Origin of the sequence: Amycolatopsis minnesotensis (assembly GCF_039529815.1) — a bacterium.
GTDB classification, from domain to species: Bacteria; Actinomycetota; Actinomycetes; order Mycobacteriales; family Pseudonocardiaceae; genus Amycolatopsis; species Amycolatopsis minnesotensis.
The window spans coordinates 165,552-211,634 of record NZ_BAAANN010000013.1 but is presented as its reverse complement, the minus strand read 5'-3'; the positions used below and the strand labels follow the sequence as shown (position 1 = coordinate 211,634).

At 70.1% G+C, this 46,083-nt stretch carries 39 protein-coding genes (1 of these 39 cut by a window edge); 20 read left to right on the top strand and 19 right to left on the bottom strand.

Features of this window, described 5'->3' with window-relative positions:
• Positions 1-557: 557 nt before the first annotated feature.
• Positions 558-1,052: an Lrp/AsnC family transcriptional regulator gene (locus tag ABD256_RS18570; RefSeq protein WP_344419841.1), complete on the bottom strand. Its 495-nt coding sequence runs from the start codon at positions 1,050-1,052 to the stop codon at positions 558-560.
• 107 nt (positions 1,053-1,159) lie between these two features.
• Here ABD256_RS18570 and ABD256_RS18565 point away from each other — a divergent pair, with 107 nt between their 5' ends.
• On the top strand, positions 1,160-2,389 hold the full coding sequence (locus ABD256_RS18565; RefSeq protein WP_344419838.1) for an MFS transporter: 1,230 nt from the start codon (positions 1,160-1,162) through the stop codon (positions 2,387-2,389).
• On the opposite strand, the gene ABD256_RS18560 is transcribed toward ABD256_RS18565, so the two are convergent.
• Complete coding sequence (locus ABD256_RS18560) at positions 2,359-2,967, bottom strand: dTDP-4-dehydrorhamnose 3,5-epimerase family protein (protein ID WP_344419835.1); 609 nt, start codon at positions 2,965-2,967, stop codon at positions 2,359-2,361. The two genes, ABD256_RS18565 and ABD256_RS18560, sit on opposite strands and share 31 nt — an antisense overlap.
• Positions 2,968-3,302: 335 nt before the next feature.
• Between ABD256_RS18560 and ABD256_RS18555 the strand changes: the two genes are divergently transcribed.
• Positions 3,303-4,478, top strand: a complete 1,176-nt coding sequence (locus tag ABD256_RS18555) for an NAD(P)-dependent malic enzyme (protein WP_425546469.1) — start codon at positions 3,303-3,305, stop codon at positions 4,476-4,478.
• 257 nt (positions 4,479-4,735) lie between these two features.
• On the opposite strand, the gene ABD256_RS18550 is transcribed toward ABD256_RS18555, so the two are convergent.
• Together ABD256_RS18550 and ABD256_RS18545 are read right to left on the bottom strand one after the other, a co-directional pair.
• Positions 4,736-5,299, bottom strand: coding sequence for a hypothetical protein (locus ABD256_RS18550; protein WP_344419833.1), 564 nt, complete (start codon positions 5,297-5,299; stop codon positions 4,736-4,738).
• A complete protein-coding gene (locus ABD256_RS18545) occupies positions 5,296-6,699 on the bottom strand; it encodes a bis-aminopropyl spermidine synthase family protein (protein WP_344419831.1) in 1,404 nt (467 codons plus the stop codon). Before ABD256_RS18545 ends, ABD256_RS18550 begins: the two co-directional genes overlap by 4 nt.
• Positions 6,700-6,783: 84 nt before the next feature.
• On the opposite strand from ABD256_RS18545, the gene ABD256_RS18540 reads away from it, so the two are divergent.
• The 10 genes from ABD256_RS18540 (at position 6,784) to ABD256_RS18495 (ending at position 16,465) form a co-directional block, all read left to right on the top strand.
• A complete protein-coding gene (locus tag ABD256_RS18540; protein ID WP_344419828.1) occupies positions 6,784-7,878 on the top strand; it encodes an ABC transporter ATP-binding protein in 1,095 nt (364 codons plus the stop codon).
• Positions 7,871-8,560, top strand: a complete 690-nt coding sequence (locus tag ABD256_RS18535; RefSeq protein ID WP_344419825.1) for an ABC transporter permease — start codon at positions 7,871-7,873, stop codon at positions 8,558-8,560. The genes ABD256_RS18540 and ABD256_RS18535 overlap by 8 nt, the downstream gene beginning before the upstream one ends.
• Positions 8,557-9,252: an ABC transporter permease gene (locus ABD256_RS18530; protein ID WP_344419822.1), complete on the top strand. Its 696-nt coding sequence runs from the start codon at positions 8,557-8,559 to the stop codon at positions 9,250-9,252. The genes ABD256_RS18535 and ABD256_RS18530 overlap by 4 nt, the downstream gene beginning before the upstream one ends.
• An 11-nt stretch (positions 9,253-9,263) precedes the next feature.
• Positions 9,264-10,145, top strand: coding sequence for an ABC transporter substrate-binding protein (locus ABD256_RS18525; protein ID WP_344419819.1), 882 nt, complete (start codon positions 9,264-9,266; stop codon positions 10,143-10,145).
• 212 nt (positions 10,146-10,357) lie between these two features.
• Positions 10,358-11,005, top strand: a complete 648-nt coding sequence (locus tag ABD256_RS18520) for a hypothetical protein (RefSeq protein ID WP_344419816.1) — start codon at positions 10,358-10,360, stop codon at positions 11,003-11,005.
• Between the two features lie 211 nt (positions 11,006-11,216).
• Positions 11,217-11,696 carry a MarR family winged helix-turn-helix transcriptional regulator gene (locus ABD256_RS18515; RefSeq protein WP_344419813.1) on the top strand — a complete coding sequence of 160 codons (480 nt, stop codon included), beginning with the start codon at positions 11,217-11,219 and terminating at the stop codon, positions 11,694-11,696.
• Positions 11,693-13,072 carry an MFS transporter gene (locus ABD256_RS18510; protein ID WP_344419811.1) on the top strand — a complete coding sequence of 460 codons (1,380 nt, stop codon included), beginning with the start codon at positions 11,693-11,695 and terminating at the stop codon, positions 13,070-13,072. The genes ABD256_RS18515 and ABD256_RS18510 overlap by 4 nt, the downstream gene beginning before the upstream one ends.
• 91 nt (positions 13,073-13,163) lie before the next feature.
• Entirely contained in the window at positions 13,164-14,327 is a 1,164-nt protein-coding gene (locus ABD256_RS18505; protein WP_344419808.1) for a sensor histidine kinase, read from the top strand.
• On the top strand, positions 14,324-14,989 hold the full coding sequence (locus ABD256_RS18500) for a response regulator (protein WP_344419804.1): 666 nt from the start codon (positions 14,324-14,326) through the stop codon (positions 14,987-14,989). The genes ABD256_RS18505 and ABD256_RS18500 overlap by 4 nt, the downstream gene beginning before the upstream one ends.
• 15 nt (positions 14,990-15,004) lie before the next feature.
• Complete coding sequence (locus tag ABD256_RS18495) at positions 15,005-16,465, top strand: alpha/beta fold hydrolase (protein WP_344419801.1); 1,461 nt, start codon at positions 15,005-15,007, stop codon at positions 16,463-16,465.
• Positions 16,466-16,525: 60 nt separating this feature from the next.
• Here ABD256_RS18495 and ABD256_RS18490 read toward each other — a convergent pair whose 3' ends face one another.
• The 4 genes from ABD256_RS18490 to ABD256_RS18475 all read right to left on the bottom strand — a co-directional run bounded on the left by ABD256_RS18490 (position 16,526) and on the right by ABD256_RS18475 (position 20,037).
• Positions 16,526-17,509, bottom strand: a complete 984-nt coding sequence (locus ABD256_RS18490) for a hypothetical protein (protein ID WP_344419798.1) — start codon at positions 17,507-17,509, stop codon at positions 16,526-16,528.
• A 13-nt stretch (positions 17,510-17,522) separates the two neighbouring features.
• Positions 17,523-18,674: a hypothetical protein gene (locus ABD256_RS18485; protein ID WP_344419795.1), complete on the bottom strand. Its 1,152-nt coding sequence runs from the start codon at positions 18,672-18,674 to the stop codon at positions 17,523-17,525.
• A 309-nt stretch (positions 18,675-18,983) separates the two neighbouring features.
• The gene (locus tag ABD256_RS18480; RefSeq protein ID WP_344419792.1) at positions 18,984-19,181 is read right to left on the bottom strand and encodes a DUF397 domain-containing protein; all 198 of its coding nucleotides are present in this window, start codon (positions 19,179-19,181) and stop codon (positions 18,984-18,986) included.
• Entirely contained in the window at positions 19,168-20,037 is an 870-nt protein-coding gene (locus ABD256_RS18475; protein WP_344419789.1) for a helix-turn-helix domain-containing protein, read from the bottom strand. The genes ABD256_RS18480 and ABD256_RS18475 overlap by 14 nt, the downstream gene beginning before the upstream one ends.
• A 116-nt stretch (positions 20,038-20,153) precedes the next feature.
• On the opposite strand from ABD256_RS18475, the gene ABD256_RS18470 reads away from it, so the two are divergent.
• Positions 20,154-20,465 carry a hypothetical protein gene (locus ABD256_RS18470; RefSeq protein ID WP_344419786.1) on the top strand — a complete coding sequence of 104 codons (312 nt, stop codon included), beginning with the start codon at positions 20,154-20,156 and terminating at the stop codon, positions 20,463-20,465.
• Positions 20,466-20,471: 6 nt separating this feature from the next.
• Here the strand turns inward: ABD256_RS18470 and ABD256_RS18465 are convergent, their stop codons facing one another.
• Genes ABD256_RS18465 through ABD256_RS18450 form a run of 4 tightly spaced genes read right to left on the bottom strand, consistent with a single transcriptional unit; the run spans position 20,472 to position 22,773 of the window.
• Positions 20,472-21,224, bottom strand: coding sequence for a hypothetical protein (locus ABD256_RS18465; protein WP_344419784.1), 753 nt, complete (start codon positions 21,222-21,224; stop codon positions 20,472-20,474).
• Positions 21,221-21,538: a hypothetical protein gene (locus ABD256_RS18460; protein ID WP_344419781.1), complete on the bottom strand. Its 318-nt coding sequence runs from the start codon at positions 21,536-21,538 to the stop codon at positions 21,221-21,223. The genes ABD256_RS18465 and ABD256_RS18460 overlap by 4 nt, the downstream gene beginning before the upstream one ends.
• Positions 21,539-21,560: 22 nt before the next feature.
• The gene (locus tag ABD256_RS18455; RefSeq protein WP_344419778.1) at positions 21,561-22,307 is read right to left on the bottom strand and encodes a hypothetical protein; all 747 of its coding nucleotides are present in this window, start codon (positions 22,305-22,307) and stop codon (positions 21,561-21,563) included.
• Positions 22,297-22,773 (bottom strand): hypothetical protein, encoded by a 477-nt coding sequence (locus tag ABD256_RS18450; RefSeq protein ID WP_344419775.1) that lies wholly within the window; start codon positions 22,771-22,773, stop codon positions 22,297-22,299. Before ABD256_RS18450 ends, ABD256_RS18455 begins: the two co-directional genes overlap by 11 nt.
• A 444-nt stretch (positions 22,774-23,217) precedes the next feature.
• On the opposite strand from ABD256_RS18450, the gene ABD256_RS18445 reads away from it, so the two are divergent.
• Both ABD256_RS18445 and ABD256_RS18440 read left to right on the top strand, forming a co-directional pair.
• Positions 23,218-23,694 (top strand): hypothetical protein, encoded by a 477-nt coding sequence (locus ABD256_RS18445; protein WP_344419772.1) that lies wholly within the window; start codon positions 23,218-23,220, stop codon positions 23,692-23,694.
• Positions 23,691-25,745, top strand: a complete 2,055-nt coding sequence (locus ABD256_RS18440) for a M56 family metallopeptidase (RefSeq protein ID WP_344419770.1) — start codon at positions 23,691-23,693, stop codon at positions 25,743-25,745. The genes ABD256_RS18445 and ABD256_RS18440 overlap by 4 nt, the downstream gene beginning before the upstream one ends.
• Position 25,746: 1 nt before the next feature.
• Here the strand turns inward: ABD256_RS18440 and ABD256_RS18435 are convergent, their stop codons facing one another.
• Positions 25,747-29,463 (bottom strand): multifunctional oxoglutarate decarboxylase/oxoglutarate dehydrogenase thiamine pyrophosphate-binding subunit/dihydrolipoyllysine-residue succinyltransferase subunit, encoded by a 3,717-nt coding sequence (locus tag ABD256_RS18435; RefSeq protein WP_344419768.1) that lies wholly within the window; start codon positions 29,461-29,463, stop codon positions 25,747-25,749.
• Positions 29,464-29,760: 297 nt separating this feature from the next.
• On the opposite strand from ABD256_RS18435, the gene ABD256_RS18430 reads away from it, so the two are divergent.
• Genes ABD256_RS18430 through ABD256_RS18420 form a run of 3 tightly spaced genes read left to right on the top strand, consistent with a single transcriptional unit; the run spans position 29,761 to position 34,940 of the window.
• On the top strand, positions 29,761-30,078 hold the full coding sequence (locus ABD256_RS18430) for a type VII secretion target (RefSeq protein WP_344419765.1): 318 nt from the start codon (positions 29,761-29,763) through the stop codon (positions 30,076-30,078).
• Positions 30,071-34,471, top strand: coding sequence for an RHS repeat-associated core domain-containing protein (locus ABD256_RS18425; protein ID WP_344419762.1), 4,401 nt, complete (start codon positions 30,071-30,073; stop codon positions 34,469-34,471). The genes ABD256_RS18430 and ABD256_RS18425 overlap by 8 nt, the downstream gene beginning before the upstream one ends.
• 22 nt (positions 34,472-34,493) lie before the next feature.
• Entirely contained in the window at positions 34,494-34,940 is a 447-nt protein-coding gene (locus ABD256_RS18420) for an SMI1/KNR4 family protein (protein WP_344419759.1), read from the top strand.
• 222 nt (positions 34,941-35,162) lie between these two features.
• On the opposite strand, the gene ABD256_RS18415 is transcribed toward ABD256_RS18420, so the two are convergent.
• Entirely contained in the window at positions 35,163-35,831 is a 669-nt protein-coding gene (locus tag ABD256_RS18415) for a hypothetical protein (RefSeq protein WP_344419756.1), read from the bottom strand.
• Positions 35,832-36,497: 666 nt separating this feature from the next.
• On the opposite strand from ABD256_RS18415, the gene ABD256_RS18410 reads away from it, so the two are divergent.
• On the top strand, positions 36,498-37,160 hold the full coding sequence (locus ABD256_RS18410) for a hypothetical protein (protein ID WP_344419754.1): 663 nt from the start codon (positions 36,498-36,500) through the stop codon (positions 37,158-37,160).
• 45 nt (positions 37,161-37,205) lie between these two features.
• Here ABD256_RS18410 and ABD256_RS18405 read toward each other — a convergent pair whose 3' ends face one another.
• From ABD256_RS18405 to ald, 4 genes are all read right to left on the bottom strand, one after another.
• Complete coding sequence (locus tag ABD256_RS18405) at positions 37,206-41,000, bottom strand: ABC transporter ATP-binding protein (protein ID WP_344419751.1); 3,795 nt, start codon at positions 40,998-41,000, stop codon at positions 37,206-37,208.
• A gap of 148 nt (positions 41,001-41,148) precedes the next feature.
• Positions 41,149-42,030 carry an ABC transporter permease subunit gene (locus ABD256_RS18400; protein WP_344419749.1) on the bottom strand — a complete coding sequence of 294 codons (882 nt, stop codon included), beginning with the start codon at positions 42,028-42,030 and terminating at the stop codon, positions 41,149-41,151.
• Positions 42,030-43,106 (bottom strand): ABC transporter ATP-binding protein, encoded by a 1,077-nt coding sequence (locus ABD256_RS18395; RefSeq protein WP_344419746.1) that lies wholly within the window; start codon positions 43,104-43,106, stop codon positions 42,030-42,032. Before ABD256_RS18395 ends, ABD256_RS18400 begins: the two co-directional genes overlap by 1 nt.
• A gap of 480 nt (positions 43,107-43,586) precedes the next feature.
• Entirely contained in the window at positions 43,587-44,702 is a 1,116-nt protein-coding gene (ald, locus tag ABD256_RS18390) for an alanine dehydrogenase (protein ID WP_344419743.1), read from the bottom strand.
• A 212-nt stretch (positions 44,703-44,914) separates the two neighbouring features.
• Here ald and ABD256_RS18385 point away from each other — a divergent pair, with 212 nt between their 5' ends.
• The gene (locus ABD256_RS18385; RefSeq protein WP_344419740.1) at positions 44,915-45,874 is read left to right on the top strand and encodes a zinc-binding dehydrogenase; all 960 of its coding nucleotides are present in this window, start codon (positions 44,915-44,917) and stop codon (positions 45,872-45,874) included.
• 61 nt (positions 45,875-45,935) lie between these two features.
• Here ABD256_RS18385 and ABD256_RS18380 read toward each other — a convergent pair whose 3' ends face one another.
• Positions 45,936-46,083, bottom strand: the 3' portion of a protein-coding gene (locus ABD256_RS18380; protein ID WP_344419737.1) for a zinc metalloprotease. Its footprint extends 773 nt past the window's final position; only the last 148 of its 921 coding nucleotides appear in the window; its start codon lies off the right edge, out of view; the stop codon is at positions 45,936-45,938.

Here is a 46,083-nt window from a genome sequence, read left to right as displayed (position 1 = left end):
GGCCTGTGTGGTCGTATCTGCGGCGTTCACGCCTGTGAAGGCTTCCTTTTGGGGCGGGCAGCGCGGAGAGGGGTGAGCTTGGGAGGTTCGGTGCATTCCTTGAAGGGCGCCTTGGGGGCATCTGGCGCCGCGATCTCGCCCTTCGCGGCGGGCGGCACGGTGCTGCTCATGCCGTGAAGGGGGCCTTGGCGGCATCAGATTCCCTCAAGGGCCCGTTCAGGGCATGCGCTCCGGGCAGGGCGGGCCTGTGTGGTCGTATCTGCGGCGTTCACGCCTGTGAAGGCTTCCTTTTGGGGCGGGCAGCGCGGAGAGGGGTGAGCTTGGGAGGTTCGGTGCATTCCCTGAAGGGCGCCTTGGGGGCATCTGACGCCGCGATCTCGCCCCTCGCGGTAGACGACACGGCGATCCTCATGCCCTGAAGGACGCCTTCGCGGCGTTGGATTCCCTCAAGGGCCCCTTCACAGCGTCCACCCCGGAACCGAGCAAGCCCCGCGAAGGCCACATCCGCGGCAATCACGCCTATGAAGGCCACCGGCACGGCACGGGCAGCGGCTGAGTCAGCGCTTTTGCCAGCCTTCGCTCGGGGTGGCGCGCAGGTACTCGTCGGCAACCGGTTCGACGGGCCGGTCCTCGTACTGCGTCGAGAGCACCATCGACGTGCGGATCTCACCGTGCTTGCCGATGCGCTCGAAGATGCCTTCGAGGTGGTCGAGCGAGGCCGCGCGCACGCGGAGCATCGTGCAGTGGTCGCCGCTGAGCTTGTGCACCTCGACCACCTCGGGGTAGTCGCCGGACGCGCTGGTCTTCAGCAGGCACCGGTTCGGCGCGCACTGGAGCTGCACGAACGCCACGAACGGGTACCCGGCGCGGCGCGCGTCGACCTCGGCGCGGTAGGCGCTGATCACCCCGGCCTCCTCCAGCCGCCGCACGCGTTCGGCGACCGACGGCGAGGAGAGCGAGATCCGCCTGCCCAGTTCGGAGTACGACAGCCTGCCGTCGTTCTGCAGCTCCGCGAGGATGCGCCAATCGGTGTCGTCCAGGGGTCTTTCCATGCTGAACGTCCCTCCCAGTGAATTCGTTGCGAACGGCAGGCCGGACCCGGCGAACCGATGGTCGTTGCCCATTCGATCCGGCCCCTGATCCTTCTAGCCTTTCGACCATGACTCCGCCAGCCCTCGCCGCGCCGCCCCTGCCCGTTCCGGTCCCGATCCGCAGACGGGCCGTGTTCGCCCTGTGCGCGGGCGTGACGATGATGAACACCGCGATGCTCGCCGCCACCACGGCCGGGTCGCTGATCGCCAGCGACGAGGCGGGGCCGGGGTTCAGCGGCCTGCCGAACGCGGCCGGGGTGCTCGGCACGGCGACCGGCGCGCTGCTGTCCGGGCGCCTCACCGCGCGCGTCGGCAGGCGCGCGGCCCTGTTCAGGACGTTTTCCACGGCCGTGCTCGGCGCGCTGATCACCGTCTCCGGCGCGCTCGCGTCCAGCCTGCCGCTGCTGCTGGCGGGCATGGTGCTGCTCGGCGTCGGCAACGCGGGCGCCCAGCTCTCCCGCTACGCCGCGGCCGAGATGTACCCCGACGGCAAGCAGGGCACCGGCCTCGCGATGGTGGTCTGGGCGGGGACCGCGGGCGCGCTGGCCGGGCCGGTGGTGCTGGACCCGGCCGCGGGCGCGGCGGCGGCGAACGGCCTGCCCTCGCTTTCGGGCCCGGTCGTGGTGGCGGTGCTGGTGACGCTCGCCGCGGTCGCGTGCACCGCGCTCCTGCCGAGGACGCGTTCGCTGACCGGTGCGGGCACCCGCTCCAGCGGTGGGTTCGGCGCGCTGCGCCGCCGCGAGGTCCGCGTGCCGCTGGCCGTGATGGTCGCCGCGCACCTGGCGATGGTCACCCTGATGACGATGACCCCGCTGCAGCTCCACGAGCACGGCCACGACCTCGGCACGGTCGGCTGGGTGCTCGCGGCGCACCTGATCGGGATGTTCGCGCTGGCGCCGCTGTCGGGCAAGATCGTGGACCGCTGGGGCGCGCGCACCGCGATCGTCGCGGGCATCGGCGTGCTCGCGATGGCGGCGGCGCTCGCGACGGCCGCGCCGGAGGCACATCGCTCGGGCGTGCCGGTGGCGATGTTCCTGCTCGGCTACGGGTGGAACCTGATGTTCGTCGGCGGCAGCAGCATGCTCGGCACCGTGCTGGCGCCCGAGGAGCGCGCCAGGTCGCAGGGCGCCGTGGACGCGCTCGTGTGGGGCGGTGCCGGGGTGGCGAGCCTGCTCGCCGGTCCCGTGTTCGGCTGGGGCGGCTACCCGGTGGTCGCGGTGCTGTCCGGGCTCGTCGCGCTGGTGCCGCTCGCGGTGGTGTTCCGGCGTCAGCCCGCGGCGGTGCGCAGCGCTTCGTAGTGCGCGAGGCAGTCTTCGTACTTCGGCAGGATGCCTGCCTTCTCGGCCTCGGCGAGCGACGGCGCGTTTCTGTCCTTTTCGGACAGAACATGTTCGAACGCGGTGGGCCACGGCAGGTCGAGCGACTCGTCGAACGGGGTGATGCCGTGCTCGCCGCCCGGGTTGTAGCCGGTGGAGCAGAGGTAGGTCATCGCCGTGTCGTCCTCGAGCGCGACGAATCCGTGCGCGATGCCCTCGGCGACGTAGATGGCCCGGTAGTCGACCGTGTCGAGGCGGACCGAGTCCCAGCGGCCGAAGGTCGGCGAGCCGACCCTGACGTCGACCACGATGTCGATCATCGACCCGCTCGAACAGTAGACGTACTTCGCCTGGCCGGGCGGGGTGTCCGCGAAGTGCAGGCCCCGGATGGTGCCGCGGCGCGAGCGGCTGTGGTTCGTCTGGGCGAGGTGGAGCGGGTGCCCGAGCGTCTCGGTCAGCACCGATTCCTGAAATGGGGCGACGAAAAGGCCGCGGTGATCGGGAAACACCCGCGGGGTGAATTCGTGGCAACCGGAAACCGACAGGGCGCGTACGTGCATTACCCCACCCTATCGGGAAGCTCACAAGCCGAACGGACGTCTTGGTAATACCGTTAAAACCCTAGATCTGTGACATGAAACGCACCAAGGGCTACGGACGGTCGGGGGGCCTGCCACAATGGCCGGACCGCCGCGTCCACGGCCATCGTCCCCACCACAGGCTCCGATGACCGGACTGGACGCCTCGCCGACAGGCCGGCGCTACCGCGCTGGGCTGCCGCGCTGGAGGAGAACAGCCGTGGGCACCCCCGTGCCCGGGGCACCCCCGCCCGCAGCCCTGGGAGAACGAAGTGACGCAAGCACGTACCGAGACCGATTCGATGACGGGAAGCCGCATGAACGACGCCGCCGCGCCGGTGACCGACGCGGAGATCTTCGGCGGCCACGAGGGCGGCAAGCTCTCCGTGGCGGCGACGCGGCCGATCGCGGACCCCCGCGACCTGTCGATCGCGTACACGCCCGGTGTGGCGAAGGTCAGCCGCGCCATCGCCGAGGACGCCGCGCTCGCGCAGCGCTACACCTGGGCCGACCGGCTGGTGGCCGTCGTCAGCGACGGCACCGCGGTGCTCGGCCTCGGCGACATCGGCGCCAGCGCGTCGCTGCCGGTGATGGAAGGCAAGGCGGTGCTGTTCAAGACCTTCGGCGGGCTCGACTCGATCCCGCTGGTGCTCGACACCACCGACGTCGACGAGATCGTCGAGACGCTGGTCCGGCTGCGGCCGTCGTTCGGCGCGGTGAACCTCGAGGACATCTCGGCGCCGCGGTGCTTCGAGCTGGAGGACAAGCTCAAGGAGGCGCTCGACTGCCCGGTCATGCACGACGACCAGCACGGCACCGCGATCGTCGCGCTCGCGGCGCTGCGCGGGGCGAACCTGGTGCTGGAGCGCGACATCGCCGCCGAGCGCGTGGTCATCTCGGGCGCGGGGGCCGCCGGGGTGGCGTGCGCCAGGATCCTGCAGGCCGCGGGTGTCGCCGATGTCACCGTGCTCGACTCGAAGGGCATCATCCACGCCGGGCGCGCCGGGCTGAACCCGATCAAGGAGCAGCTCGCCGCGACCACGAACTCCTCCGGGCTGACCGGCGGGCTCGCCGAGGCGCTGCGCGGCGCCGACGTGTTCCTCGGCCTCTCCGGCGCCACGATCGACGAATCGCTGCTCGGCGCCATGGCCGACGACGCGATCGTGTTCGCGCTGTCCAACCCGGACCCGGAGGTCCACCCGGAGGTCGCCGCGAAGTACGCGCGGATCGTGGCCACCGGGCGCAGCGACTTCCCGAACCAGATCAACAACGTGCTGGCGTTCCCCGGCGTCTTCCGCGGCGCGCTCGACGCGGGTGCGAGGTCGATCACGGAGAACATGAAGCTGGCGGCGGCGGAGGCGATCGTCGCGGTGGCCTCCGACGACCTCGGCCCCGACCGGATCGTGCCGAGCGCGCTCGACCCGCGCGTGGCGCCCGAGGTCGCCGCCGCGGTGGCCAAGGCAGCCGCCAACGACGGGGTGGCGCAGCAGTAGACCCCTTCGCGGAAGTGCCCGGGACTCCCCGCGAGTTCCGGGCACTTCCTCTTTCCCCGTCCGCATACCCCCTCGGGGGGCTTGACCGAGCAGTCGCCGTGCTCGCGCCGCGAGGGCCGGGATCGCGGCGTCAGATTCCCTGAAGGCGTCCTTCAGGGACCACGCGAGCGGACCCCCGACGCGCGGCCACGCACGCCACCGGGAATCGGCGCGTGCGCATCAGCACCGCGGCCTTCGAGGCGTGCGGACGCCCGCGGTCAGCAGAACTCGCTCCAGAAGGGGACGGTCGCTTCCGGGTTCCAGGTGTCGTAGTCGCGGGGGCCTTGGCCGAACTCGCGCTCGACGTAGTCGGCGAGGTCGGTGCCGTAGAAGATGATGTCGGTCTGGTGGATCGACAGCACGGCGTGCCCGGAGGTGCCGCGTCCCGCCGGCAGGTACCGGTGGGAGAACACCGGGACCATCGTCGGTACGGAGGCCAGCTCGGCGCGGGCCTTTTCCAGGCGTTCGGCGAGGTCTTCCGGGCGCTCGCCCCAGAACCGCATCCAGGTCCGGTTGTGTTCGACGTCGAAGAGGACGCCGTCGGCCGGGCGGTCGAGGCGACGACGGAGGTCTTCCGGGTCGCCGTCGCGCCAGTCCGGCCAGCCGTCTTCGCGGCCGCCGTCCACCGGGAGCGCGGTCGCGAGGAAGGCGCGGTGGTCGTCGGCGAAGGTGAAGCCGAACTGGTCCTCGACGCGGGCGAACTCCGCGTCGGTCAGGCCGGGTTCCAGCCGAGCGCCGCCGATCCGGATGAGCCGCTGGGCGGCTTTTTCACCGAGGTTCACAGGTACGGGACGATAGCGGCGATCCGGTGCCGGGGCAGGTCGATTAACCGGTGGGCGTGGACGTCCGGGGGCCCGTCCGGAAGTGCGTTCCCGAGGCGGGCGTGCGCCTTCAGCAACAGGTCGACGGGTTCGCCGACGGCCGTGGCGACGACGACGGCGTGCTTGTTGTCGGGTGTGCTGCGCAGGAACCGCAGCCGGTACTTGCCCGCGACGAGCGTGCTCAGCGACGCTTGCGCTTCGGCGTTGCCGAGATCGGGGTGCGCGTTCGGCACGAGCACGGCGAGCCGGTGCGCGTTGGTCGCCAGCAGCACCCGCAGCAGCCACGGACCGGGGTCGGCGGAAAGATCGACGGCGACCCCGGAAGCGGGCGCGCCGGAGGCCGACCAGTCGGCGGCGCGGATCTCGGCGCCTTCCCCGGCCAGTTCGAGCAGCTTCTCCACCAGCGCGGGCCGCGTGCCGCGCGCTTCCACCGACTGCGGGCCGTGGGTGTAGATCCCGCCCTTGCGAGCCTTGACCTTCTTCGCGCGCGCGGTCGGCTGGCAGACGTAGAGGTCCGCCGCGCTGCCGATCGCTTCGGCACCGTGATAGCGGTGGAAATCGGGCAAAATCGCCTCGAAGGTGAGCCCGAGCGACGCGAGTTCGCGTTGCACCTGCGCGCCGAGCGCGGGATGCCGCGGGCTGTACCCGTAGGCCAGCACGAGCCTGCCCAGCGGCGGGTCCGCCAGCGCGCGCACGCCGTTCGCGGCGAACAGGCCCATCCCCTCGGGGGTGTAGGGCGGGTCGCTGAACACCAGGTCCGCGCTCGCGACGACCGCGGGCGGCAGGCCGACGCGCAGATCCGCGTGCAGCGTGGTGATCGTGCGCCCGGACACCGAGTCGATGTAGTCGAGAACGCGTTCGTCGAGGTCGACCACGGTCAGCCGCGCGTCGGGGCGCAGTGCGCGCACGGCGAGCGAGGTCAGGTCGTGGTCGCCGAGGAACAGCAGCCGCGTGCGCGCGAGGTCGTAGCGCTCGTCGAGCCACAACGCCCTTCGCAGCACGGTTTCCGCGGTCGCCTGCACGTGGTCGAGCGCGGCGAGCGGCGGCGGCACGCCGTCGACGTACCGTGCGACACGCGCGAGCAGTTCGCGGTTTTCCGCCAGCGCCGTCTCGGGCTGGCCGACCGTCCGAAAAGGTTCGTAGCCTGCCACCGCGCCGGGGCGGATGCGCAGCGCATGCGTGTCCCGCTCCAGGTCTTCCCCCAGCGCGGCCAGCAGCTCCTCGATGCTGCGCCGGGGTGCGGCGGTGGCGCGGACCAGGTCGTCGAACCGCTGCCAGCCGTGGCAGAGCAGGGTGACCGCGAGCCGCAGCGGTCTCGTGTGGACGCCGTGGCTCGCCAGTACCTGCTCCAATTGGCTCATCACCGACGAGCTTAGATCCTGAGAAGCAGTGCCGAACGACGGGATCTGGGCTACGGTTTTTTGATCCTACGTGGGGAGTGACGCGTGGCAATCGAGTTCCAGCACGTGACGAAGCGGTACCCGGACGGGACGGTCGCGGTCGACGATCTGAGCCTGACCGTGGAGGACGGCACGATCACCGTCTTCGTCGGTCCGTCCGGGTGCGGCAAGACGACGTCGCTGCGCACCATCAACCGGATGGTCGAGCCGACCTCGGGCACCGTGCTGCTCGATGGCAAGGACATCCGCGACTCCGACCCGGCGCTGCTGCGCCGCGGCATCGGCTACGTCATCCAGCACGCCGGGCTCTTTCCACATAGGACGGTCCTGAACAACGTGGCCACCGTGCCGCTGCTGTCCGGGTGGGACAAGGCGAAGGCGCGCAAGCGCGCCGCGGAGCTGCTCGAGACCGTCGGCCTCCCGGTCGAAATGGGGAAGCGGTACCCAGCCCAGCTTTCCGGCGGCCAGCAGCAGCGCGTCGGGGTGGCGCGCGCGCTCGCCGCCGACTCGCCGGTGCTGCTGATGGACGAGCCGTTCTCCGCGGTCGACCCGATCGTGCGCGAGGAACTGCAGGACGAGCTGCTGCGCCTGCAGTCGCAGCTCGGCAAGACGATCGTGTTCGTGACGCACGACATCGACGAAGCGGTGCGCCTCGGCGACAAGATCGCGGTCATGCGCGTCGGCGGGAAGCTCGCGCAGTACGGCACGCCGTCGGAGGTGCTCCGCCAGCCGGTCGACGACTTCGTGGCCTCGTTCGTCGGCAAGGACAGGGGTTACCGCGGCCTTTCCTTCCTTTCCGCCGCCGGGGTCGTGGTCACGCCGACCGAGAAGATCGTGGTGGGCCAGGCCGTGCCGGACGCGGGCTCCGGCTGGCAGCTCGCGGTGAACGAAGCGGGCGAGCCGCGCGGCTGGCTCCCGCCGGGGTCCACTGTGGACGGAGAACTGGCGGAGACCGATCTCGTCGCCGGCGGTTCGCTCTACACCGAGGGCGCACCGATCCGCGGCGCGCTCGACGCCGCGCTGTCGTCACCGGCGAGTCTCGGCGTCGTGGTGGACGCCGACGGCAAGGTCACCGGAACGGTCTCCGCGCACCAGGTGCTGGACGTGATCGAAAAGCCGCAGGGCGCCGACCATGGGTGACTTCTTCGACGAGCTGGGCCGCTACCTCGGCAGCGGAAACAGCCGCGCGCAGCTGTTCGCCGATCTCGGCGAGCACGTCTACCTCGCGCTGCTGCCGCTCGTGCTGGGCATCGTGCTCGCGATCGCGCTCGGCTGGCTCGGCAACCGCTGGAAGCCCGCGCGGAACGTGCTGATGGTGGTGTCGAACCTGCTCTACACGATTCCGTCGCTCGCGCTGTTCGTGGTGATCCCCGGCATCATCGGGTCCAAGATCCTGGACAGCGTCAACGTCGTCGTCGCGCTGACCGTCTACACCACCGCGCTGCTCGTCCGCCCCGTGCTGGACGCGCTCGACGCGGTGCCGCAGCACATCGTCGCCGCCGCGACCGCTGTCGGCTACCGCCCGGCGCGCCGGTTCTTCGGCGTCGAGCTGCCGCTGTCGGTCCCGGTGCTCGCGGCGGGCGTGCGGGTCGCGTCGGTGAGCAACATCAGCCTGGTCAGCGTGGGCGCGCTGATCGGGACCGGCGGCCTCGGCGTGCTGTTCACCGACGGGTTCCAGCGCGAGTACTTCTCGCCGATCGTGGTCGGGATCGTGCTGACGCTGCTGCTCGCGCTGATCGTCGACCTGATCCTGGTCGGCCTGCGGAACCTGCTGACGCCGTGGGACCGCGCCGGCGCGCCGGCGAAGGGGGCTTCGGCATGATCTTCGACTACTTCACCGATTCCACGCACTGGCAGGGCGAGGAAGGCATTCCGAACCGCCTGCTGCAGCACCTCGGCTACACCGGGCTGGCGCTGGTGATCGCGCTGGTCATCGCGGTGCCGCTCGGGCTCTACGTCGGGCACACCGGTCGCGGCGGCGTGGTGCTCGTCGGCGCGAGCAACACCATTCGCGCGCTGCCGACGCTCGGCCTCATCACCTTCTTGTTCCTGCTGTTCACCGAGAGCGGGCCGGTCACCACGATCGGGCTCGTGGTGCTCGCGATCCCGCCGATCCTCGCCGGCACCTACGCCGGGGTGCAGGCCACCGACCACGGCGTGGTCGACGCGGCCGAGGGCGTCGGCATGACCGGATGGCAACGGCTGTGGCAGGTCGAGGTCCCGATCGCGTTGCCGCTGCTGCTCGGCGGCGTCCGGAACGCGGTGCTGCAGCTCGTCGCCACCGCGGCCGTCGCGGCGTACGTCGGGCTCGGCGGCCTCGGCCGGTACCTGCTCGACGGGCTCGCCATCCTCGACTACAGCGAAGTGGTGGCGGGCGCGATCCTGACCGCGCTGCTCGCGATCGTGCTCGACCTCGTGCTCGCGGGCGTGCAGCGCGCGCTCGTGCCACGCGGGGTGCGGCTCGCGGCGGCCGCCGCGAGCGGCAAGAAGATCGCTGTGGGGGGTGCCGAGTGAGGAACAAGGTCATGACCGCGCTGCTGGCGGTCGTCGCACTCGCCGCGACCGCGTGCGGCAACCCCCTTGCGGGCGGCGCCGAAGGCGGTTCGACGGGCGAGATCGTCATCGGCTCCTCCGACGTCGGCGAAAGCTCGCTGCTGGCGGAGATCTACGCGGGCGCGCTGCGCAACGCGGGCGCGGAGAAGGTCACGGTGCGCCCGCCCGTCGGCGGCCGCGAGGTCGTGGTGAAGGCGTTGCAGGACAAGTCGTTGTCCCTGGTGCCCGACTACAGCGGGAACCTGTTGCGCTACTTCGACAAGACCACGCAGGCCACCAGGCCCGCCGACGTCTACCGCGAGCTGCGGGCCAAGATCCCGCAGGGTTTCGCGGTGCTGGACCAGGCACCCGCGGAGGACAAGGACCTGCTGGTGGTCCGCAAGGAGCTGGCCGACTCCGGGGTGCGCACGTTCTCCGATCTCGGGAAGCGGTGCGGTGAGCTGACCTTCGGCGGCCCCGGCCAGTGGACCGAGCGCTGGAAGGCCAAGATCAAGCAGCTCTACGGCTGCGAGTTCAAGGCGATCACGACCACCGACACCGGCGGCCCGGTGACCGTCGCGGCCCTGAAGTCCGGTGACATCCAGGTGGCGGACCTGTTCTCCACCTCGTCGACGATCGCCGCGAACGGGTTCGTGCCACTGGTCGACGACAAGCAGATGTTCCCGGCGCAGAACATCGTGCCGCTGGTGGCGAAGGGCACGCTGTCCGATCGAGAGGTGCAGGCGCTGAACCGGCTCTCCGCGGTGCTGGACACGGCCAAGCTGACCGAGCTGAACGTGCAGTACTCCGAGGAGAAGCGGAACCCGCTCGACATCGCCGACGAGTTCCTGAAGCAGAACGGGCTCGCCACGTAGCCGCCCTGCTGGGACGGCGCGAGTGCCTACAGGAGCGGAGTTCGGGGCGCTCATGCCCTGAAGGCGACCTTCGGGGCATCCGAGTCCCCGAAGGCCGCCTTCAGGGACGGCAGCTTGCTCGTCCAGAACTGGGAACGAGAGCAACGAGAGCGTCGCAGCCCGGCGACCGGATCATCGGGATTCTCGTGGCCTGCCACCAGGCGGCGAGGAAGGTGACGCGCCTCCCGTCGCTGGTCACGCTGGCGACGGGGCTCCTGCTCGCGGTGACGCTGTTCCGAGCGGTGCTGAACGACCGCCTGCTGTCCACGAAGGTCGCGCTGACCCGCCCGGACGGCATGATCTACGCCACCGCCTGCCCGGCGCTGATCCTCATCGGACTGCGGCGCGATGTCCTGCGCAGGAGTGTCCACAAGGGACTGTTCTCGACCGTCGCGTTCGGACTTCCGTTGGGGGCTTACCTGATCTGGCGGCTGGAGTTCGGCCAGTGGGTGGCCTACGCGGGCTCGCTGGCCGTGCTCCTGTTCGCCGTCCTGGTGACACGGATGTCCGCCCGCACGGGCCTGGTCGCGCTGCTGGTGGTCACGTTGATCCCGTCCGGCGACGCGTTCGCCCGCGCGGCGGACCGGTTCCGCGCCGCGCCGACCTTCCCGATGTGCTTCGTCGCGGACCGGATCGGCCAGGTCTTCAACCGGTACGCGGATCTGCACGGCCTGGGGCGGGCGTCGCCGCTCGCACCCGATCTCGGCGGTTCGGCGATGACGAGCAGGCTGGACATTGTTCACATGGCCGGTCTCGCCGCCGCGAAGATCGCCCGGCTCATCCGGCGCGGCTGTGCGCGGCGCAGGAGTACGCGGCGGTGACGGTGCCGGAAGTCGAGCACGGGCTCCCGAACTGGCCGCGGCGACACGCTCCGTCCCGGCAGGCGGAGATCGGGCAGACGTGATTTCGGTTCCTGCGCGGGGTTCGCGTCCATCATCGCGTGTCCGGTGAGCCGCGAGCGCCTTGCCACTATTCCAGTGTTGAAGTAACTTGGCACAAGGTACTTCAACACTGGAATAACTGGGGAAGACGATGGTCGATTTCGACTGGCTGACCGAGGATGAGCAGCGGGTGTACCGCGCGTTCTCCAAGATGAGCCGCGAGCTGTTCAACCACTTCGACTGCGATCTCAAACGGGACGTGGGCATCCCGCGCACCTACTACGAGGTCCTGTTCGTACTGGGCGAGGCGCCCGACGGCCTGCGGATGACCGATCTCGCCGCGGCCACCCGGTCGGCGCCGAGCCGCATCACGCACGCGGTCGGGAAGCTGGCCGCCGACGGACTGGTGTGCCAGCGGACCTCGGCCGCCGATCGGCGCAGTTCGACCGTGCACCTCACCGACGAAGGCGAGCGCACGCTGCGGAAGGCGGCGAAACGCCACGCGCGCAGCGTCCGCGAGTACCTGTTCGCCGCGTTGACCGAGCGCCAGGCCGACGAACTGCGCCGCATCAGCGACAAGGTCGCGGACCGCGTCGAGGAGGCCACCGCGCCGAAGGGCGAAGCCCGATGACGCGGGCAGTCGCCGTCACGCCACGACCGGCGGTGGCGTACGCGGGCGTGCTGCTCGGGGTGTTCGTGATCGTGCTGGACACGACGATCGTGAACGTGGCGGCGCCGCGGATCCAGGAGGACCTGCACGCGGGGGTGGACACCGCGCAATGGGTGGTCAACGGCTACAACCTGGCGTTCGCCGCGCTGCTGCTCAGCGCCGGGGCGATGGCCGACCGGGTCGGCGGCCGCAAGGTCTTCCTCGGCGGCCTGGCGCTGTTCGCGCTCGCGTCACTCGCTTGTGGACTGTCGCCGTCGACGGCCGCGCTGATCGCGGCACGGGTGGCGCAGGGCGTCGGTGCCGCGTGCATGCTGCCGACCGCGCTGTCCCTCGCGGCGAAGCTGCATCCGGAGCCGCGTGCCCGCGCCCGCGCGTTCGGCCGCTGGGCCGCGATCGCCGGTGCCGCGACCGTGCTCGGCCCGCTGGCGGGCGGCCTGCTCGTCGACACCCTGGGCTGGCGGGCGATCTTCCTCCTCAACCTGCCCGTCGCGGCGCTCGCCGGTTTCCTGCTGGCCCGCAACGCCGGCGAAACCGAGACCAGGCAACGGTCGTTCGACGTCGGCGGCCAGGTGCTCGGCATCGTCGCGCTCGCCGCCGTCGCGATCGCGCTGACCGAGGCGGGAAAACACGGCTGGGGTTCGGGCGCGGCGATCACCGCGCTCGTGGTCGCCGCGCTCGCCGCCCTGGCGCTGGTCTTCGTCGAACGCCGCGCGCGGGCGCCGATGCTCCCGCCCAGCCTGGTCCGGCACCCGCCGTTCCGCCGGGTGTCCGCCGTGGGCTTCGTCCTCAGCGTCGGGATCTACGGCCAGATGTTCGTGCTGTCGCTGTACTTCCAGCACGCCCGCGGGTACAGCGCGTGGGCGACGGGGCTCGCTTTGCTGCCGTTCGCGGCGGTGAGCATGGTCGGGCCGGTGCTCGCGGGACGATTCATCGCCCGCGGCGCGGTACGGGGGACGCTGGTCGCCGGTCAGCTCGCCGGTGCCGCGGGCAGCCTGCTGCTCGCCATGCTCGGCGCGCACACGGGCTACTGGTTCGCCGCGATCGGGCTGGTGCTGCTCGGTGTGTGCCAGTCCGCGTCGCAGCCCGCGGTCGCGGCGGCGACGCTCCAGCAGGCGCCGGCCGAGCACACCGGGATCGCCTCCGGCGTCATGACGGCGGCACGCCAGGTCGGTTCGGTGTGCGGTGTCGCCCTGCTCGGCGGGTTGCTCGGCGGCGATGTCCTTTCCGGACTGCACGTGGCGCTGCTCATCGTCGCGGCGCTGTTCGCGCTCGCCGCCGGGCTTTCCTGGACGGTCCGGCCGCCCGAGGTTCCGGCACAGGAAAACGGCTCCCCGTAAGGAAGTCCTCCGCCGAATGGCGATTACGGGCCCGGCTCCCCAGCCGAACGGATGAGGTGGGTCCCGGAAGTGCTCCCCTAGCATGATCGCCATGCCAGCACTGTTCGACCGGCGCAGCCTTCCGCAGCGCATCGCCATTCTGTTCTTCGTGGTCGCGGCCATGGCCCTCGCCGTGGGGGAAGGGTTCAGCGCGGAAACGGTCCCCACCGGAGTGGGCCTGGTGCTGTGCGCGGCGCTGCCCGTCATCGCGCTGCTGACCGACTCGGTACGCCTCGCCGCCGTGCTCGCCGTGGGTGGCGCGTCGGTGGCGTTCACCGCGTACGTCCTGCTCGCCCATGCCCGGCCGGACAACACGTTCGGCGTGGTCGAACTGGCCGGCCTGCTGTGCGTGGTGGTCAGGGTCGTGGTGCAGTACCGCCCGCTGCGCGCGGCGGGCGCCACCGCCGCGCTGGGGCTGGCGGTCCTGCTGCTGCCGCTGCGGATCGAGGAGCTCGAGAACGAGTACCGCGGCGCGATGATGGCGCTGCTCGCGCTCGGCACGGCGTTCCTGGTGCTGCTGGGCCTGTACCTGCGGCTGCACGACCGCCGCCGCGCCGACGGGTTCGAACTCGCCAGGCAGGCGCAACGCCTGGCCTACGCCCGCGACCTGCACGACTTCGTGGCCCACCACGTCACCGGGATGGTCACCCAGACCAAGGCGGTGCGCTACCTGACCGCCGCGGGCACCCCGCCCGAACCGGCCGACCTCGACACGATGCTGGCCGGGATCGAACGGGCCGGATCGCAGGCGCTGACCTCGATGCGGTCGATGGTGACCACGTTGCGCGACGACAACCCGGTGCACGACCAGGACAAGCGCACGCTCGGCGAAGTCGTGACCGCCGCCGTCGACGGGTTTTCCCCCACCGGGCCCGCCGCCACCACCGCGCTCGACCCCGCCCTCGCCGGAGCGCGGCTGCCCGCGCTCGTGCTCGACGCGGCCCAGCACGTCGTGCAGGAATCGCTGACGAACGTGCTGCGCCACGCCGACGGCGCCACCGAGGTCGAGGTGGCGGCCCGTCCCGGCTCGGACGGGCTGGTGGAGCTCACGATCACCGACGACGGGACGCCCGCGGAGCAGGGCACCGAAGGGCACGGACTGGTCGGCCTCACCGAGCGGGTGAGCGCGGTGGGCGGCACGCTCGCGGCCGGGCCGGTGGCGCGGGGGTGGCAGGTCACCGCCCTGCTGCCGGTGAAGGGATCATCGGCGCCATGACGATCCGAGTGCTCCTCGCCGACGACCAGGAAATGATCCGCACGGCCTTCCGGATGATCCTGTCCGCCCAGCCGGACATGGAGATCGTCGCCGCCGTCGCCGACGGCCGCGCCGCCGTCGACGAGGCCCGCCGCCTGCGCCCCGACGTGTGCCTGCTCGACATCCGCATGCCCGCGCTCGACGGACTGGAGGCCACCAGGGTGCTGGCGGGGGCCGGGGTCCGGGACCCGCTCAACGTGCTCATCGCCACCACGTTCGACCTCGACGAATACGTCTACCGGGCGTTGCGCAACGGCGCGTGCGGGTTCCTGCTCAAGGACATGTCGCCCGCGCTGCTGGTGGAGGCCGTGCGCGCGGCCGCGACCGGTGCCTCGATGGTGTCCCCGTCGGTGACGGTGCGGTTGCTGTCGCACCTGGCTCCCCAGCGCGTCGACGGCGCCGAGCCCGAGCCGGACCCGGTCGAGGCGCTGACCGAACGCGAAGAGGCCGTGGTCAAGCTCGTCGCGCACGGCCACACCAACGACGAAGTCGCCGAACGCCTGTACGTCAGCCAGGCCACGGTGAAGACGCACCTGTCCCACGTGCAGCGCAAGCTCGGCGCCAGGAACCGGGTCGAGGTCGCGGCCTGGGCGTGGCGGACCGGGTTGTGCGCCGCGGACTGATTCTGGAGGAAACCCATGCGTGCCAAGCTTTTCGCTGCCCTGACGAGTTCGATGCTCGTGCTCGGCGGCGCCCCGGTCGCGACCGCCGCACCGGCGGGGCCGGGGTGGGCGCCCTGCGCCACCGTCGCGAAAGGATGGGACGCGGGCGACCGGCGCACCGAATGCGCCATGGTGCGGGTCCCCCTCGACTACGCCGATCCGGGCGGGCGCACCATCGAGATCGCGGTGAGCAGGCTCCCCGCCACCGGCGAGCGCACCGGGGCGATCGTGGTCAACCCCGGCGGCCCCGGCCAGCAGGGTGTCACGATGCCGGGGCACCTCGCGGACAGCAAGGCCGCCGCGCTCAACGCACACCACGACCTCATCGGCTTCGACCCGCGCGGCGTCGGCTACAGCACGGCGCTCACCTGTGCCCCGGACGAGACAGCCCCGGGCCCCGGACTGTCCGAAAAGGACAAAGCGGGGTTCGTGGCCGAACGCGACGGGCGGCGCAACCGCGAATGCCACGACCGCGACCCCGCGCTCGTCCGGTCGTTCACCACGCCGACCATCGCCCGTGACGTGGACCGGATCCGCGAAGCGCTGGGGGAGCGGAAGATCGGCTACTACGGCGTTTCCTGGGGAACGGCGCTGGGCGCGCAGTACCGCACCCTGTTCGACGCGCACGTGGACAGGATGCTGCTGGACTCCGTCATGCCACCGGAGTTCAGCGTGAAGGCGATGGACGACGGCCAGGCGGGCGCGGGCGAGAACACCTTCCACGAGTTCGCCGCGTGGATCGCCCGCTACGACGCCGTCTACCACTTCGGCAGCACGCAGCCCGCTGTGGCGCGAGCGCTGCTGGACCTGCGCGACGAACTCGCCGCCCATCCGCGCACCGGCCCGGACGGCACCGTCGTCGACGGTGCCGCGGTGAACCGGATGATGGCCAATCCCCGCAAGGAATGGGCCGTGCTGGCCGGTCAGCTCGCCACCATCCGCGACGGCGGTGTGCCCGCCGGGAACCACGCACCGCCGTCCGGATTCGGGTGGGACGCCGAGCCGACGGGATTCAGCGAGTTCCAGCAGACCTCGTTGCTGTGCAACGAATCCGCGAGCCCGCGTGACTTCGACACGGTGTGGCAACACCGGCAGGACCGCGTCGCGCGCTTCCCCGTGGCAGGCGGTTTCGGTATCTACGAACAGAAGTGCGTCGGCTGGCCGGTGGAGGCGCGGCCGTGGCACCTCGCCGCGGGCACCAGCCCGCTGCAGCTCGTCGGGCACCGCTACGAACCGGTCACCCCGATCGGCTGGGCCATCGCGATGCGCGAACGCGTCGGCGGCGATCTGATGACGATCGAAGACGACGTGCACGGCTCGCTGTCCGCGCTGCCCTGCGCGGACGCCGCGGTGACCTTCTTCGACACCGGCCGCACGAACACGGGAACCTGCCAGGGCGCCCCCGTCCCGGGCCCGCCTCCGGCTCCGGCGGGGTAGCCCCTCCGAAGCGGGGACGGCAAACAGCTTTCGGGCGGAGAACCCGGTGAGCCCGAGGGGTCACTTGCGGTTCGGGCCGCCGAGGGGGAAGTCGATCCGCATGGTCTCGGTGAACGTGGTCGCCGGTCCCTTGTCGCCGCTGACCGTGACCGGGGTGAGCGAGCCGCAGCTCAGCTGGTAGCCGAGCTTCAGCCTGGCCGTATTGCCGTCCATGCCGCCCTCGCCCGCGTCGCACTTCGGCTGCAGCGCCTTGAACGCGTCCTTCGCTTCCTGCTGCAGTTCCTTGTTGTCCGGCCACAGCATTTCGACGGTGATCCCCATCAGTTCGACCGCCAGCTCGCTGGTCTTCCCCTTGTCGGTCTGCTCGTTCTTCCACGACCGCGCGCCCGTGCTCGCGACCACGACCACCTGGTTCATGGTGCCGTTCGGCTTGTAGTTGTCGGTGTTGAAGCCGACCGACCAGTCCTTGCTGAAGGGCTGGTCGACGTTGTTGGACGCATTGCACATCTCGATCTCGTCCACGTTGTTGCCCGCGCTGTCCTTCTCGCCGTGCTTATAGCACTTCCACGTCGTCTGCCGCTTCCGCACCACGTCCATGAACCCGGGCCCGGTGGTCTTCGGCGGGAAGCAGTAGTTCAGCCCGGGGCTGTCCGGGTCGCACGGCACGGGGGCGTACGGGTCCGCGGGCGGCGCGGCACTGCTGCTCGCGGGCGGAGGCGGCGGCGCGGCGGACGAACTGCCCTGCGCCTTCGTGTCGGTCGACGACCCGTTGGTCAGCACGAGCGCGAGCACGATCCCGACGACGAGCACGAGCACCAGCCCGATCCCGCCGAAGATCAACGGCTTCTTGCCGCCGCCCCGCGGAGGTGCGCCTCCCGGCGGCATCGGTGCCCACGGGCCCTGCGGCGTGGCGAAGTGCGGGGACTGCGGGTTCCCGCCGCAGAACCGGCCGTTGTACTGGTCCACCCAGACGCCGGGAGACCTCGTGTCGGGGAGGACCTGCTGCCCACAACGCTGGCACTGCGATGGCTGCGGCGCTGTCATGTTCGTCGTGCTCCTACTTCAGGGTGACCTGGTCGAACGGGAACGGGCGGAACGGGAACGTCGGCACGCCCTCCGCCTTCATCGCGGCCTCTTCCAACTGCTGCGGGAACGAGTATTCGAACAGGGTGTAGGCGTTGCTGAACCCTTCGCCGACCTGCCTGCCGTCGAGGAACTGCGGGATGATCGTCATCGTGACCGAGTAGGCGGGCAGCAGCGTCGCCGGGTCGATGAAGTAGCGCATCTGGCGGCCTTCGGTGGCCCCGATGTCGATGCTGTACGGGTAGTCACCCGGTTTCTTCCCGGTCTGCCGGAAGGCGGCTTCCAGGAAGCCGACGCCCATCTTCCGGTCCAGCGAAGAATGGAATTCCTTTTCCCTGCCCGGTTTCACCAGCGGCTGCGGGGCGAGGGTGACGTCGAGCTGAAGGTAGGTCTTGCCGTCCTTGCCCTGCGCCTTGGCCGGTTTGGCGACGGTGAACAGGCCGGGGACGCCGTCGAGGTAGGAGATGAACTTGTCGGCGTCCTCTTGCGACAGTCCACCGGCCGCCACGCCGTCGCTGGTGTAGCTGTTGTCCACGAACTTGCCCGGCTGCATGCGGTTCGCGCACCTGTCGCGCGATTCCTGCTTCGGCGGCTGCCAGCCGTGGAAGTAGTCGGAATAGCTCCGGGTGGCGTTGTCGACGCACCGGATGAGGTCGGGTTTCTTCCGCGTGCCGTCGGCCTCGATGTCGGTGAACTCGTCGATGAACTTGCGGGACTGGTAGTCGACCGCGACCCGGCTGGTGAGCGAATTGGCGGGGTAGTTGGTCTTGTAGTCGTACGGGGTCTGCCAGGTCTGGTGGATGTAGTCGGTGATGGTCTTGGTGCTCTGGTTCTTGAGCACCGACCAGTAGAGCTGGCGCGGGTCGACGGCGGCGATCGCCTCGTCGGACGGCGCGGCGCCGGGGGTGAAGCCCTGCGGCGCGGCCGGGTACTGCTTGACCGGACCGGCGGGCCAGTAGACCCCCGACCCCGCCGGGTCGGTGGGGGATCCGGAACCGAGGTCCTTTTCCCCGGCGGCGTTCACGGTCTCACCACCGCTGCTGCCGGGCGAACGTTCCGGCGCGCGGGCCACCAGCACCACGACCAGCACGATGACCGCGATGATCGGGATGCCGAGCCCGAACATCAGCCCGAGCTTGCGTTTGTTCCCGCCGCGCGGCGGGGGCGCCTGCTGTGCGCGGTACTGGTCCCACGGGTTCTCGGGCGGGGGCGGTGGGGGCCAGTGCTGACCAGGATGGGGCTGCTGACCGGGGAACGGACCCGAGGGCGGGCCGTACGGAGGCTGTTGGCCGTAGGGCTGACCGGGGCGTGATGATGGTCCACCCGGGTAACCCTGACCTGGATCGCTTGACATTCGACTCCCCATGCGCGCGCTAAATCGGCTAGATCGTATAGCGCCGATCGCGAGTTCGCGCGGGAGTCCGGAAAGTGTGCCTCAGGATGTGGCGGAGCGGAGGAAGGCCCGCCACGGAGCGTGCCCGAAGCTCAGCTCACCGCCGGATCGGTCCTTGGTGTCCCGGATGCGGACTTGGGACATCGTGTCCCGAATCTCGACACAGTTGGTGCCGCCCTCGCTTGCGGTGGTGTAGCTGCTGGTGCGCCACGTGGTGCACGTCGGCTCAAGGGTCTTCATCGCGCTCCTCTCGGGCCTGGTACAGCTCGACTGCCAAGCTGCCGATCAGGTCCCTCGATTGTGCCTCGCTCAGCGCGGTTTGGACCAATGAGCCAATGAACTTCCGGTAGGTCGCGATTTCCTTCGGTTCGTCCAAGAAGATCTCGGCGGTGTCAGCCTCCTTGTAGGCGACTGGCCTGATGCCATCGAATTCCATGAGTGTGAACGAGCCGATGACCCCGGCTCGTAGTCCGGCGCGGATGGGCAGAACGCGGATGGAGATGTTGGACCGCACGGAGAGTCGCAGGAGGTGGTGCAGCTGATCGGACATCACCTGTGGGGCGGCGACCGGCAGGTGCAGCACGAACTCGTGGAGAAAGTAGTGGAACTCGGCTGCTCCCGGCCTGGTGAAAATGCCTGATCGCGCAAGTTGCATGGCGACCCTGGAATCCGCCACATCAGCGGGAATATCCGCGTTCTGACTGATTACCGCCCGTGCGTAGTCGCCGGTTTGGATCGAGCCCGGAAGCAGCATGGTTTGGTAGTCGTAGAGTGCGGTGGCCTTGTCTTCGTGGTCGATGAAGGTGGTCAATGCCGGTGCGGAATGGTGTCGCACGTACCAGCCCGGCTTGTTTGCCTCTTCGCACAGTTTCAGAAGGCGTTCTTCATCGGCACCGGTGACTCGGCAGCGCCCAAGTACCTTCGCGACCTCGATCTCCTTCACCCGCCGGTTCCCAGTAAGCATCCTGGACACTTCGCTCTGGGACCAACCAAGCTCACGTGCGAGCTGCTTTCCAGTCAGTCCCGCCTCTTCGATCACCGCTCGCAAGCCCTCGCCGAGCTGTCGGCCGCGCACGGTCGGCACGTGTTCCATCATGGAGTCGACAGTAGACAGAGGGCACGACGATTCCGGTTCGCACCACAAGCGTACCACCGGAAAGGAGCATTGTATGCGCGCGCTGAAATCGGTTCGCTAGGCTGGGGAGGTCACCGATGAATCCGCAATCCGCGGCCAGCATGCGTGCGATGTGGTTGCTGCGCAACGAAATATACGCCCAGCTCGACGAGTGCGAGTTCCTCGCGATGAGCGACGACGAATGGGACCGGGACGAGGAGGTGCTCGCGCGCGGGCTGCTCTGCGACCTCGTGACGGTGGTCCGGACCGTGGTCGGCGATCACCGGGAGGACGACCACGGCCGGTGCAAACCCTGCGAAAAGCCGTGGCCGTGCGACAGCATCGACTCGGTGCACCGCGGGATGCACGGTCCCGACGCCGGGTTCGCGAAACTGCTGGAGCGGCGCTGAGCCCGCTCAGCCGCCCTGGTAGGCCCCTGTCGCCGGGTCCGGCCAGTGGCCGCCGGGGAAGGCGCTGTTGTCGATCGCCGCGCCGTGGAGGCTGACGAGCTGCTGGGCCTGAGTGCCAAGGACGGCGGTCAGCGCGCCGATCGCGGTCCAGATCAGGCCGGTGTTCACCCCGGCCTCTTCCACGATGAGGCCGAGCCCTGCCCAGGAAAAGATCGCCGAACCGATGGCCGCGATCGCACCGGCCATGGCCACGATGAACTTGACGAGGACGAGGCCGATGGCGACGTAGAAGGCGAGGCCCGCCACCGCGCACAGTTGCAGGGTGGTCGAGGTGCTGTCCGAGATCGTGGAAATCCGGCCCGCCGCGTCACCTTGTGGTTTGACCGTCCTGCCGTACACCTCACTCGCGGTTCCCTTCCAGGTGCTGGCGGACGGCATGATCTCGGGTTTGAGCTGCCCGGCGACGGTGCTGGAAATTCCCCTGATGTCCTGCCAGTCGAACGCGTACGTGAAGAAGGCCACCGGCGCGGCAAGACCCTTGAGCACGTCCTTGATCTTGTCCAGGATCCAGGTGGCGAGATCGGTGATCTTTTCGCCAAGCCAGGTGATGGCATCGGCGACGAAACCGGGTACGTACCAGTGGTCGGTGGCATCCGCGACGGCTCGGGGGACTTCGGCGATCTTGCCGGACAGGTCGTTCAGGCCGCCGTTGATCTTGTTGACGACCTCTTGGAACTGCGCCTCGCTGAAGTCCATCATCGACCGGCTTTCTTCAGTTGCTGCACCCTGGCCGCCTCGTCGGCTTCGTACTTGTTCGCGACCGCGCGCAGGGTGGCGCCGATTTCGGTCATGCGCTGCTGCCCCTCGGCGGATCGCGCGATCACCTGGTCGATCATCTGGCCGTAGGCGTCGAACACGACTTGGAACACACCTGCCTCGACCCGGTTCAGCCGCAGGTCTTCCGCTCGGGGACCGATTTTCCCCATTTCCGCCGCTTCGGCGTCCCACAGTTCGGCGTCCTTGCGGATTTCCTCGGTGACGACGTGGATGTCACCGGGCGGTGGTGCTGGCATGGTGTGCGCTCCTTCGGCTCGCCTAGCGTCGCGGGTTTCTGAGCAGGGCGATCGCTTCGGCGAAGAGCCCGTCGACCCCGCTGTCCATAGTGGACGCCGCATCCGTCTTGCCCGCCAGGTCGGACTTCGCGCGCCCGAGTGCGGTGGCCAGGCTGTTCATCAGCCCGGTCGCGGTTTGCCGTGCCGCCCAGCCGGGGTCGATGGCGCACGAGAGGAGTGCGAACTTCGACAGGGTGATCGACACCTTCCGGCCGGCGGCTGCGCCGGTGCCCGTGCTTTCCGGTGGTGGGGCGGTGTTCGCCGACCGTTGGACGTTTTCGAAGGCTTTGATCGCGTCCTCGGCGATCAGGTCGGGCGCGCGAGGTTCTACCTCGGGGACAGCGGGATCGCTTGCCGTCGCGGGCACGTCCCGGTTTCGGGCGGTCCGCGGGAACTTTTCAGGGCCACCGTCCAGCTCTCGGACCGTGGCGAGGAACTCGGAGTCCTCGAGGTTCTCGGTCCAGGCATCCAGCCTGTTCGTCGTGGCGGCGCCAAAAGCTTCGAGCACACTGCTCGCGAGATCTTCCGGCGTGATCCACTCAGCCCAGTCGGTGGTGATGTGAAACGATTCCGGCAGTCCGTCGGCGCCGACCTTCACGTGCACCGCCGCGCTGTGATCGCTGCCTTCGGCGCGTCCGGGTGCCTGTGCCTGCGCGGACTTGATCAGTTCGCCGAGCGCGGAGACGTAGTGCCGCATCCGGCTGAACTGCGCCATCAACTCATCGGTCATCGACATTCCCAGTCTGGTTCCGTGCGTTTCGGTGGACGCTTTCGGCGCGCGTCACGCCCAGGACTATCGGCAGGGTCAGCACGCAGGCGAAGGTCAAGAGCGTGCTGACTCCGGCGTTCGTGCCCCAGGCTCCGATGGCCGCGACGACGAGCCAGCCCGCGGACACCGCCGTGACGATCGTGGTCAGCAGCAGTATCGGCCGCTTGAGCCGGTGAGCGAGTGCCACCGCGACCACGGCCCAGGTGAGCAGCGACATCGTGGATATGACCACGACCGCCGACGCGATCGGCCCCATTATCGTGCGTTCGGCCTCGACTTCGCTGCTGGACCAGATCAGGAGTGTGCCACCCAGCATGATCTCCGCGATGAGCCAGCAGACCATGACCGTTGTGCGCTGGCTGCGGGATTTGCGATCCGCGTTGCCCGGTTCGAAGCGATCCAGCCCGCGGCGAGGCGCTCGTGACATGACCCAGCATTCCGATCGGCTACTTCTTCGGTGCGAAGGCGGGCGCAGCCGGCTGCCGCGGCTGGGTGCGGGTCAGAGCTGAGGCTGCGGCCCGTGTTCCGCTCTTTCGCGAATGATCGAAAACCTCCCTCGCGCCGGAAGCCGTCCCTCCCCGGACGGCTCTGAAGACAATTAAAACACAGTTTTTTTCGTGCGAAAGTGCACCATTATCCACGAAATAGTGAAAAGTTGGACATGCGTCAGGTGTACCGCCAGCCGGGTGGATATTCGCGGGGATTCTTCGCCAATGGCTGCGCAAGCTTCGATTATGCATATCGCCGGTAAAATGTGAAGTCCCGAGGTGGGGTTGTACTTCGATCATTGCGGCCTTCGGTCCACGGGTCCGATCGGGTGGTTTCCCCGCGGTCGGTGCCACCGGGCACCACCACTGGGGATGATCGGTCGATGGCACCTGAGCAGGAGCGGGACCTCGTGGCCGCGGGCGGGCTCGACGCGCGGCTGGGGCGTCGCATCGTGTCCGAGCTGGCCCCGGACGAGATGCCGTTGTTCGACCAGACCTGGCAGGTGCTCGGCCGTCATCCCCGCAGGCGCGGCCGTCGCCGCGAAGAGCCGCTCGGCTTCGGCCTGCCCGCCGCGGGCGAGGTGGTGATCACCGCGATCGCCTCGGGGGTCGTGCTGGCGGTGCTCAAGGACCTGAGCAAGGACTTCGGCTCCTGGTCCGGCCGGGTGCTGGCCCGGCTCTTCCGCCGCAAGGCGAAGGCACTGCCGGATCCGCCGCCGCGACTTCCCGAGCCGCGGCTTCGCGAGATTCGCGCCATCGCCTACCAGAAGGCGCGCAAGCTCGGCATGTCCAAGGAAAAAGCGGACGCGCTGGCCGACGCGCTGATCAGCGAACTGGCCATCCGCGGGCAGGGTTCGTGACGGCACCGCTTCGGCGGCCGACCCCGTTCCTGCTGGCGTCGGGCACCAGCTCCGCCTTCGTGCTGCTGATCAGCGTCGTGTTCACGATCCCGACGGTGTGGCACCCCGCCCTGTTCAACGTGCTGTCCACCCGCACGCCGCCGGGCGAACAGGCCGCGTACGCCCGGTGCATGGCGGCGATGTACTCGGTGCCTGGCCGCATACTCGATCCGACGCCCGAATGCGCGCCGATCGTGAACGGTGCCGGGCCGGACGCGCGGGTGGCCATCCTGCTCGTGTTCGCGACCCTGTGCCTGCTGACCGCGGCGCAGTACTGGTTCGGGCCGCTCTGGCGGATCCGCCGGCGGCGGCTGCGGCCGATCGACCGGGAGACCTTTCCCGCGCTGTGCGAAGAACTCGACCGGACCGCGCGTGAATTCCTGCCCGGTGGCCGGGTGGAGTTCCTGCTCGACATCGTCAACCCCGCCGTCGACGGTCTCGCGTTCGGCCGGGCGGGCCGCCGCTACATCGTGCTCAGCCGCGGCCTGCTGACCCTGTTCGGCCGGGACCCCGATCTGTTCCGGGCGGTGCTCCTGCACGAACTGGCACACGTGCGCAACCGCGACCTGGACATCACCGCGGTCGTCCTCGCGATGTGGCGCTCGTTCCTGGCCGTGATCCTCGTGCCGGGCGCGTTCGGGGCCGTCGCCGGGATCATCATCGGCATGCCGCCGTGGATCAACGGCGCCACGCAGGCGTTCGTGTCCGGGCCCGCACTGGCCTGGGTGTTCGCCGCCCAGCTCGCCGCGCTGACCGGGTTGGCGTGGCTCACCCGCTACGCCGTGCTCCAGGCCCGCGAACTGCACGCGGACGCGCGAGTGCTGACCTGGCGCCCGGACGCCGCCGCGCCGCTGCGGCGGCTGTTCGACGCGGCCGGACAACGCGGGCGGCCGCTGCGTCGCCGCACCCATCCCCACGTCGCGACCAGGGCGATCGCGCTGACCGACGACGGCCCGTTGCTGAGCCAGGGTTTCGCGTTCTCCTTCGCCCTCGGCGCGTGCTTCTCGCTGAGCATGGACGCGGCGACCTCGTTGACCGGGACGCTCCGCCAGGACGCGTTCTACTGGCCCGCCGAGGTGTTCGTCCTGGTGCTGGCGATCGCGCTCAGCATTCGCGCCCTGCGCGCCGCGGCCCACGCCGACGCGACCGGGACCGCGGGCGGCGTCCGCGCCCGCCTCGGGCTCACCCTCGGCCTGCCGGTCGGCTGGCTGCTGGCGCCGAGCCGGATGTCCGATCACGCCATGGTGCCGTTCCCGGTGGCGGTGCAGCTCGCCGCCGTGCTCGTGCTCGCCGCGGCGGGCTGGCTGCTGGGACTGTGGGTGGACCGGGTGATGGCGGCGTGGGCGCCGAAGGTGCGTGCCGCCGAACGTCCCGTGCGCGCCGCCGCCGTGCCCATCGCGTTCGTCGTCGTGACCGTGCTGCTGGCCGCGCGAACCGTCTACGAAACCCAGTACCTGGTGATCGTCGCGCACCTCACGCAGGACCCGCCGGTGGGCGACCCCGTGCTGCTGGCAGTGGCCGTGGCTCAGCGGTACCTGTTCTCCCACTTCGTCATCTCCGGCTGGTTGCCGCTCACGGTCGCGCTGCTCGTGCTGCCGCCGCTCGCGCGACCGCACACGCCTTTCCGCCCAATCGGGCCCCGGACCCTGCTCGCCGGTGCCTTGGTCGGGGTGCTGACAACCATGCTCACGGTGGCCCTCCTCCGTTCGTCCACAGTGGACATTCTGGCGCTCGGTACCGGCTTCGGCGCCGGGGCGGCCGCCGCAACGGCCGTCTGGGCGCGAACGGCGCCGGTGCTGAAGGGAGTGCTGGTGGCATCGGTCGTCGGGGCGATGACCGTGGTCTCGCTGGCCGAACTGGTGCCGATGTCGTGGAAGCTCATGACGTTCGTGCTCGGGCAGGTGCTGGAGGCCGCGCTGCTGGCCGCGCTGGTCGCCGCCGCGCCGCGTTCCCTGTGGAACGCGAAGGGCCCTTCCCCCGTGAGGGAAGGGCCCTTCGTCAAACCGCGCTAGCTCATTCGAACGCCTTCGTGATGATCGCCTTCTGCTCGACCTCGTGCACCTTCGACGAGCCGGCCGACGGCGCCGCCATCGGCCGCCGTGCGACGACCTGCAGGCCCGAGAGCGCGTCCGGCAGCTTGCGCGGGAGGTTGAGCCCGAAGAACGGCCATGCGCCCTGGTTCTCCGGCTCCTCCTGCACCCACGTCACGCTCTTCGAGTTGGTGTAGCGCTCCAGCGCGGCCACCAGCTTCTTCTTCGGCAGCGGGTAGTACTGCTCGACGCGCACGATCGCGATGTCGTCGATCTCCTGCTTGGTGCGCTCGGCGATCAGCTCCCAGTACATCTTGCCCGAGGTCAGCAGCACCTTGCGGGCCTTCTCGGGCGCGATGTCGGCGTCGTCGATCACGGACAGGAACTTCGACTGGTCGGTGAAGTCCTCGACCGACGACTTCACCAGCTTGTCGCGAAGCAGGCGCTTCGGGGTGAACACGATCAACGGGCGCTGGATGCCGTCGAGCGCGTGGCGGCGCAGCAGGTGGAAGTAGTTCGCCGGGGTCGACGGCACCGCCACCGTCATCGAGTTCTCCGCGCACAGCAGGAGGAACCGCTCGATGCGGCCCGAAGTGTGGTCGGGGCCCTGGCCCTCGTGGCCGTGCGGCAGCAGCAGCACGACGTCGGAGCGCTGGCCCCACTTCGCCTCGCCGGAGGAGATGTACTCGTCGATCACGGTCTGCGCGCCGTTGACGAAGTCGCCGAACTGCGCTTCCCACAGCACCAGCGCCTCGGAGTTCGCCACCGAGTAGCCGTACTCGAAGCCGACGGCCGCGTACTCGGACAGCGCCGAGTCGTAGACCATCACGCGGCCCTGGCCCTCGGCCAGGTTCTGCAGCGGCGAGTACTCCTGGCCGGTCTTGCGGTCGATCGCGACCGAGTGGCGCTGGGTGAAGGTGCCGCGACGGCTGTCCTGACCGGACAGTCGCACGAGACGGCCTTCGATCGCGAGCGAGCCGAACGCGAGCAGCTCGCCGAACGCCCAGTCGATGCCGCCCTCGCGGGACATCTTGTGCCGCCGCTCCATCACCGGCTTGACCCTCGGGTGCAGGGTGAAGCCCTCGGGCACGTTGATGAACGCGTCGCCGATGCGCTCCACGATGTCGCGGGAGATCGCCGTCGGCACCTTCGCCGGGATCTGCTGCTCCTCCTCGACCGAGGGGCTCGCCTTCGCCGGGTGCTTTTCCAGCTCGCGCACCTCGTTGAAGACGTGTTCGAGCTGGCTGGAGAAGTCGCGCAGCGCGGCTTCGGCCTCTTCGACGGAGATGTCACCGCGGCCGATCAGCGACTCGGTGTAGGTCTTCCGCACCGAACGCTTCGTGTCGATGATGTCGTACATCGCGGGCTGCGTCATCGAGGGGTCGTCGCCCTCGTTGTGGCCGCGGCGGCGGTAGCAGATCATGTCGATCACGACGTCCTTGTGGAACGCCTGCCGGTACTCGACCGCCAGCTTCGCCACCCAGTGCGCCGCCTCCGGGTCGTCGCCGTTGACGTGGAAGACCGGCGCGCCGATCATCTTCGCCACGTCGGTGGCGTACTGGCTCGACCGCGAGTGCTCCGGCGCGGTGGTGAAGCCGACCTGGTTGTTGACGATCAGGTGCACGGTGCCGCCGGTGCGGTACCCGCGCAGCAGCGCCAGGTTCAGCGTCTCGGCGACCACGCCCTGCCCGGCGAACGCGGCGTCGCCGTGCATCAGGACCGGCAGCACGGTGTACCCCTCGCCGCCCTTGTCCAGGATGTCCTGCTTGGCGCGGACGATGCCCTCGAGGACGGGATCGACGGTCTCCAGGTGCGACGGGTTCGCGGTCAGCGACACCTTCGTCTCGCCGTCGCCGAACATGCGGAAGTACTTGCCCTCGGCGCCGAGGTGGTACTTCACGTCACCGGAGCCGTGCGCCTGGCCGGGGTCGAGGTTGCCCTCGAACTCCTGGAAGATCTGCGAGATCGGCTTGCCGACGATGTTCGCCAGCACGTTCAGCCGCCCGCGGTGGGGCATGCCGATGACGACCTCGTCCAGCTCGTGCTCGGCTGCCTTGTCCAGCACGGTGTCCAGCAGCGGGATCGCGGTCTCGCCGCCTTCGAGGGAGAACCGCTTCTGGCCGACGTACTTGGTCTGCAGGAACGTCTCGAAGGCCTCGGCCGCGTTCAGCTTCGACAGCACGTACTTCTGGACGGCGGGGTCCGGCTTCTCGTGCGGGATCTCCACGCGGTCCTGGATCCAGCGGCGCTCGTCCGGGTCGAGGATGTGGGTGTACTCGATGCCGACCGTGCGGCAGTAGGAGTTGCGCAGCACCCCGAGGATGTCGCGCAGCTTCATCCGCTCCTGGCCGGCGAACCCGCCGACCGGGAACTCGCGGTCGAGGTCCCACAGGGTGAGCCCGTGCGACAGCACGTCGAGGTCGGCGTGGCTGCGCTGGCGGTAGTTCAGCGGGTCGGTGTCGGCCATCAGGTGACCGCGCGTGCGGAACGCGTCGATCAGCTCGATCACCCGGGCGGTCTTGTCGACCGGGCCCTCGGGGATGTCGGCGACCCAGCGGATCGGCTCGTAGGGCAGCCGCAACGACGTGAACACGTCGTCGTAGAAGCCTTCTTCGCCGAGCAGCAGCGCGTGGATCCGCTTCAGGAACTCGCCCGACTCGGCGCCCTGGATGATGCGGTGGTCGTACGTCGAGGTCAGCGTCATGATCTTGCTGACCGCGAGGTCGACCAGCGTCTTCTCGCTGGTGCCCTCGAACGCCGCCGGGTACTGCATCGCGCCGACGCCGACGATCGTGCCCTGGCCGGCCTGCAGGCGCGGCACCGAGTGGTTGGTGCCGATGCCGCCGGGGTTGGTCAGCGAGATCGTGGTGCCCGCGAAGTCGTCCGCGGTGAGCTTGTTGTTGCGGGCCTTCTTGACGATGTCCTCGTAGGCCTGCCAGAACTGCAGGAACGACATGTCCTCGGTGGCCTTGATGGAGGCCACCACGAGGGTGCGGGCGCCTTCCTTGCCCTTCATGTCGATCGCGAGGCCGAAGTTCACGTGCTCCGGCGTGACCGCGAAGGCCTTCCCGTCGACCAGCTGGTAGTGCCGGTTCATGTTCGGGTAGTCCTTCAGCGCGCGCACCATCGCGTAGCCGATGAGGTGCGTGAAGGAGATCTTGCCGCCGCGCGTGCGCTTGAGGTGGTTGTTGATCACGATGCGGTTGTCGGCCATCAGCTTGGCCGGGACCGCGCGCACGCTGGTCGCGGTGGGAACGCTCAGCGAGGCGTCCATGTTCTTCGCGATCGCCGCCGCGGCGCCGCGGAGCTGCTTCGACTCGGCCTCGGTCTTCTTCGGCGTCGGCGGCGCTGCCTTCGCGGGCTGTGCCTTCGCTGCCGCGGGCTCGGCCTTCGCTGCCGCCTTCGCTGGCGCGGGCTTCGTCGCGGCCGACTGGGTGGCCGCCGACTGGGCGTTCTGCTGCGTCTTCGGCGAGGGCGGGGAGGCCTGGCCGTTGGTGGACCCCGCCGCGCCGTTGGACTGCGCGACCTGCTCGCGCGCGTCGTCAGCCTTGGTCTTGGCTGCCTGCGTCGGCTTGAAGTCCGCGAAGAAGTCGTGCCATGCGGCATCTACTGAGGAAGGGTCTTCGAGGAACTGGTCGTACATTTCTTCGACCAGCCACTCGTTAGGGCCGAACTGTGACGCAGGGCTGCTGCTGGACACGGCTTGGGCTCGCCTCTATCCATCTCGATCTTGATGTGGTGTCTTTGCGCCTACCAGGCTAACCCCCGCGTTCGCAGCCGTGTGACAGAACTAGCCACTGTGAGGCGTGGCGCACTAAGACAAGGGTCACTGATTCGATACCGATCAGGTCTCGACCAGGTCTCGGAGGGCACCGACGGGGTGAGAGCACGGTCATATCCGGTGCTCAGCGTGGCCGTCCGGGTGAGGTCTTGGCGAGGACCGGCCACCCGGGCGATCCTGGTTGCCGCGCGGAGGACCGACGAGGGGGACACACCGATGCCCGAGGGTGGCTATGAGGTTCTGCAGGACGAGCTGGACACGCACGCGGGCAAGGTGGACGCGCTCGCCGAGCGGCTGAAGACCGCCGTCGCCGCCGCCAGGCAGGTGACCATGGACAACAGCGCGTACGGCGTCATCTGCCAGCCGTTCGCGATGCTGCTCGACCCGTTCGAACAGTGGGGCGTGCAGGCGCTGGAGAAGGCGGAGGAGTCCGTCGAGGGGACAGCGGGCAAGGTGCGCGACGCGGTCAAGGCGTACTCCGGCCGCGAGGAAGACGCGTCGAAGGACCTGAAGAAGGCGGGCGGCGATGCCTGAGGGCAACCCGCTGGTCGCGCAGGCCCAGTCGCAGACCACCGCGGTCACCGGGATCGGCATCGCGGAGTCGTCGGTCGACCTGGCCAACGGCGTCAAGGACGGCTCGTGGGTGGAAGGCGGCCTCGGTGCGCTCGGGGTGGGCCTGGAGGCGCTCTCGCTGGTCGTCGACCCGATCGGGACGCTGGCGCAGTACGGGGTGTCGTGGCTGATCGAGCACGTGCAGCCGTTGAAGGAGGCGCTCGACTGGCTCGCCGGGAACCCGCCGGTCATCCAGTCCTTCTCGGACACCTGGGCGAACGTCGCGAAGGAGGTCAACACCGTCTCCGGCGATCTCGCCAACGAGGTCAAGAACGGCACCGCGGGCTGGAAGGGCACCGCGGCCGACGCCTACCGTGCTTCCGGCGCCGAGCAGGTCGACGCGATCGCGGGCGCCGCGACGCTGGCCGACGGCATCTCGGTCGGCGTGATGATCATGGGCCAGGTCGTGGCCATGGTCCGCGAAACCGTGCGCGACCTGGTGGCCGAGCTCATCGGCAAGCTGATCTCGTGGGCGCTGGAAGAGGCGTGCACCCTCGGCTTCGCGACCCCGCTCGTCGCCGTGCAGGCCACCACCGCGATCACGAAGGCGATCACCAAGGTCGGCGACCTGATCCGCAAGCTCGTCAAGACCATCGGCAACGTCACCCCGAAGATCCGCAAGATCATCGACAAGCTCGGCGAGATCATGGAGAAGCTCGCCAAGCTGGGCAAGAAGCTCGGCGGCGGCGGAACCAGCCCATCGGCGGCGAAGTCCGCGGGCAAGCACGCCGACACCCCCGGCGTGCACGGCGACACCACCCCGTCCGGCACCCACGGCCCGGACGGCCCCGACGCCGGCGTCGACGGGCCGGGCCACCACGGTGACGGCACCTCCTCGTCCTCGTCGCCGAAGGACGGCGGCCCCAACCGCCCGGACGATCCGAACGCGGCGAACACCCCGGAAAAGGCGCGAACCACCTGCAACGACCCGGTCGACGTGGCGACCGGCGAGGTGATCGCGGGGCAGACCGACATCACCCTCGACGGCGTGCTCCCGCTGGTGCTGCGCCGCACGCACGTGTCCTCGTACCGCGCCGGCCGCGGTTTCGGCCGGTCCTGGGCGTCCACAGTGGACCAGCGACTGGAACTGGACGCGCAGGGCATCGTGTTCGTCGCCGAGGACGGCATGCTGCTGTGCTACCCCGAGCCGTCCCACTCGGGTGCGGTCGTGCCCGCGTCCGGCCCGAGGTGGCCGCTCTCCCGCACCGAGACCGGGTACCGGATCACCAGGCGCGACCTCGGCCACGAACTGCTCTTCGACGGCGAAGGCACCGAGTTCGCCCTCTCCGCGATCGCCGACCGCAACGGCAACCGCATCACCTTCGAGCGGGATCAGGACGGGCTCGCGCTCGCGGTGTGGCACAGCGGCGGCCACCGCATCGAGTTCGAGCACGCCGGTTCCAGGGTCACCGGGCTGCTCCTGCGGAACTTCCACGGCGACGACATCCAGCTCGCCCGCTTCGGCTACAACACGGCAGGGGACCTCACCGAGGTCGTCAACTCCTCGGGCCGCGCGATGCGGTTCGAGTACGACGCCGAGGGCAGGATCGTCACCTGGACCGACCGCAACGGCGAGTGGTACCGGTACTTCTACGACGACCGCGGGCGGTGCATCGCCAACCAGGGCTCCGGCGGCGCGCTGAACGGGACCTTCAGCTACGACACGGACGCCCGTGTCACCAGGTTCACCGATGCGCTCGGCAACACGACGACCTACCGGCTCACCGCCACCGGCCGCGTCGCCGAGGAAACCGACCCGCTGGGCAACCGCGTGGTCCACGAGCGCGACGAAGCGGACCGTCTCGTCGCCACCACCGACCCGCTGGGCCGTACCACGCGCTTCGTCTACGACGACGACGGCAACGTGGTGCTCCGCACCGGCCCGGACGGCGCCGAGACGCGCGCCGAGTACGACGAGCACGGGGACCCGCTCGTGGTCGTCGAGCCCGACGGCGGGACCTGGCGGCGGACCTACGACGAGCACGGGAACCTGCTGGAGGTCGCCGACCCGGCGGGGGCCACCACCCGGTACGCCTACCGCGCCGACGGCGCGCTCACCCAGGTCACCGACTCGCTCGGGCACACCCGGCGCGTCGAGACCGATAGCACCGGCCTGCCGCTGGTCATCACCGACCCGCTCGGGGCGAGCATGCGGATCCGCCGCGACCAGTTCGGCCGGATCGTCGAAGCCGTCGACTCGGCGGGCGGTGTATCCCGGTTCGCGTGGACGGTCGAAGGCAGGTTGCTGTCCCGCACCCGGCCCGGCGGCGGAACCGAGCGGTGGCGCTACGACGGCGAAGGCAACGTCGTCGAACAGGTCGACGCGCTCGGCCAGGTCACTCGCTCGGAGCTGACCCACTTCGACCTTCCCGCCGTGCGCACGACGCCGGACGGCGCGCGATCCGCCTACCGCTACGACGCGAACCTGCGGCTACTCGCCATCACCGACGAACACGAGCGGGCCTGGACCTTCGGCTATGACGCCGCGGGCAGGCTGACCAGCGAGACCGACGTGCACGGCCGGACCCAGCGCTACGCCTATGACGCAGCCGGGCAGCTGGTCGAGCGCGTGAACGCGGCCGGCGACGTGACGACCTACGAGTACGACGCCGCGGGCAACCGCGTCCGGGTGAGTGCGCCGGACACCACCGCGGAATTCGAGTACGACGTGATGGGCCGGACGCGGTGGGCGCGCAACGAGGACGCCGACGTGCGGTTCGAGCGGGACGCGCTCGGCAGGGTGCTCACCGAGTCGATCGACGGTCACGCCGTCGTCTCGGCCTACGACACCGAAGGCAGGCGGGTGCGCCGCCGCACACCGACCGGCAGCGAGAGCCGGTGGGACTACGACGCCAACGGCAACCACGTCGGGCTGCGCACGGCCGGCCGGTCGATGAGCTTCCGGTTCGACCAGGCGGGACGCGAAGTGGAGCGCCTGCTCGACGCGGGAACCATGTTCGCCCAGTCATGGGACGCGAATCACCGGCTCGTGTCGCAGACGGTGTCCGCCGTCGAGGGGACACCCGAGCGCGCCGGGACGAAGCTGCTCCAGCACCGCGAATACCGCTACCGCGCCGACGGCAGGCCCACCGAGGTGTCCGACCGGTTGCGCGGCATCACCCGTTTCGATCTCGATCCGGCGGGCCGCGTGCTGGGCACGGCGGGGGAAACGGCTGAGATCGCCCCGCCGCCGCCCGCGCTTTCGGATGACGACGGCACCGGCTTGCGGACGTCGGGACCGGTGCGGTACCTCCGCGACCAGCAGGGCCGGATCGTGGTCAGGCAGCGGGCGAAGCTGTCCGGGAAACCGGACGTCTGGCGGTACAGCTGGAACTCGGAGGATCGGCTCGTCGGCGTCGAAACCCCGGACGGCGCGCGGTGGCGCTACCGGTACGACCCGTTCGGCAGGCGCACCCGCAAGGAGCGGCTCGGCGCGGACGGTGCGGTGCTGGAGGCCGTCCGGTTCTGCTGGGACGGGGCGGAGCTCGCCGAACAGATCCGGTCCACCGGCGAGGCGACCACGTGGAACTGGGCGCCCGATTCGTTCCGGCCGCTCACCCAGGTCTCCCGCGCCGCCGGCACGTCCGACCAGGACTGGGTGGACGCGGAGTTCTTCTCGATCGTCACCGATCTCATCGGCACACCGACGGAACTCGTCGACGTCCACGGGGAGATCGCCTGGCGTCAGGACGTCACGGTGTGGGGACGGGCCCTCAACCGGTTGACCGCGCGCACGTCCACGCCATTGCGCTTCCCCGGCCAGTACCACGACGACGAGACCGGGCTGCATTACAACCACCAGCGCTACTACGACCCCGAGATCGCGCAGTACGCGAGCGCGGACCCGCTCGGCGCGGCGGCGGGTGCCGACCCGTACGCCTACGCGCCGAACCCGGTGTCCGGCTCCGACCCCCTCGGCCTGGCGCTGTGCGAAGAAGGCGCCACGAAGAAGATCGACGAGTACCGCGCGGACAAACGCGTCGGTGGCAAGAAGAACATCGCGGTCGCGGACTACGAGATCAACGGTGTTTCGGGGCAGCGGGTCGGCGTCAGCGGCAAGCACCAGTACGACGGGTCGGCACCCATGCCGCCCGAACACACGCTCAACCGCGGCCCCGACGACATCGCCAGGGCGGCCGACTCGGAGATGAAGATCTTCGAGGAGCTGAAGGGACAGCTGAAACCCGATGCCAGCGGACGAATACACATCTATTCGGAACGGCCGGTGTGCCCTTCGTGCCAGGAGGTGATCAAGGACTTCCAGCGGTCGTTCCCTAACATCAAGGTGACCTATTCCGATCTCGGCCGCGGCTGATGTCCTTTGTGGAGTGTGGCGTATGCCCGAACCGATGCCCGAGCTCGTCGAGCGGCTGATCTCCGGCGGGCTGGCGACCAGGGAAACCGTCGTCGGATGCACGCCGGACGAGGTGGCCGAGATCCGCTCCGGCCACGGCGTCGAGCGACTTCCCGAGCAGTACGAGGAGTTCCTCCTGCTGATGGGCAGGGGCGCGGGGGAGCTGTTGCGGGGCACGGACTTCTTCTATCCCGGTATCCGCGGGCTGGCCGACGACGGCCGCGAGCTGCTGGAGGAGAACGACGCCGCGCACCTGCTGCCGCCGGGCGCGATCGTGATCGGGATGCACCAGGGGTACGAGCTGTACTGGCTGGCGCCCTCCGGTGAGCTGAGCTGGTACGTGGAGGCGGAGACCGAGGTCTCGCGCACCTGGCCGTCGCTGGCCGAGTTCCTGGCCGCGCAGATCGAAGCGCAGCAGCGCCTGAAGTGACCATCGCGGGTGTCGCCTCGTCGCTGCTGCCGTGCCGCGCTCCAGGCGGTGACGCCGGTGCGCGATCGGTTCGAGGAGACCGATCTCGCTACGAGCCGCGGGAATGGACAGTGTCGCGCTGGCGGGGGCCGGATCCCCGGCGCGCAGCCTCGCGGCAGGCATCCGCGAAGAGGATGACCCCTGTTCATCGGCTGAGGGACCTGGCGCAGGCGGCCGTCGGGTTCAGGCGCCGTTGAGCCAGAGCAACTGGTCGAGGGCCAGCAGGTCGAAGTCGATCTCGGTGGCCGCGGCCCTGGCGACGACCATGATCGAATGCTGGTCGCTCGGCACCTGGAAGCCGAGCGCGCGCAGCCCTTTCGCCACCCGGACGTCCGGTTTCAGCGCGTCCGCGCCGCAGCGCATCCGGAGGTAGGCGAACAACGCGGGGCCGATGCCCTTGACGGCGCCCACCACGGGGTCGAGCCCGTGTGCGTGTTCCAGCCCGCGGACGTTTTCGGCCCACGCCAGGCAGGCGCGGTCCTCGTCGACGCCGAGGCGGTTCGCGAGGTCGGCCAGGTTCCTGGCGATGGTGCGCATGGTGTGCGGTTCGGACGCCAGCAGGCCGTAGGTGCCCGGATCGGGCGGGCTGGTGGCCATGACCGCCAGCGAGCCGGGCGCGTGCTCCGACGCCCACCGCTCGACCAGGGGGAGCACGCGCTGTTCGTAGCGGCGCTGCCGCGAGGCCACCACGTCGAAGACCATGGCACCGCGGCGTCCCGCGTAGACCTGCGCGTAGTTGCGGGCGGCCTCCGAGGCGGCCGCACCGTGCCGCTCGGCGCGAACCTTCAGCTCGCGTACCGCGGCCGGCCAGTCGGGCCGTTGCCGGAGCAGGAGTAGTTCGTCGGAAGCCATCTGCCCACGTCTACTCGCGGCGGCGGGGGAAACCTAGCGCCGACCGGGTGTAGGCGTCAGGTGCCGATCGAGCACGTGCGGGCGAGTGCGGCGCGGGCACCTTGGACGGCACCGAACAGTGTCGGCCGCACCCAGTCGCGGGCACGGTCTTCGCGCACCGGGCCGCCGAGCGCGAAGACCGCTCCGCGATCGCTCCTCGCGGTAGCGGCGGCCCACCGGGACGGATCGTCTTCCGCGAGATGCGGTGCGCTGGAATCAGGCTGTGAATCAGTAAAATGGTGGATGTCTCCCGCTGGCGCTCGGGTGCGAAAAGCGACTCCGTGCGTCGGCGTGAACTGCTCGTGATGGCGTTTCGGCGGTATCGATCGGCCCGCCGCGAAAGAGCCCCCATTGGTCCGTCCGCAGGCTATCCGGGGTATCGGCGGGTGCGCTACGCTCGTGCCGATCATGCGGCCGGACACCGCATCGGCAGCTGGGGGCAGCTGGTTACTCCGTCCATCGCGGACTATTCGCGCTGCCTGGATTGCTTCGCGTCTTTCTGCGTTTCGAGATCGGCGTGAATGGGGTGCGTGCCGCCGGTTTCAGTCACCAAGGAAAGGGGACGCCATGTCCGCGTCGGTCCAATCGCCTCGGCACCGCAGCCGGTTTTCGTCACGACGGAAGCGCGTGGCCGCACCGGTGGCGGGCGTCGTGCTGGCCGGTCTCGCCGTCGCGATGCCAGGTGATGCCGCCGCGAGCGAGCCGGGTGCCGGCCCGCTCGACCCGGCGCTCGTGCTGGCCTCCAGCGAACTCCCGGCGGTCGGTCTGCCGTGGACCGACGACCGGCCGGTGCGGCGGAACGTCTTCGCCTGGGACACCGGCGGCATCGGCATCTGCAGTCCGTTCAGCGGGCCGCCCCTGTACCAGAGCGTCAACCTCCGCGACGAGGAATCGGCGGGCCGCACCGACTCGAACGACTACTACACGGCGACCACCTGGGTCGCCAGGCACTCCAGCGCGAGTGACGCTGCCGGGGCGAAGGCCCGCTGGGCAGCCGATCTCGCGAGCTGCCCGGACCGGCTCGGACCTCCCGGCCAGGACAACGGTGCCTTCTTCGTGTCGAGCACGGCCAAGGTGGACACGGTCGGCGGAGTCGACGTCTGGGGCGTGCACTGGGGCTCCGGCTACCTGCCGCCGAACAAGGAGGGCTACGTCCAGACCTTCGCGATCCAGCAGGACGACCTGCTGTACGTCGTCACCGTCCACCACCAAGCCGCGGTCACGCCGCCGCACCCGGCGATTCCCGCCCGGGACACGGTGCTCGCCGCGAAGCGGCGCCTCGGGCTCTGAGGCGTGGTCCCGGGGTCTTCGCGATCCCGGGACCACCGGCAGGGCTCAGTCCGCGGTGCCCGCGCCGAGCCGCCACAGCTTCGCGTAGTGCCCGTCCAAGGCGAGCAGTTCCGCGTGGGTGCCGTGCTCGATCACGCGGCCGTGGTCGAGCACCACGATCTCGTCCGCGCGGGCCGCCGTCGCGAGCCGGTGCGCGACGACGAACGTCGTGCGCTTCCTGGCGACCCGCTCGGTGGCCCGCAGCACCGCGGACTCGGTCGCCGGGTCGAGCGCGGCCGTCGCCTCGTCGAGCAGCAGGATGTCCGGGTCGACGAGTTCCGCCCGCGCGAGCGCCACCAGCTGGCGCTGCCCCGCGGACAGCGCGCGCCCCCGCTCGCCGACGGGTTGCCGGAATCCCGCGGGCAGCGCGGAAACGCCCTCCAGCGCGCCGACGGACCGCACCGCCGCTTCGACCTCCGCGTCGGTCGCCGACGGCCGCCCGTAGCGCACGTTGTCCGCGACCGTTCCGGAGAACAGGTGCGCCTCCTGCGGCACCACGCCCATCCGCTGCCGAAGCCCGCCGAGGTCGTACTCGCGGACGTCGACACCGTCGATCCGCACCACACCCCCGGTCGCGTCGTAGAAGCGGGCGACCAGTTTGACCGCGGTCGACTTGCCGGCGCCGGTCGCGCCGACGAGCGCGATCGTGCGCCCGGCCGGAACGTCGAGCGTCACGTCTTCGAGCGCTTTGTCCTCTGCCGTGCCGTAGGAGAAGTCGACGTCGGTGAAGGTGACCTCGCCGCGGAGCCGGTCGGTCACCGGTACCGGGTGCTCGGCGGCGGGCACCGAGGTCGGCGTGCGCAACAGGTCGCCGATGCGCCGCAAACCGACCCGCGCCTGCTGGTAGCCGTCGAAAACCGAGGAAAGCTGCTGGATCGGCGAGAAGAACAGCTGGAGGTAGAGCAGGAACGCCACCAACACACCGGGCTGGACCGAACCGTCGGCGACGCTGCCCGAGCCACCGGCGAGCACGATCGCCTCCGCGACACCGGAGAGGAACGTGACGAACGGGAAGTACGTCGCGATGTAGCGCTGCGCCCGCAGGCGCGAACGGCGGTAGGCGTCACTGCGGGACGCGAACGCCTCCGCGGAACGCTCTTCGCGGGTGTACGCCTGTGCGACGCGCAGGCCGGAGATGTTCTCCTGCATGTCCGCGTTGACCAGGCTGACCCGTTCGCGCGCTTCGTCGTACGCGGTCGAAGCGAGCTTGCGGAAGACGATCGTCGCGACCACCAGGATCGGCAGCACCGAGAACGCGTACACCGCGAGCGACGCGTCGATGAGCAACAGCGCGCCGGAGATCCCGATGACGGTCACCGCGCTCACGATCGCGTTCGCCAGCCCGGTCTGCAGGAAGGACGACAACGCGTCGACGTCGGTGGTCATCCTGGTCATGATCTTGCCGGACAGCTCGCGCTCGTAGTAGTCGAGCCCGAGCCGCTGGAGGTGCGCGTAGCTGCGCACCCGTAGCGAATACAGCACCGTTTCGCCGGTGCGCGCCGTCGTTTTCGTCTGCGCCCTGACCACGAACCAGTCGGCCGCGATCACCAGCGCGCCGATCGCCGCGGTCAGCCACACCACGCCTTCGACGCCGGCGCGGACACCTTGGTCGACGCCGCGCTGGTACAGCGCCGGGAGCGCGACCGCGGCCAGCGCGTCCAAGGCGACCAGCAGCACCACCAGCCCGAGCTGCCCGCGCACCGGGCGAAGCAGCCTCGCGAGCCGGAACCCCGGTTCGGCAGCCGTGACGTCCTCGGGCCCGAGCGCCGGGACATCGGTGGCAGGCGGGAGCCTTCGCACCCCTTCGACGAGTTCCGGGGTCGGCGGCGAGTCCAGTGCCGCGCTGGCCCGGCCGCCGCCCCCGCCACTGCCCTTGCCGACACCGGCCGCGGCGTTCGAGGGCGGGGGGCCGTGCGCCGCTTCCTCCTCCGGGGCGTCGTCCGGCCACAGCTCGGGTGTGACGCCGGTGTCCGTGCGGCGCACGCAGTCCGTGCGGTGCACCTCCTCGACGCCCTCGCCCGGCCCCGAGACGAGATCGCGGAACAGCGGGCACCGCAGCTCCAGCTCGTCCGCCGTGCCGACGTCGACCACCTTCCCGTCGTCGAGCACGGCGATCCGGTCGGCGAGGGCGAGCGTGGAACGCCGGTGCGCGATCAGGATCGTGGTGCGGGACGCGGTGACCGAGCGCAGGGTGTCGTGGATCGCGGCCTCGGTGATCGTGTCCACCGCGGAGGTCGCGTCGTCGAGCAGCAGCACCCTCGGATCGGTGATCAGCGCCCGCGCCAGCCCGAGCCGCTGCCGCTGCCCGCCGGACAGCGTGAGCCCGCGCTCGCCGACGAGCGTGTCGTAACCGTCGGGCAGCGCCCGGATGAACTCGTCGGCCTCGGCCGCCTTCGCCGCCGCGACGATCTCCTCCTCGGTCGCGTCCGGTCTGCCGTAGGCGATGTTGTCCCGTACCGACGAGGAGAACAGGAACGCCTCTTCGAACACGACCCCGATGGCGCGGCGCAGCTCGGCGAGCCGGATTTCCCTGATGTCGACCGGGCCGCCCTCGGGTCCGATCCGGACCGATCCGGAGTGGACGTCGTAGAACCGGGGCAGCAGCAGGGAAATCGTGGACTTCCCCGATCCCGCGGTGCCCACCAGCGCCAGCGTTTCGCCCGGAGACGCGCGCAGCGACAACCCGCTCAGCACGGGCTCGGACCTGGTGTACCCGAAGTGCACGTCGTCGAGCCGGATCTCCAGCGGGCCGTCCGGCACGCCGCGCGCGTCCGGGGCGTCGCGGACCTCGGGCTGCGCGTCGATCAGCTCGTACACCCTGTCCGCGCCGGCCCTGGTGAGCTGCGCCTGCACGAACAGGCTCGCCAGCATGCGCGCCGGCCCGGACAGGCTCGACACGTAGGTGGCGAAGGCGAGGAAGGTGCCGAGGCTCAGCTGCCCGTGCATCGCGAGCAGGCCGCCCGCCGCCAGCACGGCGACCTGGCCGGCCGCGGGCAGCGCCGCCGTGGTGGCCGCCGGGATCGCCGAGAGCCTCGCCGCGCGCAACCGTTCCGCGAACAGCCGCCGCGCGGTCTTCTCCAGCCGGGCGACCTCCCTGGTCTCCTGTCCGAAGCCCTTCACCACGCGTACCCCGGTGACGGTCTCCTCGACCTGCTGCGCCACGTCCGCCGCGCGCTGCTGCGCCGACCAGGTCGCGGGGAACAGCCGCTTGCGGCTCATCCCGAGCACGACCGCGATCGCGGGGGTGATCACCACCGCGATCAGCGTCAGCGCCGGCGACAGCCACAGCATCGCGCCGAGCGAGAGCACCGCGAAGATCACCGAGCCCGCGGAGACCGGCACCACCATCAGGATCCCGGTGACGAGCTGCAGATCGGAGATCGCGCGCGAGACGACCTGACCGGTGCGCAGCGAGTCCTGCTTCCCGCCGTCCAGCCGCGACACCGCGCCGAACACGGTCTGGCGCAGGTCGTGCTGGACGTCGAGGGCGAGCCTGCCGCCGACGTACCGGCGGGCGAACGCGCTGGCGAAGGTGAGCAGGTGCAGCCCCAGCAACGCGGTGATCAGCACGCCGAGCCGCCCGGTGGCGCCCGCCACCGCGTCGTCCAGCGCGACCTTCACCAGCAGCGGGCCCGCAGCCTGCAGCCCGACGCCGACGATGGACGCGGTGAACGCGAGCACCACGAGCGCGGGATGCCGCCAGCAGGCCGCGGACAGCCGCCGGATCCAGCCGGGGCCGGGCGGGGCCGCGCTGGTCTCGGAAGACTGTGCCGGAGGGGCGAGTGGCGGAGCTGTGGTCACGAACCCAGGCTAGGCCCGCGCACCGACAGTCCGCTGTCGTCCGGCCCTGTCGTCCGGCCCTGTCGCCCGTGCCACTTGGCGAACAGGCCGTGAACGCCGTGATGGCCACCACGACGAGTCGCGGTGGCCATCACGGGGGACCCGATCGTCAGGTGATGTCGCGCTTCTGGTTCGACAGCCAGCCGCCGACGAAGAACACCGCGGTCCACCCGGCGAAGATCAGCGCTGAGGCCCACCACGAGATGACCCCTGGCGCGCCCGCCGCGAGCTGGAGCCCGAGCTGGTCGAAATGGCCCGTGTCACCGGGGATGTTCAGCGAGTTGAACCCGAACGCCTCCGCCGCGATCCCGCCGACGATGCCGTTCGCGGTGCCGTTCGGCAGGATGCCGCCGAGGACCGACGCCCACTTCCACAGCACCAGGACGAGCACGTTCTCGATGATCAGGAAGTAGCCGATCACCAGCAGGACCGCGAGCACGACCTTGTTCAGCACGGCGCCGAGCCCGATGCCGAACAGCGTCACGAGGATGTAGGCCAGGATCGTGCCGCCCAGCGCGCCGAGCCACTGCCCGCCGCTCGGCTGCCCCGGCGAGTCCACCGTGATCACCGTGGCCAGCGCGGCGACCCCGAAGCTCAGCAAGCCGTACAGCGCGCCCCACGCGATGTAGGAGATCATCTTCGCGGTCAGTGCCGACACCCGGTTCGGGGCGGTCAGGAACGTCGTCGTGATGGTCTTGCTGTTGTACTCGCCGGCGAGCGCGAACACCCCGAAGACCGCCGGGATGAGCTGGGTGATGTTCACCCCGTGCGAGATCGCCAGCAGACCCACCGGGAGGTTGTCCGGCGAGAGCCCGATGGATGCGGCGAGCTCGCGCGCGATGCCGCTGCCGATGTAGCTGGCGAAGTCGTTGGTGATGTTGCCCCACGCGAACGACATCCAGAAGGAGACGACCACCAGCGGGATCAGCAGGATCCACCAGGTGTTGAGGGTCAGCGTCTTGCGGAACTCGGCCTTGATCAGCCTGCCCATCAGCCCTGCCCTCCCCAGCCGCCGCCCTGCTGGCCCGGCTGCTGATGTCCCGGTGGTGGTTGCTGCTGCTGGTAGTTCGGCGGGTACTGCTGCTGTTGCTGCGGACCCGACGGCGGGCCGCCCCAGCCGCCCTGCTGCGGTGGCTGGCCGTACTGCGGCTGCGGCGCCGAGTACTGGCCCTGCGTCAGCTGGAAGAAGAGCTGCTCGAGGTCCGCGCGCTCCTCCTGCATGCCGTAAAGCGCGACACCGGCCTTCGACGCGATGTCACCGATCTGCTGCACGGTCGCGCCGGACACCGCGACCCGCCCGTCCTGAGTCGGTTCGAGCTGCGTGATCCCGTTCTCCTGCAACGCTTTCACGAGTTCGCCCGCGTCGGAGGGCTGCACCAGCACCCGCGACCGCTGGCCCTGCCGGAGCTGTTCGAGCGAGCCGAAGTACCGCGTCATCCCGGCGCTGATGATCACCACCTGGTCGATGGTCTGCTCGACCTCGCTGAGCAGGTGGCTCGAGACCAGCACGGTCCGCCCTTCCCTGGCGTAGGCGCGCAGGAAGTTCCGCAGCCACACGATGCCCTCGGGGTCGAGGCCGTTCGCTGGCTCGTCCAGCACGAGCACCTGGGGGTTGCCGAGCAGTGCCGTCGCCAGTGCGAGCCGCTGCCGCATGCCGAGGGAGAAGTCGCCCGCCCTCCGATGCGCGGCCGAGGACAGGCCGACGAGCCCGAGCACCTCTTCGGCGCGCCGGTCCGGCACGCCGATCGCGGCGGCGTACACCCGCAGGTGGTTCAGGGCCGACCGTTTCGGATGGAAGCCTTCGTTCTCCAGCACGGACCCGACCACCGTCGCCGGGTTGCCGAGCTGGTCGTGCGTCCTGCCGTTGATCGTCGCGACACCACTGGACGGGGTGACGAGGCCGAGCAGCATGCGCAGCGTCGTCGTCTTACCCGCACCGTTGGGCCCGAGGAAACCGGTTACCGAGCCGGGTTCCACGGTGAAGCTCAGGTTCTGCACGGCGGCGACCGGGCCGAAGTGCTTGCTGAGGTTCTGCACGGCGATGCGGCCGCTGCCGTCGTGCTGCATGCTTCCGCCTCCTCCTTGATCGCCGGATATGTGACAGGCGACATCCTGCCGTACCTCGACCGGCGGATGCGGAGGCAGGGGGTGTTGTGCTGCAGAAGCGACGTTCGTCACCCTCGGTCTCGGGTGCCAGTGGATCACTGAAGCGTTTTTATCGCTGAAAGGCCAGGTCCGGGCCTTGCGGCGGAAGGGATCGCCGGGAGCGGTCGCGGCGGGTGAAGAAGTATTCGAGGGAAAGTGGAGACCCGGTGCAGCGAACTCCGCGGTTATTACCTAAGCTAGTACGTGGCGGCCCGCTCCCAGTGACCCCCAGGCTGGTTGAGCGGGCCGCCCCTTTGTCTCCACTTCCCTTTGCCGCCACCGGCTTTCCGCCCTTTGTCCGGCGGCTCCGGTGAAAAACGGAAAACGCCCGCCGCCGATGCTCGGCAGCGGGCGCCCGCTTGCGCTTACTTCACCGAAGAAGAACGGTGTTCAACTCACTGGTCAGGAAAGAACGGTGTTCAACTCGGTGTGTTCGAGGCCGTGCGCGACCGCGACGGGCCCATTCGTCAGCTTGCCGTCGTGCGTGTTGAGACCCTTCGCGAGGCTGTCGTCCGCGCGCAGCGCCGCGTGCCAGCCGTGCTCGGCGAGCTGCACCGCGTACGGCAGCGTCACGTTCGTCAGCCCGTAGGTCGACGTCCTCGGCACCGCGCCCGGCATGTTCGCCACGCAGTAGAAGACCGAGTCGTGCACCTGGTAGGTCGGCTCGTCGTGGGTCGTCGGGCGGGAATCCGCGAAGCAGCCGCCCTGGTCGATCGCGATGTCGACGAGCACGCTGCCCGGCTTCATCCTCGACACCAGGTCGTTCGACACCAGTTTCGGCGCCTTCGCGCCCGGCACCAGAACGGCGCCGACGACGAGGTCGGCTTCGAGCACGGCTTCCTCGACGGAGAGCCGGTTCGACGTGACCGTGCGGATGCGGCCGCCGAAGTCGTTGTCGATCTGGCGGAGCCGGTCGACGTTGGTGTCCAGGATCTCGACGTCGGAACCGAGGCCGAGTGCGACGCGCGCCGCGTTGATGCCGGCGACACCGCCGCCGATGACGACCACGCGCGCCGGGTGCACGCCGGGGATGCCGCCGGGCAGCACGCCGCGCCCGCCACTCGGCTTCATCAGCGAGAAGGCGCCGACCTGGGGCGCGAGCCTGCCCGCGACCTCCGACATCGGGGCGAGCAGCGGAAGCGCGCCGTTCGGCTTCTGCACGGTTTCGTAGGCGATCGCGGTGGTTCCCGAGGCGAGCAGCGCGTCGGTGAGCGGGCGGTCGGCCGCGATGTGCAGGTAGGTGAACAGCACCTGGTCCCGGCGCAGGCGCGGGTACTCGGTGGCGATCGGCTCCTTGACCTTGAGGACGAGCTCGCCCTCCGCCCAGGTCTTCTCGGCGGTGGCGAGGATCTTCGCGCCGGCGGCGAGGTACTCCTCGTCGGTGATGGAGGACCCGATGCCCGCGCCGGTTTCGACGAACACGTCGTGGCCGCGGCCGGTCAGCTCGTGGACGCCTGCCGGGGTCAGCGCGACCCGGTATTCGTGCTTCTTGACTTCACGGGGGACGGCGATGCGCACTTGCGGCCTCCTGGAGATGTACTGCGCGGGGGTGCCTGGGTAATGACGTGGTGGTGACCACGGTGAACCACCCGGACAGCGGTGTCATCGTGCTGAGAGGACAGTATTGGACCTTTTTCATAGTGCTTATAGGACAAGTGCCTTGACCTCTACCGCGGTTGAGGTTGCAGGCTGTGAGCGTTGACGGCAGGGGCCACGGGGGAAGGAACGCGATGAGAGCGGTTTGGCTGGAGGAGTTCGGCGGTCCCGAGATGCTGAAGCTCGGCGCGGCGCCGGAGCCGGAACCGCGGCCGGGTGAGGTGCTCGTGGAGGTGGCGTTCGTAAACGTCGTCTTCGTCGAAACGCAGTTCCGGTCGGGGCGCTTCCCGAACCCGGCGCTGCGGGACGTCGCGCTGCCGGTGGTGCCGGGAAACGGCGTCGGCGGGGTGGTGAGCGGGCTCGGGCCGGGGGTGGACCCGGGGCTGCTCGGCGCGACGGTGGTCACCTCGACCGGGGGCTCCGGCGCCTACGCGGAACGGGTCGCGGTCCCGGCGGACGGGCTGATCGAGGTGCCACAGGGGGTCGGCCTCGACACGGCCGTGGCGCTGCTCGCCGACGGCCGCACCGCGTTCGGGCTGCTGTGGGCGGCCGGGATCGAGACGGGTGACCGGGTGCTCGTGGAAGCCGCGGGCGGTGGCGTCGGCAGCCTGCTGGTGCAACTCGCCAAGTCCGCGGGCGCGCACGTGGTCGCCGCGGCGGGGTCGGCGGCGAAGCTCGCGCAGGCACGGGAACTCGGCGCGGACGAGACCGTCGACTACCGCGAGCCGGGGTGGGCGGCCGCGGTGGGGGCGGTCGATGTCGTGTTCGACGGCGTCGGCGGGCGGATCGGCGCGGAGGCGTTCGAGGTGGTTTCGCGGGGCGGCCGCTTCCTCGTGCACGGCGCGGCCAGCGGGGAGATGTCGTCACCGGATCCGGAGGTCGCCGCGCGGCGGGGGATCGCGGTCGTGCCGCTCGGTTCGGTGCTCGGTGGGCCGGGGGAAGTGCGCAAGGCCGCGGAGGCGGCACTGGCCGAGGCCGCGGCGGGGCGGCTGCGCCCGGTGATCGGCCAGCGGTTCCCGCTCGCGAAGGCGTCGGACGCGCACGCGGCGATCGAAGCGAGGACGGCGTTGGGGAAGACGCTGCTCGTGCCGTGACGCGGGTCCGGGGGTGGATGGCGCGCGGCCCGGCGGGGGGTGCCGGGCCGCGCGTCCTGTGTCACGCGCGGTAGGACGTCCAGGAGTTCTTCATCCTGGTGCCCTGCCCCGCGGTGAACTCGGTCATGCAGTTGTCGTAGCTGTAGTCCATGAAGTTGTGGATCGGGTCCTTGCCCGCCGCGGTGCAGGTGTCCTTGTTCGCCGGGCAG

Bases quoted from the DNA above. Each gene is read 5' to 3' on its own strand.
- ABD256_RS18510 (WP_344419811.1), top strand. From the start codon at position 11,693: ATGACGCGGGCAGTCGCCGTCACGCCACGACCGGCGGTGGCGTACGCG.
- ABD256_RS18450 (WP_344419775.1), bottom strand. From the start codon at position 22,773: ATGTCACGAGCGCCTCGCCGCGGGCTGGATCGCTTCGAACCGGGCAAC.
- ABD256_RS18415 (WP_344419756.1), bottom strand. From the start codon at position 35,831: ATGGCTTCCGACGAACTACTCCTGCTCCGGCAACGGCCCGACTGGCCG.
- ABD256_RS18480 (WP_344419792.1), bottom strand. From the start codon at position 19,181: ATGAAGACCCTTGAGCCGACGTGCACCACGTGGCGCACCAGCAGCTAC.
- ABD256_RS18500 (WP_344419804.1), top strand. From the start codon at position 14,324: ATGACGATCCGAGTGCTCCTCGCCGACGACCAGGAAATGATCCGCACG.
- ABD256_RS18490 (WP_344419798.1), bottom strand. From the start codon at position 17,509: ATGACAGCGCCGCAGCCATCGCAGTGCCAGCGTTGTGGGCAGCAGGTC.
- ABD256_RS18495 (WP_344419801.1), top strand. From the start codon at position 15,005: ATGCGTGCCAAGCTTTTCGCTGCCCTGACGAGTTCGATGCTCGTGCTC.
- ABD256_RS18530 (WP_344419822.1), top strand. From the start codon at position 8,557: ATGATCTTCGACTACTTCACCGATTCCACGCACTGGCAGGGCGAGGAA.
- ABD256_RS18515 (WP_344419813.1), top strand. From the start codon at position 11,217: ATGGTCGATTTCGACTGGCTGACCGAGGATGAGCAGCGGGTGTACCGC.
- ABD256_RS18430 (WP_344419765.1), top strand. From the start codon at position 29,761: ATGCCCGAGGGTGGCTATGAGGTTCTGCAGGACGAGCTGGACACGCAC.
- ABD256_RS18545 (WP_344419831.1), bottom strand. From the start codon at position 6,699: ATGAGCCAATTGGAGCAGGTACTGGCGAGCCACGGCGTCCACACGAGA.
- ABD256_RS18485 (WP_344419795.1), bottom strand. From the start codon at position 18,674: ATGTTCGGGCTCGGCATCCCGATCATCGCGGTCATCGTGCTGGTCGTG.
- ABD256_RS18465 (WP_344419784.1), bottom strand. From the start codon at position 21,224: ATGATGGACTTCAGCGAGGCGCAGTTCCAAGAGGTCGTCAACAAGATC.
- ABD256_RS18525 (WP_344419819.1), top strand. From the start codon at position 9,264: ATGACCGCGCTGCTGGCGGTCGTCGCACTCGCCGCGACCGCGTGCGGC.
- ABD256_RS18425 (WP_344419762.1), top strand. From the start codon at position 30,071: ATGCCTGAGGGCAACCCGCTGGTCGCGCAGGCCCAGTCGCAGACCACC.
- ABD256_RS18420 (WP_344419759.1), top strand. From the start codon at position 34,494: ATGCCCGAACCGATGCCCGAGCTCGTCGAGCGGCTGATCTCCGGCGGG.
- ABD256_RS18470 (WP_344419786.1), top strand. From the start codon at position 20,154: ATGAATCCGCAATCCGCGGCCAGCATGCGTGCGATGTGGTTGCTGCGC.
- ABD256_RS18445 (WP_344419772.1), top strand. From the start codon at position 23,218: ATGGCACCTGAGCAGGAGCGGGACCTCGTGGCCGCGGGCGGGCTCGAC.
- ABD256_RS18505 (WP_344419808.1), top strand. From the start codon at position 13,164: ATGCCAGCACTGTTCGACCGGCGCAGCCTTCCGCAGCGCATCGCCATT.
- ABD256_RS18400 (WP_344419749.1), bottom strand. From the start codon at position 42,030: ATGGGCAGGCTGATCAAGGCCGAGTTCCGCAAGACGCTGACCCTCAAC.
- ABD256_RS18460 (WP_344419781.1), bottom strand. From the start codon at position 21,538: ATGCCAGCACCACCGCCCGGTGACATCCACGTCGTCACCGAGGAAATC.
- ABD256_RS18570 (WP_344419841.1), bottom strand. From the start codon at position 1,052: ATGGAAAGACCCCTGGACGACACCGATTGGCGCATCCTCGCGGAGCTG.
- ABD256_RS18560 (WP_344419835.1), bottom strand. From the start codon at position 2,967: ATGCACGTACGCGCCCTGTCGGTTTCCGGTTGCCACGAATTCACCCCG.
- ABD256_RS18455 (WP_344419778.1), bottom strand. From the start codon at position 22,307: ATGACCGATGAGTTGATGGCGCAGTTCAGCCGGATGCGGCACTACGTC.
- ABD256_RS18395 (WP_344419746.1), bottom strand. From the start codon at position 43,106: ATGCAGCACGACGGCAGCGGCCGCATCGCCGTGCAGAACCTCAGCAAG.
- ABD256_RS18535 (WP_344419825.1), top strand. From the start codon at position 7,871: ATGGGTGACTTCTTCGACGAGCTGGGCCGCTACCTCGGCAGCGGAAAC.
- ABD256_RS18385 (WP_344419740.1), top strand. From the start codon at position 44,915: ATGAGAGCGGTTTGGCTGGAGGAGTTCGGCGGTCCCGAGATGCTGAAG.
- ABD256_RS18565 (WP_344419838.1), top strand. From the start codon at position 1,160: ATGACTCCGCCAGCCCTCGCCGCGCCGCCCCTGCCCGTTCCGGTCCCG.
- ABD256_RS18475 (WP_344419789.1), bottom strand. From the start codon at position 20,037: ATGATGGAACACGTGCCGACCGTGCGCGGCCGACAGCTCGGCGAGGGC.
- ABD256_RS18555 (WP_425546469.1), top strand. From the start codon at position 3,303: ATGAACGACGCCGCCGCGCCGGTGACCGACGCGGAGATCTTCGGCGGC.